The organism is Psychroserpens sp. S379A (assembly GCF_049800755.1).
Lineage (GTDB): Bacteria > Bacteroidota > Bacteroidia > Flavobacteriales > Flavobacteriaceae > Psychroserpens.
On sequence record NZ_JBNAFQ010000001.1, the window covers coordinates 870,071 to 927,741 of the forward strand.

The window sequence follows — 57,671 nt, forward strand, 5'->3', positions numbered from 1 at the left end:
GAAAGCTTTTGGAACACAATTTATTCAAGAAAAATTAGGCTTACAACATTCGTTTCCTACAACTCAAATTGAGCATTACGACCATATGGCTGCACTGTTTGATGCTTTAAAACGAATCAACACCATTATCATTGATTTAGATCGTGATATTTGGACTTATGTGTCGATGGATTACTTTAAGCAAAAAATTAAAAAAGGTGAAGTTGGTAGTAGCGCTATGCCACATAAAGTAAATCCGATAGATTTTGAAAACTCTGAAGGTAATTTAGGTATTGCCAATGCTATTTTTGAACATCTTTCGGCTAAACTCCCAATTTCTAGATTACAACGAGATTTGACCGACAGCACAGTATTGCGAAATGTTGGTGTCCCTTTCGGACATACACTTATTGGATTTAAATCAACTTTAAAAGGATTGAATAAATTATTGCTTAACGAATCTAAATTTGCTGAAGATTTAGAAAACAATTGGGCTGTTGTAGCTGAAGCCATTCAAACCATTTTACGTCGTGAAGCTTACCCAAATCCTTATGAAGCTTTAAAAGGGTTAACCCGAACAAATGAAACGATTAACGAACAATCTATTTCAAATTTTATTGACACTTTAGAGGTTTCTGATGCTATCAAGTTAGAATTGAAAGCAATCAATCCAAGCAACTATACAGGAATTTAAAATGTCTTTTAGCAAAAATACTTTAGCACTCATATCTACTGGAATCATCCTGTTTGGATTTTTTATTTCAGGAATTTTTGATGTACTAGATTATCTTATTGTAAAAGCGCTTTTGTTTACTGCATTTGCAACACTAATTGCTATTCTTGTTTGGATTGCTATAAAAAATAAGCAAACAGATTCTAAATAAAAAATCACCTTAAAAAATTAAGGTGATTTAACATTAACACTTCAATAATAGTCAGTTATTGAAATATTTTAGCAAATTCTTTTAATTGAGTTTCTTCAATACTGTTTTCATCAAGCATTGATGCGAGCTTCATAATTTTAGAAAAATTCATATCGTCACCAATTATTCTAATTACCGCAAAACCTGTTTCTTGGGAGTTTCCTAAAACGATAAATTCATCTACGTTTTCACCATCACCTACGCATTTGATTACAAATTTCCCATCTGTAGAATTTCCGCCACGCATTAATTCTTCATATTTAGGATTCTTTAATATGGTTTGTACTTTGGCATATTCAATTTCCATTTGCTCTTTGTTTTCTTCTTCGGCAACAAAAGCAACTAAGCTTAATTTATCTACAGACTCATACGCTTCTTTTTGTTCTTCATCAAGAACTGCTTCGTCTATTTTTAAAAGGCTAATTGGCACATCTAAAGATGTAAATCCAGGAGCAAGTTCGCTATCTACATAGAAACTTTGCAATGTTGGATCTTGGTTGCAACTTTGTAAGGTTACAACCAAGAACAACATCATGATTATTGTTTTGATTGATGATGTCATAGTGATATTAGTTTTGATCTTTTCCAGCTTTTTTCAACTGCTCGCCTCCAGGCATATTCATTTGACTTGTTAATTTTGAAATCTGTCTTAAATCAATATCTCCAGTAAGTGATAATAAAACGGTTTCGATTTCTCGTTTTTTTCCGTTAATAGTAATGTCTTGTCCTTGGGTTAATTCTTTTATCCCATTAATAAACATTAATAGTTCTTTAACGTGGTTTTCATCTTTTCCTTCTCTTACATAAAAATTAACTGTTTGATCACCATCTTTCACTCGCATTAATTCTTCCATACTAGAGCTTTTTAAGTATTTTGATACTGTAGCATTCATATCTGAAGAAATTTTCTCATCTCCAGTAGTAAAGACTTTAAAGCTTGTGATGTTTTCTGCCATATTTACATAACCTTGCATTTCAGGATCATCAACATCAATTCCCATTAAGGCTAACATTTTAAACATTTTTTGATTGACAACTACTGAAGTTACATCTTTTTGGTCTTCAAACTTATCGAATACACTTTGTGCTGTTCCTACTATTGACGACAACATGATTGCCATTACTACGATTACATTTTTCATAATTACTTGTTTTTTTTAATTTTTACTTGTTCTTTAATAATTTATTTGTTGTGTTTGCGAGTTGACTTATATGACTCGCTTTTTCGGCACCTACATTAAAACTTTCTGATGCCAAGTTTAAAGCACTAAAACTAGACGTTCCTTTATTAAAATTTGAACCTAGCATTGCTAGTGCTTCTTTGGTTTGGTAATACATTTCACGCTCCTCAGGAGTTAAATCGTTAGGCGTGAGAGGTTGATTACCAAATGTATTAGGAATAATTATTCCCAACATAAGAACTGCTACTGCTGCGACAGAAATCCATTGATACATATTGTTTTTCTTAGGTTTTAATGGAACGTCTTTGGTATATAGTTCTTGTTTTGTTGTATTGAAATATTGAAACATTACGCGATATGATTCTAAATGAGGAGCGACATTATCTTGAGCAAAATATGCTTTCAGTTGTTGCTCTTCTTGTAGCGTTGTTTCGCCATTGTCGTACTTTTCTAATAATTTTTCTATGCTATTTAACACCATACTTATGTGTATTAGTTAATTTTTCTCTTATAGTTTTTCTAGCTCTAGATAAAGCGACTCGTATTGCAGTTGGATTCATATCGACAACTTTAGCTATGTCATCAAAATCATAAGCCTCTATATCTCTGAGCTGTAATATTATTTTTTGTTGTTCTGGTAATTCTTCAATAATTTTTGAAACCCAATCAACACTATCTCTATTTTCTACTTCTTTCTGTAAAGACGTGTTATTGTCTTGATAATTACTATGAACAATTTTTAAATTTTGTGCTTGTTTTGATTTTAATCGGTCTAAGCAAAAATTCTTTGTCATCGTCATCGAAAACGCTTCAACATTTCTGTATTCACTAATTTTCTGTTTATTCTTCCACAGTTTAATTAAAATCTCTTGTGTAGCATCTTCAGCTTCTTCATTAGAAACTAGAAGTCGTTTTGCTAAACGAAAGACTTTATCCTTAAAAGGCATCACTAATTTTACAAAATCAGTCTGTGTCATTATTTGGGTTGTTAGTAAAAAACGATTGATTATATCGCTTTATGTCATTACGACGAGCATGTTTAAGTTTTGTTACAACGCAACTTAAAATTATTTTTTAATTTACAATAATGTAAGTAAATTTATAGTTTAGTAGCTTAAAAGCTTACTGTTTACTTAAAATAAAAATTGAAAAAGAAAAAGATATGAAACTCAAAAAACTAGGCTTACTCTTCTTAATAGCACTTACGTTTACAAGCTGTTTTGAAGATAACGACGATAATGCTATTGCTGCCAGCGAAATAAATGATTTTATTTGGAAAGCTATGAATGCTGCGTATCTGTACAAAGCAAATGTAGACGATTTAGCTAATAATCGATTTTCAAACAGCGAACAATATTCTAACTTTTTAAATGGTTTTTCTACTCCTGAAAATATCTTTGATCATTTAACCTACGATCCTTTAGATCGATTTAGTGATATCATCCCTAACTATATTAATTTTCTTCAAGGTCAAGATGGCACATCGTTAACTAATGGTGTCGAATTTAATTTTCATGTAAACCCTCAAAACCCATCACTAATCATTGGAGTGGTAAGATTAGTACTTCCTGGTAGCGATGGAGACGACAAAGGCTTAGTTCGTGGACAAATTTTTAATGCTGTCGATGGTATTGCTTTAACCAATGAGAATTTCACCAACTTTTTAAGCCAAAATTCATATACACTTAATTTAGCAACTTACAATGATAACGGAACTCCTCAAGCCGATGATGATACGATAGAATCGACTAACAATAGTATAAACTTAGTTAAAGAAGTCTATACTGAAAATCCAATTTTTTTATCTGAAGTTCTTGAAGTTGGTTCAGAAAACGTTGGCTATTTAATGTATAATCAATTTAATAACGAATACGAAAGTGAACTCAATGCAGCTTTCGCTCAATTTCAAGCTAGTAATGTGCAACACCTTGTTTTAGATTTGCGATATAATCCTGGTGGTGTTATTTCTACTGCTGCTCTTTTAGGAAGTATGGTTACTGGACAATTTAACGGACAAGTCTTTTCTAAAGTAGTTTACAACGAAGACCAACAAGAAGAAAATCGAAATTTTAATTTTGTGAGTAGTTTTAATGACACTCCAGTTAATAGTTTAAACTTAAACAAAGTCTATGTGCTTACTTCAAGATCGTCTGCTTCTGCAAGTGAATTGGTAATAAATAGTCTAAAAGAATACATCACAGTAATTCAAGTTGGTGAAAATACTGTTGGTAAAACACAAGCCTCAGTTACATTATTCGATTCTCCTAATTTTGGACAAAATAATATTAATCCAAATCACACCTACGCATTACAACCTTTGGTTGCTAACTCTATTAATGTAAATGATGAAGCAGTTCCTAATGATGGTTTACCTGCTGATATCCAATATACCGAAGTTGCACGTAATTATGGAGTCCTTGGTGATGCTAATGAGCCTTTGCTAGCAGCTGCATTATTAGACATTCAAGGTTTAGGTCGTTATGCACAACCTCATATTGAGTTAATGCCTATTAAAAAAGATTTCAATCTAAAACCGTTTGAAGACCATATGTATATTACACTAGATGATATTTCAATTGATAGACTTCAATTTGAATAAGGTAAAGACAATCAAAACGTAAAAAAGCCACTGCATTTCGAGAACCTCAATGAACAGTGGCTTTTTTTTTATGACTCTTTATATCTAATATTAATTAAAATAAACCTTACTTGGTATTACATTTAAAGTCACTGAATTTATTAAATTATTAGTATTCAAATCATATACGTGCATTAATCCATCACTAACAAAATCAGCAGCATCTACACCATATAACATTGAATTATTAATACTCATTCCATATAAATTCAATCCAGATATCTCAGCTGTAGTTGGCAATGTTGTGTCACTAATTGACATCTTATAAAGACTTCCAGCCATATAATAATAAACAATATCTTCTTCAATCATCATAAGGCTTGGATGTTCTCCATCTGCAAATTCTAAAGACCACATTATTGAATTATCACTAACATTAATTCTAGTAAGCGAACCATTTGTTATATTAGGTGGACTTAACCAAGATTGATTAGCTCCTTCAGATAACACAATTAAGTTACCAGAATTATCAAAAACCATTTCGTCAGGCACATCATTAACCTGTATTGTTTCTATTGTATTATTAGCATCTACAACAGATATGATGTTATTTACACCAAAACCTCCTTTGTGAGACACAAATAATTTATTTCCATTAGAAATGATTTGTTCAGGACCTTCTCCTACTGAAATAGTTTCAGAAGTAATTGTATTTGTAGACAAATCCATAATTGCTATATAATCATCGCTTACATTATATGGATCTCCCCAATTTGTAACATATCCTTTTCCATTTGCAAAAGCTATATATCTAGGATTGTCCAAACCTGAATCAATGGTTGTTATAGTTTCAAACGTATATCTGTTAACAACTTGAATAGTATTAGAGCCATTCAAAACTATATATGCAAAACTCTCATTAAAATTGATACTCTGCGCAACACTACCTAATACATCAGAGTTTACATTATCAAAAATATTATTCTCTATAGTTCCTAAATCATAGCTTACAAAGGAAACCGATGCGTTTGGCTGACTAAAATTTCCTTCGTGTGAGATAAGAATTCCATTTTCATAATCTCCTAGAGGTTCTTGTGGTGTAAAATTATCATCATCATTACTACATGAGGTAAAAAATAAGCCAAGTGTTAAGGCTAAGCAAAATAACTTAAATAAATGTTTCATTGTTTTTAAAATTTATAGTTTAAGTAAAAATTAGTATTGATACCAGGCATATATCGATTGGCTACACTCTGGTAATTATTGTTGAATATATTCTGAATTCTAATCCCAATCGTTAGTGCTTTAAACGTCTTTAATTCTACACCCAAATTATGTAACCAATACGCTTCAACGATTCGATTAGGATTGTTGTCAGATTGTGTAAACACCTCACCAACATAACTTGTTTGCCAATAGGCACTAACCTTTTTATAAGCATAACGCATACCTCCAGAACCTTTATGATAAGGCACATAAATGAGTTGTTTCTCAGTAGTTTTATCTTCTGAAACTGTATAGGCATAATTAGTATTGAATACCAATTGATGAGCTCCTTTTTGAAGTTTATAAGTAAGTTGAGACTCAAGACCATAAGTCATCACTTCCTCTGTGTTAATTGGCCTCCAAACTCCACTACTATTAGGAACCCAACGAATCATATCTTTAATATCGTTATAAAATCCTGTGATGCTAAATTCCAAATGCTTGTATAAAAATGTGTTGCTAATTTCAACTTGATAAGCTTTTTCGGGATTCAAATCAAGGTTTCCGCTTCCTTGCCAATACAAATCGTTAAACGTTGGTATTCTAAAATTTCTAGAACCATTCAAACTCAAAGCATACCAACTACCAAATTGTCGCTTTAAACCTAAGCTAAATAATAACGGACTCTCATAAGCATTAGTAATCTCCTTCCGAAGTGATGCTTCGTAATAAAACAATTTGAGTTGCTGGTTGAACAGTAAGCTAAACGACGAAATGGTTCTTGAGGTTTTATCAATACTCGACCCTTTTCCTTCGGTATGATTGACATCTATAACACCAACAAGTTTTGATGAATTATCCCAATTATAATTTAATTGATAATTACCTACAACTGTATTAGCTTCTCCAAAGGTAAAATTATCACTTTCTATATTTCCAAAGTATTTGTAGCGTTCTGTTAAATAAGCAGCTCGTAAAACTGAAAGAAATTTTCCATATCTCGCTTCCCATTCCAGCAATTGTCGCGTATTGAAATCATTGTATTTGGTTGGTGCTTCTGTTGGAAGAATTAAAGAAAAATGTCGCTCTCCATTAAACACATAATTATAATAATGCAGTTTATGTTTGTTGTTGATCTTATAACCTAATTTTGTCGAAAAGGACACATTATAAAACTGACCATTTAAATTGGTTCTTTCTCGATTTCTAAATTCATATTTATAATCGTTATCAGAGTGTGTGTAAGCTAAAGCAAAACCAACACTTAATCTATCACTAGCGTATTTAGAATTATAGCTTATATCTTGTGTGTTAAAACTACCTATACCTGCATACAAACTATTTTTAAATGGTGTATTAAACGCTATAACATCATTTAAATGTACAGTTCCTCCAATGGCTCCTGTGCCATAAAGCACACTTCCTCCTCCATGGCGAATAGTAATATTGTCAAAGTTTCTAGTGTTAATGGTATTAAAATCTGTTTGTCCGTTAAACTGAGAATTTATATTAATACCATTCCATACTACAGCTGTTTGTTGAGCACTAGTTCCTCTAAACGAAGGTGAAGACACCATTCCTAACCCATTTTCCTTAAAATATAGGGGAGAACTAAAGCTTAACAACTGCGTTAACGACGATACGTTGCGTTTAATCACACTATCAGAAAGCACTTGTGTGGTTTGCGTCTTAGAAAAAGGCTTCAATAAGCGATCGGCATAAACAATAACTGCCTTTAACTCCTGAATGGAATCCAAAGTGTCTTGCTGTGCTTGTGCTCTGCTGCTGCTAAAAAACAGAAACAACACTAAAAATAGCTTAAGAATTGTACGCATTTTAGGTTGAACTTTTATCCCGAAAGTTTGACTTTAATGTTTGAATTTGGCAGGTCTCCTGACTTGTTTATTTATTATTTCACCTTCCCAGCCTTTCAACCAGTGGTATTGAAGAAAATAATAACTCAGATAATGAAGTGTCAAAACAAGTTTGACATAAACTTACAGTTGCGGGAACAGTTCTGGACTTGAAAACTATGTTTCGCACCAGATTCCCTTTTAATCCATTCGGTTAAACGAATGAAACCAAAATTCGATGCAAAAATAGATGCTTTTTTTATCTGAAACTAGTAAAACTTCTGTTTTCTTATTCAGAATTATAAATCAAAAACAGAAATCCTATTAAAAAATAAAACAATATTATTTCTTCTGCTATATATATTCTTAAATTTGAATTATCATCTATAACAGTAATTTTAAATGTTACATAAAAAGAGTTTTGGGATTGTGTTTTTTAGTTTGTTTATTCTATTAAGCTGTAAAAAAGACAACCATAATAATTCGTCTACAATCATTGCTTCTGTAAAAGAACAACATAACGCCTATGCTGAAGGTTTTAAAATTACTTCTTACCAAACTCATAAAGTCATAACAGTTTCTAATCCATGGCCTAAAGCCGAAAATAGTTACAATTATGCCATTATTCCTAAAACTAATGTTACAAACTCTGTAATTAACAAAGACGATTTTAATGCTGTTATAACAACACCTGTCCAAAAAATTGTAGTCACTTCTACAACTCACATTCCTGCTCTTGAACTTTTAGGCGTTGAACAGACTTTAGTTGGGTTTCCTGGAATAGATTATGTGTCTTCAGAAAAAACCAGAATAAGAATTGATAATGGAAAGGTAAGAGAACTTGGAAACAACGAAGGCATTAACACCGAAATACTTTTAGAGTTACAACCAGATATTGTTGTTACTTTTGGAGTAGATGGTACAAATAAAAGCATGGGAATTATTGAAAAATCTGGAATTCCTGTGATTTACAATGGTGATTGGGTTGAAAAATCTCCTCTTGCTAAAGCCGAATGGATTAAATTTTTTGGAGCTTTATACAATAGAGAAAAAGAAGCTGAAGTTATCTTTAATCAAATTGAAAATGATTACATTGAAGCAAAGAAGTTAGCGTCTAAGGCAACATCAAAACCAACTATTTTATGTGGTGCTATGCACAAAGATGTTTGGTATCTTCCTAACGGAACAAGTCCTGAAGCACAATTTTTAAACGATGCCAATACAAATTATTTATGGAGCAACACTAACGAATCTGGTAGTTTAGCACTTAGTTTTGAAACCGTTTATCAAAAGGCTAAAAATGCAGAATTATGGTTAAGTCCTTCATATTATTCCAGCTATGAAGCGCTAAAAAAATCTAACAACCATTACGCACAATTTGATGCTTTTAAAAATAAAAAAATATATACGTTTTCTAACACAACAGGCAAAACAGGAGGTGTAATATACTATGAACTAGGAGTGGCTAGACCAGATTTAGTATTAAAAGACATGATAAAAATTTGTCATCCAGAATTACTTTTAAATTATGAAACTACATTTTTCAAACCTCTCAATTAATTGAACAAAAGATATACATATACGTTTGTTTTATTATTCATCTTACTTCTGTTTTGTTTTTTAATAAATATTAGCCTAGGCTCTGCAAATATTTCAATAAACGAGGTTTTTAATAGTCTATTTGGTTTTTCAGAAAATTATATCATTCAGAATTACAGACTACCTAAAGCTATAACTGCTATTTTAGTTGGATCTGGCTTAGGTATTTCGGGATTACTTATGCAAACCTTATTTAGAAACCCATTAGCTGGTCCCTTTGTATTAGGTATTAGTTCGGGAGCAAGTCTTGGTGTAGCACTTATAATATTAGGTTCAGGAATATTTGGAGGTATTTTTGCTACTGCATTCATTTCAAAATGGAGTATTGTTATAGCTTCTAGTTTTGGAAGTTTTCTAGTATTACTAGCTGTGCTTTTGGTATCCTCAAAAGTAAGAGACACTATGGCAATTTTAATTATAGGCTTAATGTTTGGAAGTATCACTGCTGCAGTCGTAAGCGTACTTTCCTATTTTAGTTCTGCGGAACAGTTACAACAATATATTTTTTGGGGATTTGGCAGTTTAGGAAACCTCTCATGGGATGAAGTCCTAATTTTTGTATTCATATACAGTTTCGGAATACTATTAACTTCCATATCTATTAAAGCATTAAACACTTTCTTATTGGGCGAAAATTATGCTAAAAGTTTAGGATTAAACATTAAACAAAGCCGATTAATTATTATTCTAGCTACAAGTTTACTCGCAGGAACTATTACTGCTTTTGCAGGACCAATTGCCTTTATTGGACTAGCAGTTCCTCATATGACAAGGCAGTTTTTTAACACCTCTAATCACAAAATATTACTACCTGCTGTTTTTGTAATTGGAGCCATTGTAATGCTAATTTGCGATAGCATAGCACAATTACCAACTAGTGATTACACCTTACCAATTAATGCCATTACATCATTAATTGGCGCTCCTGTAGTTATTTGGTTATTGGTACGACAACGAAAAATGATATTCTAAAAAAAGATGAAAGACAGCATTAAAAATATCATCTTAAAAACCGAAAACCTTTCTATTGGTTATACATCAAAAAATAAGGTTTCAACAATTGCAAAAAATATCAATATTGAATTAAAACAAGGCGAACTTATTGGATTAGTTGGTGCTAATGGCATTGGAAAATCTACATTATTAAAAACCTTATCTTCAATTCAATTGCCTTTAAGTGGCTCCATCTATTTAAATAAAAAACCTTTAAAAGAATATGCTTCAGTTGAATTAGCAAAAAACATGAGTTTGGTTTTAACCGAACAATTAATGTCTAAAAATTTATCTGTTTTTGAGATCATTGCACTTGGTCGTCAACCTTATACTAATTGGATTGGAAATCTTTCTGACGAAGATATTTCAATCATAAACCAAACTTTAGAACATACTAATCTTTCCGATTTAAAACTTCGTAAATGTTTTGAATTAAGTGACGGACAACTTCAAAAAGTAATGATAGCCAGAGCCTTAGCTCAAGATACAGATTTAATCATCCTTGATGAGCCAACAACGCATTTAGACATGTATCACAAAGCTTATTTATTGAAATTACTTCAAAAACTGGCAAAACAAACCAATAAAACCATTTTGTTTTCTTCGCATGAAATAGATTTAGCCATTCAATTATGCGACACTATGATTGTAATGACAGAAAGTAAAGTAACATCAGATACTCCTTGTAATTTAATAAGTAAAAACACTTTCGAAACCTTGTTTCCTAAAGACTTAATTACTTTTGATAAAAAAACCGGAAGATTCAAAGTAAACTAACTAACTTTCAACACATTAAATACAAAACCAAAATCATTCACCTCATAGATTAGTTTCGACATACTGCAAAAAAAGCAGTATCAAATGCCAATTAAAAATCATACTTTGCATATAGTAAACCAACCATACAATGATTAAAACAAACAACGTATTTATCCTTTTATTTTGTGTATGTTTCACATGTTTAGGATTTGCTCAAGACGTCAACAAAACTACCGAATATAGAAGAAGCTCTCTTTATACCTTAATGGTAACCGATTCTACCAGAAATTTTAGTCAGCTTATTCAAGAAACATTTGTCAATTCTAAAATTCCAGAAAAATTTAATAACCATATTGTAAGCGAACGAAGCATCCCTAAATTATTTAATGATACGCTTTCAAAAGCCGATTTAAAAGAAGCTCAAAAAGTAGCTATTACCGAATACTTATCTACTCACGACATCGCAAAATCTATGGTAGCAAAATGGTTTAATCGTAGTGAGCAAGGCGGATTTAATATGGATTTGATATCTGAAAGAGGATTTTACAATGCCTCAGATTTAGATGTAAAACTCGCAAAAAATAGCGAAAGAGGTACAGCAATGCTAGCTGATGCTGGTGAAGAACTCATTAAAAACACCTTTGTTATTGTCAACAATTTTAAATACACCGACAAAGAGGAAGTGGCAAAAAAAGCCAAAGGCTTACTATCTGCTATTTCAGATGTTGCCTCAATGGCAGGAGCTGATGATGTAGCGACAATAAGTGATGCTGCTGGTGAAGGTGTTGGTGTGCTAGGCAAAGGTTATGTTATTAAAACTGATGCACATTTATATCGATTAAAATGGAATGATGAAGTCGCTAGTATTTTCTATAACGACTATTGGACTGAAGATAGCCAAATAGATGAAGAAAAAGTAAAGGCTTTTGATGAATCTGATGTTTTTGAATTAGAGTATATCGGAACTCAAATGGCTTGGGCAGATTTACAAAGTACAACTTATACAAAAAAAACAGATGAAGATTTAATTACAATTGCTACTGTAAAAGCTTCAGATGCTGTAACTGCTAAGTTGCAACGTGAATATGAAGTGTTTAGAACAAAAACACCTTTAATGAGCACAGATCCTTTAGCTGCTAAAATTGGTTTAAAAGAAGGTTTAGAAAAAGGAGACAAATATGAAGTGTTAGAACAGGTTTTAAACAAAGAAGGTAAAACTGAATACAAACGCGTAGGTGTTATTAAGGTTGATAAAAATCAAATTTGGGATAACCGATTTAATGCTGATGAAGAAAATCCAGATCAAACTTTAGAATACACCATTTTTACTGGTAAGAAAAATAAATTTTACGCAGGAATGCTAATTCGTCAAATTAATTAAAAACATATTACAATTATGAAACTAAAACATGTAATTCTATCTGTACTTTTTATTGGCTTTTGTACAAGTGTAAATGCACAATGGAAAAAAAACAAAGCCAATGAAGACACTAAAATTTGGAGGTACGATTTAGAATGTGAAGGCATTGCTAAACGAGGTTCTAAACTTGTAAAAGTTTGGTCTTACTCCAAAAATCCTAAACATGCTATTTCAAGAGGAATGAAAAATGCTGTTCACGGAATTATCTTTAAAGGATATGCTGGAGGAGGTCAAGGTTGTACACCTTTTAAAGCTTTAGTTAATAATCCTGAAATGGAAGAAAAACACAAAGAGTTTTTTGATAGCTTTTTTGCTGATGGTGGTGCTTATTTAAGATATGTTAGCTCTGCTACAGACGGAAGTATTGCTCCTGGAGACCGATTAAAAGTAAGTCGAAGAGAATACAAAATTGGTATTGTTGTAAATGTGCAAACCGATCAATTAAGAAAATTATTAGAATCTAAAGGCATTATAAAAGCATTAAACTCTGGTTTTTAATTCAAAAAAATAAATCAACATGAAATCACATAAATTATTTACCCTCATCACATTTGCATTATTCTGTTTGTTAAGCTTTGCTCAAGCAAAAAAGCCAACACTAATGGTAGTACCTAGTGATGTGTGGTGTAACCAAAATGGCTATATGCTAAATTTTGACAATCAAGGTTCTACAATTAGAATCCCAGATTATAAAAGAGCATTTCAAGAAAACCCTGAAGTTTTACAGGTAATAAGTCAAATTAATGGAATGATGGCAGAACGAGGATTTCCTCTTAAAAATATGGAATCTGCTATTAAAACTATGGAATCTAATGCTGTAGAAGATGGCTTAAGAAGCTCAAAAGAATCTGGAGCATCAGTTAACGAAAGTCCGATAGATGCAATTAAAAAAGTAGCAAAAGCAGACATTATTATTCAATTAACTTGGACCGTTAATAAAACTGGTCCGAAAAAATCAATAAATTTTAATCTTCAAGGCTTAGATGCTTATACAGATAAGCAAGTTGCTACAGCAACAGGAACAGGAGCGCCTTCATTTTCGGCAGAAACTCCTGTATTACTTTCAGAAGCTGTACTAGCACATATGGACAATTTTACCTTATCATTACAAGAGCATTTTGATGATATGTTCGAAAATGGTCGTGAGATTATTGTTAGAATTCAAACTTGGGACGATTGGGATGGCGATTTAGAAACCGAATATGGAGGCGAAGATGAATTAGGGTTTATTATTGAAGATTGGTTAGCTGACAACACTGTAAAAGGAAGATTTAGCACAACAGATATGACAGAATCTATGGCACTTTTTGAGCAAGTAAGAATTCCACTTTATAACGATAAAGGACGCGCTATTGATGCAAGACGATTTGTTAGAGAATTGAGTAAATATTTAAAAAATGCGCCATTTTCAATTCCAAATAAATTAGTCATGAAAGGACTTGGAAGAGCGACAATCATATTAGGTAGTAAATAATAAAAAACAACAACATGAAAAAAGCTTTAGCAATACTATTTTGCCTTGCTTCAATTGTAGCAATTGGACAAAATAACGACTATTCAATTAACTTAGGTGCTTATGTTCCTGATCAAATTGAAAATGTACCAGCATCAGCAAAAAAGATGCTCATAAATAAACTTGGACAACTTGTTACTGCTAATGGAATTAGCGACAACCAATACAATTCAAGATTCATTATTACGCCTAATATTGATGTGGTAATGAAAGAAATCACACCTACATCTCCTGTAAAAGTAGTTTTAAACTTAGACATTACTTTATACATTGGAGATGGTATCGCTGGCACATTATATACCAGTGAAACATTTAATGTTAAAGGTGTTGGCACAACTGAAACCAAGGCATACATACAAGCCATTAAACGATTAAAACCTAAAAATGAAGCCATGCAAGCCTTTATTTCTAGAGGAAAAGAGAATATCATTGAGTATTACAACACCAATTGTTCTCAAATACAAAAAGAAGCGCGTGCTTTAGAAAATTCTGGACAACCAGAAGAAGCCTTAGGACTCATGTTAGCTATACCAGCTTCTAGTTCTTGTTTTGATAAGTCTCAAAAAATGACAAAAGCACTTTATATTACAGCTGTAAATAGAGATTGTAAATTAAGACTTAATGAAGCGCAAGCTATTTGGAGCGCAAATCAAGATATTGAAGCTGCAAATAAAGCTGCTGGTATTTTAGCAGGTGTACAACCTGAAGCAGATTGTTTTACTAAAGTTAAAGCTTTGTTTCAAAAAATTGAAAATAGAGCCAAAGAGCTACAAGATAGAGATTGGAACTATAAACTTAAAGTTTTAGATGCCACTAAATCGTATTATGACTCTGCTTTTGAAGTAAGCATGGCAAGAGCAAAAAATCAACCAAGTACAGTTATGTATAATGTGAGAGGTTGGTATTAATCACGCTAATTATTAATTTTTAAAAGCACTCAATTTGAGTGCTTTTTTTTATTATTTCATTTTCTTTTTTACGTTTTAATAATACTATTATTTATCTTTGAGAGAAACTCAATTTAATACATGAACGACAGTCTTATTCTTATTGTAACAATTCTAATTTCTGCTGCAATTGGTGCGTATTTAGGCATGCTTTTTATCAAACTAAAAAGTAAAAGTGAGCAAAGTACTTTAGAAGAACGCCAACAGCAACTATCAAACACGATTAACGACTTAAAGCAGAATCTTAACAAACTTGAAACCGAACGTGATACGATTCGCAATGAAAAAGATGCTTTAAATACTGAATTAACTAGAAGAAATACTGAATACGAAAACCTTCAGCAGCTTAACCTAAAACGCGATGAAGAATTAGAAGAACGTCAAGAACAGTTAAGAAAGGATTTTGAACTTTTGGCTACTAAAATTTTAGATGAAAAATCTGAAAAATTCACCCTTCAGAATAAAGAAAACATCAAAAACATTTTAAATCCGTTACAAGAAAAAATCCAAGTTTTTGAGAAAAAAGTTGAAGACACTCAAAAGGAAAGTATCAGTATGCATTCGGCTTTAAAAGAACAACTTTTAGGTTTAAAAGACCTCAATCAACAAATGACCAAAGAAGCTACAAACCTAACAAAAGCTTTAAAAGGTGATAGCAAAATGCAAGGAAATTGGGGCGAATTGGTATTAGAACGCGTACTAGAAAAATCTGGATTAGAAAAAGATCGTGAGTATTACGTTCAGCAAAGTTTTAACTTAGCTGATGGTACACGAGTACTTCCAGATGTGGTTTTATACCTTCCTGACAATAAAAAGATGATTATTGACAGTAAAGTATCTTTAACAGATTATGAACGTTATGTTAATGCCGACGATGAAGATAGAAGCATTCATCTAAAAGCACATATCAATTCTATTAAGAAACATGTCGATCAACTTTCAGAAAAAAATTATCAAGATTTATACGACATTGAGTCTCCAGATTTTGTGTTACTATTTATTCCAATTGAGCCTGCATTTGCAATAGCCATCAATGAAGATAATTCATTGTATAACAAAGCCTTTGAGCAGAATATCGTTATCGTTACGCCTTCTACTCTTTTAGCAACACTTCGCACGATTGATACGATGTGGAATAATGAAAAACAGCAACGTAATGCCATTGAAATTGCAAGACAAGCTGGAGCTTTATACGATAAATTTGAAGGCTTAGTAAAAGATTTAACTGGAGTTGGTAAGAAAATAGATGATGCTAAAAAAGACTATTCTTTAGCAATGAATAAATTAGTCGAAGGACGTGGTAATTTAATTACTAGTGTCGAAAAGCTTAAAAAATTAGGAGCTAAAGCAAAAAAAACATTACCTGAAGCAATTATGAAGCGCGCTAATGAAAATAACAATGAATAGTTGCTTTTAAAAAAGTCTAGGTATTCGTCTAAAGCAACATATAATATTATAAAAAAACCATCAGCTATACTGATGGTTTTTCTATATGATCTTACAAACTTTTACTTATTGCTTTACAAAACGTTTGGTTTGTGTGCCTTCACTTGTAGTTACTCTAACAAGATAAACACCACGATTCCAATTAGAAACATCTACTGTTGTTGATGACAATGCATCAATATATTTTGAATACACTTTTTTACCTAAAACATCAAAAACAGTTACAGAAGCCTCATTTGTATTTTGAGGTAAATATATATTTAATCGAGATTTAGCTGGATTTGGTGAAATAGAAAATTCATTAGATAATATTTCTTCAGAAACACTAAGAACATCAACCGCCATAATATTGTCGAAATCACCAGATCTAGCTACTCCTCCTTGTCCTTTATGAATAGGAGCAGTAGGACTTGTTCCATCATTGCTTATTATTCTAATTTGATCTACATCAGCTAAAATATCTGCTAATGTAGAACCACCTTGAGATACTGTTAAATCTGAAGAATTTATTGGAAATACAATTGAAGTCCAAGTAGTATTAGGAGCAATTACTATTGGGTTCGTTGATGCTGCCCAATTTGGAAATGATTTATTTAAAGCAACACGTAAGTATAATGGTTCAGTACCTAGATTCTGAACGTCACAAGTTATTGCAATAATTCCTGCTGCTGTATAATCACCAGTCCAATCTGCATCATCATTAATAAATGCAAATTTAGAACCCGCTGAACCAGTCATTGTTGAGTTAGTTACATTCAAATATGCATCTCCAGCTCCATTTGGTCCTCCATTTGCAACTTGAACGGGATCATTTGGATTAGAAATTTGATGTTTCCAACCTTGTGTACCTGTTGAGAAATCACTTGTTTGTCCAATTGCTATATCTTGCGAAAATCCACAATATGTAGCAATCGAAAACATTAATAAAAGTAGTTTTGTTTTCATAGCATCACTTTAATTAAAGCTAAAGTAGTAATTTTTAGCCAACTACAACTAACCGTTTATCGAAAAAGAAAGATTATTTACTCAAATACATCTTTCGACGCGAGTATAAGTTATAAAACTCGTCCTCTTTTAAATTATCAATAAACAAGATACTTTCACCTGTACTCTTCATCTCTGGACCTAATTTTTTATTCACATTAGGAAATTTATTAAATGAAAATACAGGTTGCTTAATGGCATAACCTTCTAGTTTTGGTTTAAAATCAAAATCTGTAACTTTCTTCTCACCCAACATGACCTTAGTTGCATAGTTTACATAAGGTTCTCCATAAGCTTTGGCAATAAAAGGCACAGTACGAGATGCTCTAGGATTGGCTTCAATGATATACACTTTATCATCTTTTATGGCAAATTGAATATTAATTAAACCAACAGTATTAAGTGCTAAGGCAATTTTTTTAGTATGGTCTTTAATTTGTTGCATCACAAACTCTCCCAAATTAAAAGGAGGCAAGGTTGCATTACTATCGCCAGAGTGAATTCCGCAAGGCTCAATATGCTCCATAATTCCTATGATATACACATTTTCGCCATCGCAAATAGCATCTGCTTCGGCTTCAATAGCTCCATCTAAATAATGGTCTAACAACAATTTATTATTCGGAATTTTACGTAACAAATCTACTACGTGCTCTTCCAATTCTTTTTTATTGATAACAATTTTCATGCCTTGACCTCCTAATACATATGAAGGACGTACTAAAATTGGAAAGTCTAATTTTTCAGCTACTGCTAAAGCTTCGTCTGCTGTTGAAGCAGTATCGAATTCTGGATAAGGAATGTCATTCTCCTTTAAAAGGCTTGAGAAACTTCCTCTATCTTCGGCTAAATCTAAGGATTGATATGTTGTTCCTATAATTTTAATGCCATAGCGATCTAATTTTTCAGCTAGTTTTAAAGCTGTTTGACCTCCTAGTTGCACAATGACACCTTCGGGTTTTTCATGACGAATAATATCGTAAATATGTTCCCAAAATACAGGTTCAAAATAGAGTTTATCTGCAATGTCAAAATCGGTAGAAACTGTTTCAGGATTACAGTTAATCATAATGGTTTCATAACCACATTCTGCACTAGCCAAAACACCATGAACACAGCAATAATCAAATTCAATACCTTGTCCGATTCGGTTTGGTCCAGATCCTAAAACAATGATTTTCTTTTTATCTGAAACGACGCTTTCATTTGCTGATATTTTTTCACCATTTGGTGTTTCTACTTCATTTTCAAACGTAGAATAGTAGTATGGTGTTTGTGCTTTAAACTCTGCAGCACAAGTATCTACCAACTTATAAACTCTATTAATTTTAAACTCATCACGTTTGTTATATACCTGACTTTCTAAACATTTAAGCATGTGTGCAATCTGACGATCACCATAACCTTTTTGTTTAGCTTCTAAAAGCAATTCGCGTTCTATGGTATCTATTGTGAATTTTGAAATTTCTTTTTCGAGTTCATGCAATTCTTCATATTGTTTTAAGAACCACATATCAATTTTAGTAATTTCGTGAATTCTACTTAACGGAATTCCCATTTGAATAGCATCATAAATGGCAAACACGCGATCCCAACTTGCATAGGTTAGTTTATCGATAACTTGCTGATAATCCTTATAGCCTTTTCCATCTGCTCCTAATCCGTTACGTTTAATCTCTAATGATTGTGTTGCTTTATGAAGTGCTTCTTGGAATGAACGACCAATAGCCATGACTTCTCCAACAGCTTTCATTTGTAAACCTAATTGTCTGTCGGAACCTTCAAACTTATCGAAATTCCAACGTGGTATTTTAACAACAACATAATCTAATGTTGGCTCAAATAAAGCCGAAGTAGAACCTGTAATTTGATTGCTTAACTCGTCTAACGTATAACCTGTTGCTAACTTAGCAGCAATCTTTGCAATTGGGTAACCCGTTGCTTTACTTGCCAATGCTGACGAACGCGATACACGAGGATTAATTTCAATTGCGATAATTTCCTCGTTTTCATCTGGACTCACAGCAAACTGCACATTACAACCACCTGCAAAATCGCCAATACTACGCATCATATGAATTGCCATATCACGCATTTTCTGGAAGGTTTTATCAGAAAGTGTCATTGCTGGAGCCACAGTAATTGAATCTCCTGTATGAATTCCCATAGGGTCCATGTTTTCAATCGTACAAATAATAACAACGTTATCATTTTTATCTCTAAGCAACTCTAATTCGTATTCTTTCCAACCAATTAAAGCCTTATCAATCATGACTTCATGAATTGGCGACACTTCTAAACCACGAGTTAATAATTCATCAAAATCTTCTTCTTTATATACAAACGATGCTCCAGCTCCACCTAAAGTATAACTCGCTCTAATTACTAATGGAAACCCAAATTCTTGTGCAATTTCTTTTCCTTTTAAATATGAATTTGCAGTAGCTTGTGGTGCCATACCAACACCAATTTTAAGCATCAGCTCTCTAAATTGTTCTCTATCTTCAGTAATATTAATGGCATCAATATCTACACCAATAATATCTACGTCAAAATCTTCCCAAATTCCTTTTTCATCAGCTTCGATACAAAGATTTAAAGCTGTTTGTCCTCCCATTGTAGGTAAAACAGCATCGATTTGCGGATGCTCTTTTAAAATTTTAATGATAGACTTTGTAGTTAAAGGTAACAGATACACATGGTCTGCCATGGTTGGATCTGTCATAATGGTTGCTGGATTAGAATTGATTAATATGGTTTCAATTCCATCTTCACGAAGTGAGCGTAAAGCTTGTGTTCCAGAGTAATCAAATTCACAGGCTTGCCCAATGATTATAGGACCAGAACCAATGATTAGAATAGATTTTAATTTTTCGTTTTTAGGCATGTTAGTTTTTTTATGGTTGCAAAAATAGATAACAAACAGGTACAAAAAAAGGTGCTACACCTAAGTAACACCTTTAAAATATTAACAATTGTTAATCATTATCTCTTATGTCTTGATTCTGATGATACAGACAATTTCTTTCTTCCTTTAGCTCTTCTACGTGCTAAAACTTTTCTTCCGTTAACAGAAGCCATTCTTTCTCTAAAACCGTGTTTATTTCTTCTTTTTCTTTTAGACGGTTGAAACGTTCTTTTTGGCATTGTCTTATATTTTTAAATCTTATATCTTATTTGAGCGTTTTAAGCTGTTCTTAAAACTGCGTGCAAATATACAAAGAGTTTTTAGTTTGCCAAACCTAATTTTAAAAATATTTACAATTGTTTTTATTAACTTTGCAGCCTAAATTTTAAATCCTAGAAATGTTCAATAAAAACATAAAATTAGTCATCGCTTTTTTAATTATAGCCTTTGCTATATACCAATTTACTGAAGGTTATATTGGTAATGGTATCATGTATATATTGTTATCACTTATTTTCGTTTTTCTTTATTTTAAAAACGAATTTATTTTATTAGCCTTTTTAAAGTTAAGAAAGCAAGATTTTGATGGTGCAAAAAAATGGTTGAACAAAATTAAAAATCCTTCGAGTGCTTTAGTAAAAAAGCAAGAAGGCTATTATAATTATTTATTTGGCATTATGAATGCTCAAACTGATATGAATGCTTCTGAAAAATATTTAAAAAAAGCCGTTGACCTAGGATTATCAATGGATCATGATTTAGCCATGGCTAAACTGAATTTAGCAGGAATTGCCTTTAGCAAAAGACGTCCTCAAGAAGCTAAGAAATTACTTGCTGAAGCTCAAAAACTAGATAAACGCGATATGCTTGCAGAGCAAATCAAGATGTTTAAGCAACAAATGAAGAAAACTGCAATTCCTAAACAACATTATGGACAGCCAACTTCATCACGTCAAAATAGAAGAAGCAGACGTTAGGTGTTAGGTGTTAGGTGTTAGGTATTAGGTATTAGGTATTAGGTATTAGGTAAAATTATGAATTATTTAAAGTCTTTAACTATGTACTTTCTAACTTATAAACTTTACAACTTCAATAACTATTTATAATAACCTTCCTTAGGAATATCAATACTATATTTTTTTCTCGATTTATTATTAAGGTGAGCTTCTCTCAACCAAGGATTGTGAAGTTTTAAAATTTTGTAATTGATTCCAAAATTTTTAGCAAACTTTGAAAAATCTGTAACAGCTGTATCTACTGCAACTTTATAGGTAGGTACTGAGGTATATAAATCCTTTTCATCAAAGTTGAAACCATATTTATTAGGATGGCTTAAAATTTCTTTAACAGCAACAATTCTAAAGAGATAACGTCCAGTTTCTTCACCTAATAATAAATCGTAATAATCGCTTACGCCTTGCTCTTCTAATCGTCTGGAAACACCTGCATTACCAGCATTATATGCAGCTGCAGCTAAGGTCCATGATCCTAATTGCGCCTTGGCTTTTAACAAGTACTTACAAGCGACTTCAGTAGCCATTTCTAAGTGGTAACGTTCATCTACGTTGCTATTAATTTCTAGTCCGTTTTCACGACCAGTCGTTTTCATAATTTGCCAAACACCTCTTGCTCCAGCTGGAGAAACCGCATTTGTCAAACCACTTTCAATAACTGCTAGATATTTAAAGTCGTCTGGAACTCCATTCTTTTTTAAAATAGGTTCGATAATTGGGAAGTATTTTGCTGCACGTTTAAACATTAACAACCCATTAGATTGCCAATAGGTATTAACCAACAATTCTCTATCCATTCGCTCTAAAATATCAGGATTTTTAAGAGGAACTGCTTCATTTGCAAAATCTAAAGATTCTGGAACAGATAAGGCATAAACATTGTAATCTTTAACAGGTCTCGTTTCGTTGGCTGATTTAGATGCATTTGAAAGCTGTGCTTCATCAGTCGACTTTTTCATTGCAAAAATGAATAGTCCTGAGAGTGCAATTAAACCAATAGTTGCTAATATATTTTTAATCGTCTTCATAATTACTTTTTTATAAATGTATAAAATATTATAGTGGCTTTCAAGCCTCATCTAAGATAAGCTTTGGTAAATTTTCGTTAAACCATTTGTACTTATTTATTACCATAACATGTGTTCCGTCTTTAACTACAATACAATTCCCTTGACATGAGTGTGTGAAAATCGCATCTTTATCACCATGAATATAAATTGCGTCTTTGTTAGGTTTATCTTGATTCCATTCAATGACATTTTTAATAGCCCAATCTAAATAACGTTTATCACTAACCGATAAATATTTTTTGTAAAGTTCTACTCGTTTAGTAACTGTTTCTCCAAAAGCATATTTTGCAAGAACATCAATATTGCTTACCAATTGAGTTGGCAAAATTTTATAAGCCTTAGTAAACTTCATCAATTTCATACGCTTAGGTAATTCATGTTTAGATTTTACACTAGACACTACAATAAGTTTTCTAAGGGTCATATACTTACTCATTTCTTGAACTAAAATTCCTCCAAAAGACACTCCAAGCAGTACAATATTATCATGCTTAATTTTAGTAATCATTCGTTTGGCATACGACTCTAGAGATTCTTTCTCATTAGGTATCATCCATTCCAACCAATGTATCTTAAATTGTTTTTCAGGCAGCTTGATATGCTCAAAAATTGTTGGATTCGCAGCCATGCCAGGCATAAGGTAAACATGTATGATTTTATTAGACATAACTATTTAAAAATCAGTTGTTTTTAGTATATGTTAATTTTTTTGTAAATTTGTTTCACAAAACTATATAAATCTATAGTTCTACCCTACCAACCATTGAATTAAATACTAATTATTATGATTGATGCAGCTGAACTGACTGACAATGACTTTTTACGTCAATTTGAACTAAAGGTTGATGATGAACTTGCTAAAATAGAGTACGCTCTACAAGATCGAAAAATTTTCTTAACAAAACTTATCATTCCAGAGGCTATTAAATCTGAAGATTTTGCTGAAGAATTTCTGACTTTAGTTTTTGAAAATATTGCAGAACGCAATATTAGCGTTGTACCAACAAGTCCGGAAATAGCAAAGTTTATTAGACGACACCGAAAATACAAAAAAATGTTGCCTGTTGGAATTAGAATATAATTCTTAATACATAAAGTATAAAAAAAACCGAAACATTTGTGTTTCGGTTTTTTTTATATGCATTAATTCTAACTATAATCTAGTATAAGTAAGTGTGAGGTCTCTAAACTCTATAATTTCTGTAAAATCTTCATTATAAATTTCAATAGCATTTTCAAAAACTCTATCAAACTGATTATTGCTTATGACTGAAACAACATCATGAAACTCAACTGTATTATTTTCATAAATATAAGGAGTAGCAAAACTTGTATAACCTTCTACACATTCTATAATGATATTATAGTTTCCGTTTAAATCAGACTTATAAATATTTACTACATGATGAAATGTATCATTTGCTGCAAGCGTACCATCAGTTTTGAATACAATTTCTTCATTAACGTCACAACCAATTTCTTTAATGATATCACTATTTTTAACGTTGTCATCATTAATGTCAACTAAAAATCCAACATCATAACCTGTAAGCTTCCATACACCAACAACCGATGGTTCATCAACTAACTCATCAGAATCGTCACTTGAACAGGACAACGAAAACAAGGCTAAACATGTTAAAATTATAATTCTCTTGTACATAATACTTACTATTTATCAAATACATCGGAAATGTAAACGTATTATTAGTAGTACTACTAATAATTAGACAAATACAGCTAAATTATAGATAAAATGTATGTTATGACTATTCAATTATATGATTAGTGAAGGACTGTAGATTCTTTTACAAAATCAAATCGAACCAATCCATCTTCATCTATTTTAGTCAATTCAACCTCGTGTAAAGTATTCACTAATTCAGGATGCCAAGGTGCTTTTACCTTCACATAGTTTTCAGTAAAACCATGAATATAACCTTCTTTGTTTTCACCTTCAAACAATACAGTGCGCTGACTTCCTATTTGAGATTCATAAAAAGCTCTTCGTTTTTTTGCTGAAAGACCACGTAACATCTTACTTCGCTTTGCACGTACTTTTTTAGGTACAACACCATCAAGTGAAGCTGCTACAGTATTTTCACGTTCAGAATAGGTAAACACATGTAAATAAGAAATATCCAGTTCGTTTAGAAAATTATACGTTTCTAAAAACAACTCATCGGTTTCACCAGGAAAGCCAACAATAACATCAACACCAATACAAGCATGAGGCATAACTTCTTTTATTCTAGAAACACGATCTACATACAATTCTTTCATATAGCGACGACGCATCAATTTAAGAAGTGTATTGCTTCCACTTTGTAAAGGAATATGAAAATGAGGAACGAATGTTTTGCTCTGAGCCACAAAATCGATGGTTTCATTTTTAAGCAAATTGGGTTCAATTGAAGAAATTCTTAAACGCTCAATACCTTCAACGTTATCTAATGCCTGAACCAATTCAAAAAAGGTATGTTCGTGTTTTTTATTTCCAAACTCTCCTTTTCCGTAGTCACCAATATTTACACCTGTAAGTACTATTTCTTTAATGTTTTGCTCAGAAATTTCTTTAGCATTTTTAAGAACATTTTCTAAAGTATCACTTCTAGAAATTCCTCGAGCCAAAGGAATCGTACAATAGGTACATTTATAATCGCAACCATCTTGCACTTTTAAAAAGGCTCGTGTTCGATCTCCAATAGAGTAACTCCCAACATAAAAATCGGCATCCTGAATCTCACAGCTATGCACTTCTCCCATATCATTTTTAGTCAAATCATTTAAGTAGCTTGTGATATTGAATTTTTCAGTTGCTCCTAAAACTAAATCTACACCATCAACATCTGCTAATTCTTGAGGTTTAAGTTGCGCATAGCAACCTACTGCAGCTACAAAAGCATCAGGATTTACTTTTTGCGCTTGTTTTACAATGGACTTAAATCGCTTATCTGCATTTTCGGTAACAGAACAGGTGTTAATCACATAAATATCTGCGCTTTCTTTAAAATCCACGCGCTCAAAGCCTTCCCAAGAAAAATTTCTAGCAATTGTAGAAGTTTCAGAAAAATTGAGCTTACAACCTAAAGTATAAAATGCGACTTTTTTATTCATATCTCGATTAGTATTTCCGTGAGCACAGAAATCTATTTATATTTACTCGTTTCTAATTTAGAGTGGGCAAATTTACAATTAATGAGCAATATCCTAAAATCTGTGTGTAGCAAATATTCAATTACTGTATTGATTTTAAGCGTTTTTACCTCTTTTTTGTTTTTTTCTTGCGGAAATGATTCAAATACAAACAAAAATCATCTTGTTTTTAAATACAATGAACATAAAAATATTGGTTCATTAGATCCTGCTTTTGCGAAAGACAATGCAGATATTTGGGCTATAAATCAGTTATTTAACGGATTGGTACAAATGGATGAAAGTCTTAATGTTCAGCCTTGTATTGCAAAGCATTGGACAATTTCTGAAGATGCACTCACCTATTCCTTTTCGCTTCGAAATGATGTCAAGTTTCATAAGCATAATTTATTTGGAAAAGATTCCACTCGAACCGTTACAGCTTCAGACTTTGAATATAGTTTCAATCGTTTGTTAGATAAAAAAATAGCATCTCCAGGAAGTTGGACACTTAATAAAGTAGACACTTTTCAAGCTGTAAATGACACACTGTTCCAAATTAAACTAAAGCAAGCATTTCCAGCGTTTCTCGGACTACTCACCATGAAATATTGCTCTGTGGTTCCGAAGGAAATTGTTGAGCATTACCAATCTGATTTTAGAGCGAATCCAATAGGCACTGGTCCGTTTAAATTTAAGCGTTGGGAAGAAAATCTAAAACTCGTTTTTCGTAAAAATTACAACTACTTTGAAAAAGATCAAAATGGAAAACCATTGCCATACCTTGAAGCAGTTGCCATTACATTTTTACCTGACAAACAAAGCGAATTTTTACAATTTGCACAAGGCAATATTGATTTTGTTTCTGGTTTAGATGCGTCTTATAAAGATGAAATTTTAACTGCAAGCGGACGTTTAAGAACATCATATCAAAACGATGTTAATATGATTCGTGGTCCATATTTAAATACCGAATATTTGGCATATTTTATGGAAACAGAAGTTCCTGAACTACAATCTGATCTGCTTCGGAAAGCTATTAACTATGGATTTGATCGCCAAAAAATGATGACGTATTTGCGTAACGGAATAGGTATTCCTGCACATGGAGGTTTTATTCCAAAAGGACTTCCTGGTTATAATAATTCAATTGGTTTTAGTTTTCAACCAGAAAAAGCTAAACAATTAGTCGAACAATTTAAAACTGAAACTGGTATTACAAATCCTGAAATTACGATTACAACCACAAGCAATTATTTAAGTTTTTGTGAGTACATACAGCGAGAACTTCAAAAAATTGGTATGACTGTTAATGTTGATGTGATTCCTGCAGCCACTTTAAAAGATGCCAAAGCCAACGGAAAACTAGATTTGTTTAGAGCAAGTTGGGTTGCCGATTATCCTGATGCAGAAAATTATTTATCGTTGTATTACAGTAAGAATTTTGCACCTAATGGTCCAAATTACACACACTTTAAAAGCGATTTGTTTGACCAATGGTATGAAGACGCATTTACTATTACAGATACAAAACAACGCGAATTATTGTACACAAAAATGGATAGCCTAGTCATGGCCAAAACACCTGTCGTTCCTTTATTTTATGATGAAGTGGTACGATTTACTCGAAAAAAGGTTTCTGGTTTGGGAATTAATCCGATAAATTTATTGGATTTAAAACGTGTGAAGAAAACGAAGTAATCCTATTTGCCTTTTTATGACTTCTCGATACAAAATTCTTACAGAATTTCACTCGAAGTGACTCATATATTGACATTTAGTATCTAATCAATAGATATCGTGTTAAGACAATTTTTATAACAACTCACCTTAACTCACTTAGAGTGATTTGCTTTAGCAAATTGTATCGAGAATTTAGTTAGCTATTGTAAAATAATAGATGTCATCTTCACCTTTTCCGCCTTCTCTGTTAGACGACAAATAACCCGATTTTCCATCAGTAAGCAATTCAAAACACATATCGTCAGCTTCACTATTAATTGGTGCAGACATCAATACTGGCTTGCCAAACTTTCCGTCAGAATCCATTTCTACTCTATAAATATCTAAACCTCCAATACCTTTAGCTCTATCTGAAGAAAAATACAATACATTGCCTTCTGTGATATAAGGAAACATTTCCTTTCTAGGAGAATTAACATGTGCTCCTATATTCTCTATTTTTCCATACTTATTATTTCCTAGAATTTTCACTCTAAAAATATCTGTTGGACCTTTAGCTTGCGGAATGTTAGATGTAAAGTATAAATATTGTCCGTCTGGACTTACTGAAGGATGCGCATACGAATAACGTTCGTCACAAAACGGAAGCGGTTTAAATTTCATGTAGCCTTTACCTTCAACATATTCGCCACGTTCCATTCGTAAGTTTCTGGTCTTGTCGTCATATTTATATACATCACCACGTTTTTTTTCGTTAGTAGTGGCATACATATATTTCCCATCTACACTAAATCCTGCACTCGAACTGTTAAATACAAAGCGATCGGAAGACACAAATTCCTTAGCATTAACAATTTCACCATCTTTAGTCATTTCGCCATGATATAAAGTAAATATTTGTTGATTGCCACTGTTGCGTTCAACGGTTCCGAAGCTATTTACTTTATATCTAGAAAAATAAACGATATTATCTTTAACATGCACGACACCATATTGACTAAGTTCATCGTTGATGCTAATATTTTTTAGAGTGTAGGTTTCGTTTTGAGAACTAACAGAAATTGTAAAGATTAATGTTAGAATAAGTAGGTACTGCTTCATTGTAATTAAATTTAGTCGTCCTTTTTTCGCCATTGTTTAGTGTCTTCAAAAACCTGTTCAAGAATTGCTTTATCCATATCTGAAAACTCAACAGCTCTACGTTTCATCACTACTTTTGCTACTTCAAACGCTTTTTTTGTGAGATAGGTTGTAAATCCTGAATTTCCACCCCAACTAAAGCTAGGCACAAAATTTCTAGGAAAACCGCTTCCAAATATATTGGCACTAACACCAACAACTGTACCAGTATTAAACATGGTATTGATTCCGCATTTACTGTGATCTCCCATCATCAATCCGCAAAACTGCAAACCGGTTTTAGCAAAACCTTGCGTTTCGTAATTCCAAAGGCGAACTTCGGCATAATTATTTTTTAGGTTAGAATTATTAGTATCAGCTCCGAGATTACACCATTCACCAAGCACAGAATTTCCTAAAAATCCATCATGACCTTTATTTGAATAACCAAATATTACCGAATTATTCACCTCTCCTCCAACTTTACTATGAGGTCCAACCGTCGTTGGTCCGTAAATTTTTGCTCCTAATTTAAGTGTTGCATAATCACATAAAGCAAAAGGACCTCTAACGATACTGCCTTCCATTACTTCAGCATTTTTGCCAATATAAATTGGTCCAGAACTCGCATTTAAAGTAACAAATTCAAGCTTTGCGCCTTCCTCAATAAAAATATTTTGAGCATTTAATGTATTTACTGAATTAGGAATAGCTTGCGATTTTCGATTATGTGTCAACAACTCGAAATCGGCTTGAATAGCATCTCCATTTTTTGAAAAAATATCCCAAGTGTTTTCAATTTTTATGACATCTGTATCATATTCAATAGCATCATAGGTATCAAAATCAACTTCATCTTGAGTGTCTTTAGAAAAAAATGCAATCACATCTTCATTTTGAAAAATAGCTTGATTCTCTTTGAGATTTTTCACCATTGTCATCAATTCTTTGTTAGGAAGATAAGATGCATTAATCATGACATTCTCTTCCATTTCTACCATTGGAAATTTTTCAGAAAGGTAATCTTCTGTTAATGTTGTTGTGGTAAACCCTAAATGCTTTTCCCATTTTTCTCTTATAGTTAAAATACCAACTCTTATATCTGCAACTGGTCTGGTAAAAGTAAAAGGCAATAGATTATTACGTGAAGGACCATCAAAAAGTATGTAGTTCATAGCTGAGTTAAAGTTTTGAATTAAAAAATCTTAAACAGAAATTGACACCTCAAAAGTAGCTTAATTACTGAAAACAAAAAAGCCTTCGAGGGAAATCCTGAAGGCTTCAATATATAATGTAATAACGCTTATTTCTTAAATTTAGCGTATTTGTTTTTGAATTTATCAATACGACCAGCAGTATCTACTAATTTAGATTTTCCAGTGTAATATGGATGAGATGTTCTTGAAATTTCCAATTTAACTACTGGATATTCAACACCATCTACTTCAATTGTTTCATTAGTATCTGCAGTTGACCTAGTTAAAAACACGTCGTCATTAGACATATCTTTAAACGCTACAAGTCTATAATTTTCTGGATGTATTCCTTTTTTCATCTCTTTAACTTTAAAAATCCTTACTATTTTGGAGGTGCAAATTTAAGTATTTTTTGTAAATTACCAATAATTTATTTCTTTTTTTATTTGCTTCATCATTGTAACAAATTTAATCAATAATACACTAACCAAACATATAAACTAAATAATCAACTCAATTATGGAAACTGAAAAAATTTCAACAGGAAAATTTGCAATGAATTATGGCATCATCTTAGGTGTTGTAATGATTGTACTAAATGTTATAAGCTATGTTACTGGACAAGCTATGGAAGGTGCTCAATGGCCACAAGTAATCTATTATATAATTTTTCCTATTGTTATTATGTATGCTATTAGCAAATATAAAAGTCATAATGCTAATATACTCACATTAGGAAATGCTATTAAATTAGGTGTTGTTATCGGAATTATAAGTGCTATTGTTTATATTCTTTATGGCTTTCTTTTTAATTATGTGATTGACCCAGAATTTATGCCGCAACTTAAGGAGCTTAGTGTAGAAAAAATGATAGAACAAAACCCAGACATGCCTCAAGCTCAAATAGATCAAAGTATTAAATTTATGGAAATGATGTTTAATCCGTTAATTGGATCTGCATTTTGGATAGCTATGAGTGCACTTTTTGGATTAATTTGGTCATTAATTGGCGGATTAGTAATGAAAAGTAAATCTTAATTAGAGCTTAAAAAAAATCAGTACTTTTGAATACTAGAATATTTAAAATTATTGAATGAACATATCAGTAGTCATACCACTACTTAACGAACAAGACTCTTTAAAAGAACTATACGATTGGATTGCAAAAGTCATGCAGTCCAATCGTTTTTCGTATGAAATCATTTTTATTGATGATGGCAGTACAGATGATTCTTGGTTAATCATTATGCAATTGTCTCAACAAGATGAAAACGTTAAAGGCATTCGGTTTTTAAAAAATTTCGGAAAATCACAAGCCTTACATGCTGGTTTCGCAAAAGCTCAAGGTGATGTTGTGATTACGATGGATGCTGACTTGCAAGATAATCCAGAGGAAATCCCAGAGCTTTACAATATGATTATTGTAGATAAATACGATCTGGTTTCTGGTTGGAAGAAAAAACGATACGACTCATTTTTATCAAAAAATTTACCATCAAAACTCTTTAATTGGGCAGCAAGGCGAACTTCAGGTGTTAAACTAAACGACTTTAATTGTGGCTTAAAAGCTTATGACAATAAAGTCGTGAAACACATTGAAGTCAGTGGAGAAATGCATCGTTATATTCCAGTTCTAGCCAAAAATGCTGGCTTTACCAAAATAGGAGAAAAAGTAGTTCAGCATCAAGCTAGAAAATATGGCGAAACAAAATTTGGAATGGACCGATTTATCAATGGCTTTCTAGATTTAATTACCATTTGGTTTATTTCCCGTTTCGGTAAAAGACCAATGCACCTATTTGGTGCTTTAGGTGTATTAATGTTTGGTATTGGCTTTGCTTTTTCACTATATCTTGGTATTGATAAATTATTCTTAAATCCAACTGGACGCCTAATCACTCAACGTCCACAATTTTATATTGCACTAGTCACCATGATTATTGGTACTCAATTTTTTGTCGCAGGATTTTTAGGAGAAATTATTTTAAGAACTAAAGAAAATAAACAACGTTACTTAATAAAGCAAAAATTAAACTTGTAAATCTTACGTTAAAATCAATATCAGTTTTACAAGAAACACATTTTGAAACATTTACTTTTACAGCATACTTTAATAAATTATGAAACATATTGAACCTCAACTTCTAGAACGTGTAAACACATGGTTAACACCAACTTTTGATAGCGAGACTAAAGATTATATAAAAAATTTAATAGCAAACGACACCAAAGAACTCAAAGAAAGTTTTTATAAAGATCTTGAATTTGGAACTGGCGGAATGCGTGGTGTGATGGGAATTGGCACCAACCGAATTAATAAATTTACACTTGGAAAAAACACTCAAGGCTTAAGTAATTATTTAAAACAGTCTTTTCCTGATGAAGCTTTAAAAGTTGCCATTGCTTTCGATTGCAGACATAACAGTAAATCTTTGGCTAAAGTAGTTGCAGATGTGTTTTCTGCTAACGGAATTAAAGTGTTTTTGTTTGAAGATTTACGTCCTACTCCTGAGTTATCGTTCACCTTAAAGCATTTAAATTGTCACTGCGGAATAGTTTTAACGGCATCACACAATCCTCCTGAATATAATGGTTACAAAGTGTATTGGCAAGATGGTGGACAATTAGTTCCGCCTCAAGATGCTGAAATTATTTCAGAAATTAATCGATTAGACTATTCTGAAATTAAATTTGAAGCTAACGACAATTTAATAGAATATATAGGAAATGAAGTTGATGACATATTCATTAATAAATCTATTAAAAACGGAAGCTTTAGCACTTCATCACAAGCTAAAGAAAAGCTCAATATTGTCTTTACATCGCTTCATGGAACCTCAATTACTGCTATTCCTGAAACCTTAAAACGAGCTGGCTACACCAATGTTCAAATTGTTGAAGAACAACGCGAACCTAATGGCGATTTCCCAACGGTTAAATCACCTAATCCTGAAGAGCCAGAAGCACTAAAAATGGCAATGGAATTGGCAGAAAAAACCAATGGAGACATTGTGATTGGAACCGATCCTGATTGTGATCGCTTAGGTGTTGTTGTTAGAAATTTAGAAGGCGAATTGGTCATTCTTAACGGAAATCAGACCATGGTATTAATGACTAATTTCTTATTAAAGCAATGGAAAAATCAAAATAAAATTAATGGCAATCAATTTGTAGGTTCTACCATTGTATCAACACCAATGATGTCTGCACTTTGCAACGCTTACGATGTTGAATGTAAAATAGGACTTACAGGTTTTAAATGGATTGCTAAGATGATTAAAGACTTTTCGTCAATGGATTTTATTGGTGGTGGCGAAGAAAGTTTCGGTTTTATGGTTGGTGATTTTGTTAGAGATAAAGATGCTGTAACCTCTACGCTTCTTGCTTGCGAAATTGCTGCTCAAGCTAAAGAGAAAGGCATTTCAGTATATAAAGAGTTAATAGAACTCTATGTAAAACATGGGTTTTATAAAGAACGATTGGTATCTCTAGTTAAAAAAGGTATTGAAGGTGCTCAAGAAATCAAGCAAATGATGATCGATGCTCGTAAAAATCCGTTACAGCAAGTTAATCATTCTAAAGTTATAAAAATTGAAGACTACCAATTGTCAATATCCAAAGATTTAACTACAGGAAAAGAAACAACCATCGATGTACCAAAATCTAATGTCTTGATTTATTATACTGAAGATGGAAGTAAAATAGCCTTACGACCTAGTGGTACTGAACCTAAAATTAAATTTTACATCAGTGTTAATACAACATTAGACAATGTGGCAGACTTTAAAACTACGGAACAAAAATTGGAAACTAGAATTGATGCTATCCTTAAGGATATGAATTTAAACTAAATGAATTATTTAAAAAAACTTTCTCGGTTTCTATTACCATATAAGCGTTATGCGATACTAAACATTATTTGTAATGTCTTTTATGCATTCTTCAGTACACTTGCTATGGTATCTCTAATGCCAATGATAAATGTACTGTTTGGTGAAGGCGAAAAAGTACATACAAAACCAAATTACGAAGAAATTGATAGTATAAAAGATTATGCTGAAACCTATCTCAATTATTTAGTAACTACAACTACTGAATCTGATGGCCCAGAACAAGCCCTACTCTATATGATTATTCTTATTATTAGTATGTTTTTACTAAAGAATATCTTTAACTATATGGCTTTGTTTTTTATAACGTTTTTACGAAATGGAATCTTAAAAGACATTAGAGATGAAGTCTATGATAAAGTTATTTCATTACCTATTTCCTACTACTCCGAAAAACGTAAAGGAGATATTATCGCTCGTATTTCTGGTGATGTTGGTGAAGTGAAAAGTTCAATGTTATCTGTTTTAGAGTTAATTGTTAAAGAACCTTTAACCATTCTCTTTGCAATTATTACAATGTTTGTAATTTCTACTAAGCTTACCATTTTTGTTTTTATTTTTATTCCTATTGCTGGTTTTATAATTTCAAGAATTGGTAAAAGCTTAAAACGAAAATCTGAGCGTGTACAACGTGAACAAGGTATCTTTTTATCTACGCTTGAAGAAACTTTGGGAGGCTTAAAAGTCATTAAAGGATTTAATTCTGAAAAACGATTCAATAGAAAATTTCAAGAATCTACAAGTCGGTTTTTTAGATTTTCAAACACCTTAACCAATCGACAAAATTTAGCGTCGCCAACTAGTGAAGTTTTAGGCATTGCTACTATTGCTTGTCTGTTATGGTATGGCGGAAAAATGGTAATGGTAGACCAAACCTTATCTGGAGGTGCTTTTATTGGTTATATGGCATTGGCTTATCAAATTTTAACACCTGCAAAAGCCATAAGTAAAGCCAGTTATAAAGTAAAAGCTGCAAATGCAGCTGCAGATCGTATTTTAGAAATTATTGAAACTGAGAGTTCTCTTAAAGATAAAGATAATGCGATTAACAAAACTGATTTCACTTCTGAGGTTGCTATCAATAACATTTCGTTTAAGTATGAAGATGATTTAGTTTTAAAAGACTTCACCATTAAAGTCCCAAAAGGCAAAAGTGTGGCTTTAGTCGGACAATCTGGTAGTGGAAAATCAACCATTGCTAATTTAGTGACACGTTTTTATGATGTTAATGAAGGAAGTATCACAATTGATGGAACAGACATTAGAGACATGACCAAACATTCCGTTAGAGGATTAATGGGATTAGTAACTCAAGATTCTATTCTATTTAATGATACCATTAGAAACAACATTCTTATTGGAAAAGAAGATGCTACAGATGAAGACATTATAGATGCTTTAAAAATTGCCAATGCTTGGGAATTTGTTAAAGACCTTAAAGACGGATTAGATGCTAATATTGGTGATTCTGGCGGAAAACTTTCTGGCGGACAAAAACAACGTTTAAGTATTGCAAGAGCTGTTTTAAAGAATCCACCTATTATGATTCTCGATGAAGCTACGTCTGCTTTAGATACTGAAAGCGAACGCTTAGTACAAGTCGCTCTTGAAAACATGATGAAAAACAGAACCTCTATTGTCATTGCTCATAGATTGTCTACCATTCAAAATGCCGACGAAATTATTGTGATGCAAAAAGGGGAAATTGCAGAACAAGGAACTCACAACGAGCTTATAGCCAAAAATGGTGTCTATAAAAAATTAGTCGATATGCAGAGTTTTGAATAAAATAACTTAACACAATACAAACAGAAAAGGACGCAATTTAAATTGCGTCCTTTTCATTTCTAATACCAGATTTGGGGACACTGGTATTATATAACTAAGTAGGTCAAGCTGAAGCAAACATAGAACAAAAAATTGGTTCAAACAAGAAAAAAATGCATTTCATCGTTATTTTTTTACACTTAATCGATGTTTTAAATCATAACATGCTGATTACATGAATTTTAACATTTAAACAATTTTTCATTAAACTTTTAGTATTTTCATAAGTCTAAAGAAAAAACAAGTTTTTGACAGAAGAACAACAATTTATTAAAAGACTAAACTCTAAAAGCACAAAAGAAGCTGCCTTTACTGAGCTCTTACAACTGTATAAAGAACGTTTGTATTGGCACATTCGACATATTGTAAAATCTCATGAAGATGCAGATGATGTTTTACAAAACACTTTTATTAAAGTATATCGAAATATTGATAAGTTTAAAGGCGACAGCAAATTGTATTCTTGGATGTATCGTATTGCGACCAATGAATCTATTACACACATAAATAAGAATTCAAAACGGATGCAATTATCTTCCGAAGAGTATCAAAATAAAGCCATTAATAATTTACAAGCAGACATCTATTTTGAAGGTGATGAGTTTCAAATACAATTACAAAAAGCGATTGCTACATTACCAGAAAAGCAACAATTGGTATTTAATATGAAGTACTTTGAAGATATAAAATATAAAGACATGTCTGAAATTTTAGACACGAGTGAAGGTGCTTTAAAAACATCATATCATTTAGCTGTAAAAAAAATTGAAGCTTTTTTAACTAAAGATTAAACGCTGTAATAAAAAAGTAGTCTTATATTAAAATGAAACATAAAAAATTAGAACATATCAAATCCGCAGGTTTTAAAACACCTCATAATTATTTTGAATCCTTTGATGCAAAATTGAAAAAACGCTTGTCTGAAAACAAACCACTTGATAACATTGAAACTTCGGGATTTAAAGTTCCAGATCAATATTTTAAAACCTTAGATGCCAAAATTTCAAGTCAGCTTAAACACGACAAACCTGTTGTTACTTTAAAATCAAAACAAGTCTTGTATTACTCCATTGCAGTTGCAGCATCAATAGTTTTACTATTTGGTATCTTTTTTTCTGCCGAAACAGTAACCAACACTCCTAGTTTTGAAACTTTAGAAATGGCTTCAATCGAAAACTATTTATATACCGAAGATTATACACATCTAGAGTTAGCTTCACTATTAACCGAAGACGAACTATCTCAAGATAATTTTATAAGCCTTGACATTTCAGAAAACACAATAGAAACCTATTTGTTAGATAACATAAATATTGAAGACTTAATAGAATAAATAAAATGAAAAAGACAATAATCACTATCGTTTTTATAGTACTAGCGCTAAATGTATTTAGTCAGCAAAAAGAACGAAGAGAACACATTAAAGCATTAAAAATAGCTTTTATTACAGAAGAATTAGAATTAACTGAAGACGAAGCGCAAAAGTTTTGGCCTATTTATAATGCTCATGAAAAAGAAATGGAAATGCTTAGACTTAATGCTCGAGAAAAACGACATAATTTAAACCTCGAATCCCTTTCTGAAACTGAAGCAAAAAAAGCATTAGTAGATATGCTAAACTTTGAAAGTGAATTGCAGAATAAAAAATCTGATTTAGTTGAAAGCTTACTTACAGCTATTCCTGCAAAAAAAGTCCTTAAACTTCATTTAACCGAAGAAGCGTTTAAAAAGCGTATGCTTAAAGAAATGAGAAATCGTCGTGAGAAATTTAAACGGAATTAAATTTCTTTTAAATTTAAAATTGTTGTTGTGGTCTATTCAAACGTAAAGCTATTAACAGCAGCAACTCCCTTTAAACATTTTGGAACGTTTGGTGCTTCAGTAGTACTAGCTACATAATGATACACACCATCAGGATACTCAATAGTAGCAGCTGTAATTCCACCACATTCATCCAAACCAGTAGGTTCAACTTCATAAGCATAAATAGGAAAACCATCTTTAGCAAAACCAACCAGCTTGTTACCAGAAACTTGGTCTACCAAAGTACATGAAACTTCCGTAATACCATGAGACATCAATACTTGGTTCATAGTTTCTGATATAAAATGCAATTGATAAAAACCTTCAGAATTATAACGACCACCACAAGGATCTAATGCTGGTAGTTTAGCAACTCCAATTTCAGACATATCAATCACAGATGGCAAATCGCCATGAATTGAAACACCATTAACAGAAACACCTATAAATTCTTCAATCGCTATTACAGAATTACTTGTAGCCAAAACTGGTACTTTAGGTATTAAATAAGTAAATTCTAAATCATCGTTTGGAACAGGTTCTAAACAAAAAGAAAAACCTCCTGGATTTGGTGGACCAGATAAATCATCAATAAACACATTTCCACTATTGTCTGTAATATTGTAACCATCTGTTTCCATAGCACTAAACAAGTCTGTATCTATAACCTGAAAACCAGAATTGGTCATACCATCATAAAATACTAATCCAGCAATGTCGTTTATAGTTTCAGGACAAAATGAACCATTATTAATTGGACTTCTCGAAAAGACTAATTTGTAACATTCGCCTTCAGAACCATCTTCTAAAGTACAATTAACGGTTTCAAAAGAAATTAAAGACGTAGCATTAAAAAATGATTCTTGAATTAACTCTTCAGTTAAGTCATCATCATTATCATCATCATTTGTATTACTATCATCACTACTATTACAAGCAACTAGTGAAATCATTAATATCAATGTGTAAAACAGCCTTAAATACTTTAAGCATTCTACATGTATATTCATTGTAATCATTCTAATACTATTGTTTTATTTTAAGAAAAAGCGTCACTAAGTTAATAATACATTTGTAATAAGCATTAAAATATCGCAACTTTTAATGTACCTTTGCATGCTTAATTTTTTACAATGCGCTTACACAGAAATTTATGTTTTGCAGTTATTGATGGTTTAACATTAATCTTCAATGAAGGTCATTATGCAGATAAAGTGATTCAACAACTACTTAAACGTGATAAACGTTGGGGAAGTCGTGATCGTGCTTTTGTTGCCGAAACCACTTATGATATTGTTCGTTGGAAACGTTTATACGCTGAAATTGCTGAAGTAAAGGCGCCTTACGACAGAGATAATCTTTGGCGCATGTTTGCGGTTTGGGCAACATTGAAAGGCATTAAACTTCCAGATTGGAAATACTTTGAAACTACGCCTACTCGAAAAATTAAAGGTCGATTTGATGAATTATCTAAAATTAGAAAGTTTAGAGAATCTGTTCCTGATTGGATGGACGAATTAGGTGTTACTGAATTAGGCGAAAGCCTTTGGACTAAAGAAATCGCAAAACAGAATGAGCAAGCTGACGTCATTCTTAGAGTGAATACTTTAAAAACATCAAAAAAAGACCTTCAGCAAAAATTACAATCTGAAAACATAGAAACTGAGTTTTTACCCAACCATCCTTCTGCTTTAAAATTAAAAGAACGTGCTAACGTCTTTAAAACTGAAGCTTTCAAAAATGGCTGGTTTGAAGTTCAAGATGCATCTTCTCAATTGGTTGCCGATTTTTTAGACGTTCAACCAGGAATGAAAGTGGTTGATGTTTGTGCTGGTGCTGGTGGAAAAACGTTACATCTTGCATCCTTAATGCAAAACAAAGGGCAGATCATTGCGATGGATATTTACGAAAGTAAATTAAAAAAACTCAAAGTTAGAGCGCGTCGAAATGGTGTTCATAATATAGAATTAAAAGTGATTGATTCTACAAAACCCATCAAAAAACTACATGGTAAAGCCGATCGCTTATTAATCGATGCACCTTGCTCAGGCTTAGGTGTTTTAAGACGAAACCCAGACTCTAAATGGAAACTTGAGCCTGAGTTTATAGAAAATATTAAAAAAACACAGGCTGAAGTATTACAACAATACTCTAAAATGGTTAAACCTGGCGGAAAAATGGTTTATGCGACCTGCTCTGTATTGCCTTCTGAAAATAAACAACAGGTTGACACTTTTTTAACAACTGAACTCGGAAAAGAGTTTACCTTTGTAAAAGACAACAATATTTTTGCTCATAAATCTGGATTTGACGGATTTTATATGGCATTGCTTGAAAAGAAAAAATAAAATTTATAGAATGAAATTCCTTTACACCTTATTAGTTGGTTTAATTACCTTAACAGCTTCGGCTCAAATTCCTAATGGTTATTACGATCATGCTACTGGAACAGGTTATACTTTAAAAACACAGTTAAAACGAATCATTAACAATGTTGACGATCCTGAAATCAATAATTCTGTTGAAGAAGAACACAACCCTCAAAGTTATAACGCATTAGATAATTTTAACTCAACTTATGAAAGAGATTACTATTATGAAACCAATGGTAGTAATACCATTCTAGATATCTATTCTGAAAATCCAAACGGTTCAGATCCATATACATTTTCTCCAGGTTCTGATGAATGTGGAAATTATAGTAGCGAAGGTGATTGCTATAACAAAGAGCACGTAATTCCGCAATCTGTTTTTGGTTCACAAGCGCCAATGTATAGTGATGCACATCATTTAGTTCCTGCCGATGGTCGTGTTAACGGATTTAGAGGTAGCCATCCTTTTGGACGAGTTGATGATAACCAACTAGTAAACCAATCTGGTATTACAAATCCTACACAAAATGGCAGCAAGCTTGGAGACAACTTAAATAGTGGTTATTCTGCTGGATATTCTAATACAGTTTTTGAGCCAATTGACGAATTTAAAGGTGACATTGCTCGAATCTATTTCTATTTTGTAACACGTTATGAAGATCAAATTTCATCATGGAGTTCTTATCCTATGTTTGATGGAAGCTCAGATAAAGCACTTGCTGATCCTTTCTTAAACATTTTAATCACATGGCACCAAATGGATCCTGTATCACAAAAGGAAATTGATCGTAATAATAACATTTATTATAACCATCAAAATAATAGAAACCCATTTGTAGATCATCCAGAATATGTGGCTTTAATTTGGGATACAACTCCAGATACCGAAGCTCCAACTGAACCAACAAACTTAGTCGCTTCAAATCCTACTGACAATAGTATCGATTTAACATGGACAGCTTCTACAGATAATGTTGCTGTGGCTTCATATGACATCTATGTTGATGGAACCAATACATTTAATACCACAGGAACTTCATTTACAGCTACAGGATTAACAGCAAATACAAACTACTGTTTTACTATAAAAGCTAAAGATAATTCTGGAAATGAATCTGATTTTAGTAACCAAGATTGTGAAACCACAACAAATAATGGAAGCTCTGGAGGAGATATCGATATTTTCTTTTCAGAATACATGGAAGGAAGTAGCAACAATAAGACTTTAGAAATTGCAAACTTTACAGGAGCAGATGTTAATTTATCTGCTTATACAATTAAGCTAAGTACAAATGGATCTGGTGTTTGGACATCAGGATTCTCTTTCCCTAATGGAGCAACAATAATTAACGAAGATGTTTATGTTATTGCAAATGGAGGTTCTACACTGTGTACAGATGAATATGACTATTTAAATAATGACATGACGTCTTTTAATGGTAATGATGCCATTGGTTTATTCAAAAATGACGTACTTCTTGACATCATTGGAGAACTAGGAAATGCTGATGTATATGCTGAAAACACTATTTTAATTAGAAAACCAACTGTAGATAGACCTACAACTACATTCGATATTGTAAATGAATGGGATGTTGCTAACAACTGTGACGATCTTGGTAGCCATACACAAACACTAAGTATTGCCGACTTTAGTAGTAATGAATTTAAAGTATTTCCTAATCCAATTCTAAATAATTTACATATTGAGTTTAATACAGTAGAAAAAACTCAAATAGACATTTATAATGTTTTAGGCAAACGTGTGATTTCAAAAACCATAATGACTTCAGAAATAATTCAGACCCAAAACTTATCGCAAGGCATATATATATTGCGAATAACACAAGGCAATAGTACGTTCAGTAAAAAATTGATAAAGAATTAAGTTCTAAATATCTAATTACAAAAGACCAATATAAAATAATAATGTATTGGTCTTTTTTCGTTAATAACAACGTGAATAACTAAAAATATTCAAACACATTATATGCTTAAAATACATTGAAAAAAAGTAAATTTGCATTTTACAAAACACAACACAAATTAAGACATAATGATTCATTTCTTCGGAAACCAAAACAGTAAAGTTTTTGCTGTTCAAGCAACAAAAGAATTATCAACTGAAACCATCTCAAAATTGGTATGGCTTTTCGGCAACCAACCCAAAATACAACAAGCATCTCTCGATGCTTTTTTTGTTGGTCCACGAGCAGCAATGATTACACCTTGGAGTACCAATGCTGTTGAAATCACCCAAAACATGGGTATTGATGACATTATTAGAATTGAAGAATTTGAAACAGTAACTGAAGATTTCAAGGATTTTGACCCAATGATTTCTGAAAAATTTAATGGATTACATCAAGATTCATTTACTATAAACATTCAACCAGAACCTATTCTAAACATCAAAGATATTTCAGCTTACAACCAACAAGAAGGATTGGCGTTAAGTGATGAAGAAATAGACTACTTAGAAGGTGTTTCAAAAAAAATCGGTCGACCGTTAACCGATTCAGAAGTGTTTGGTTTTTCGCAAGTCAACTCAGAACACTGTCGCCATAAAATCTTCAACGGAACCTTTGTGATCGATGGTGAAGAAAAACCGACGTCACTTTTCAAACTGATAAAAGAAACCTCAAAGCAAAATCCTAATGATATTGTTTCTGCTTATAAAGACAATGTTGCCTTTATAAAAGGTCCAGTTGTAGAACAATTTGCACCAAAACGTGCTGATGTTCCAGAGTATTACCAAACAAAAGATTTTGAATCTGTAATTTCCTTAAAAGCTGAAACACATAACTTTCCAACCACTGTTGAGCCATTCAATGGAGCTGCAACAGGTTCTGGTGGAGAGATTCGAGATAGATTAGCTGGAGGAAAAGGTTCTTTGCCTTTGGCAGGAACTGCGGTTTACATGACATCCTATTCAAGATTGAATGATGAACGTCCTTGGGAAAAGGCATTCCCAGAACGTAAATGGCTATACCAAACTCCAATGGATATTTTAATTAAGGCTTCAAATGGTGCCTCAGACTTTGGAAATAAATTTGGGCAACCTCTAATTTGTGGCTCAGTTTTAACCTTCGAACAAGATGAAGCCTCAGCTGTCATTCCGAGCGCTGCCGAGGAATCTCAACCTAGAAAACTTGGCTACGATAAAGTCATCATGCAAGCAGGTGGAATTGGCTACGGAAAAGCAGACCAAGCACTAAAGGACACTCCTAAAGCTGGAGATAAAGTGGTGATTCTTGGTGGTGAAAATTATCGCATCGGAATGGGAGGAGCTGCTGTATCTTCAGCAGATACTGGAGAATTTTCTTCAGGTATCGAATTAAACGCAGTGCAACGCTCCAATCCAGAAATGCAAAAACGTGCTGCTAATGCAGTTCGAGGTATGGTAGAAAGTGATGAAAACCATATCGTTTCTATTCACGATCATGGCGCTGGTGGACACCTAAACTGTTTAAGTGAATTAGTTGAAGACACAGGTGGACATATCAATCTAGATAAATTACCTGTTGGTGACCCAACACTTTCCGATAAAGAGATTATTGGCAACGAATCTCAAGAACGAATGGGATTAGTGATTGCCGATAAACATTTAGATACGCTGCATAAAATTGCAGATCGTGAACGCTCTCCTATTTATGATGTTGGTGAAGTCACAGGAAATGATAAATTTACCTTCGAGTCTAAATCTAATGGAAATAAACCTATGGATTTAAATTTAGAAGATATGTTTGGAAGCTCTCCAAAAACCATAATGACCGATTCTACAGTTGAAAGAAATTATGATGATATCACCTATAATTCTGATGCTTTTTACGATTATTTAGACCAACTACTTCAATTAGAAGCTGTTGCTTGTAAAGATTGGCTCACCAATAAAGTGGATCGTTGTGTTGGCGGAAAGGTAGCCAAACAACAGTGTGCTGGACCTTTACAGTTACCATTAAATAATGTTGGTGTAATGGCTCTCGATTATAATGGAAAAGAAGGTATTGCAACCTCTATTGGTCACTCGCCAATTTCTGGATTGGTAAATCCGAAAGCTGGAAGTAGAAATAGCATCACTGAAGCTTTGACCAATATCATTTGGGCGCCTCTTAAAGATGGTTTGCAATCGGTGTCTTTATCTGCCAATTGGATGTGGCCTTGTAAAAATGAAGGTGAAGATGCGCGATTATATGAAGCTGTAAAAGCCATTTCAGAATTTGCTATAGACTTAGGCATCAATGTACCTACTGGAAAAGATTCGCTTTCTATGAAGCAAAAGTATCCTGATGGCGACGTTATTTCTCCTGGAACGGTTATTATTTCGGCTGCTGCTAATTGTAATGAAATAACAAAAGTTGTTGAGCCTGTTTTTCAAAAAGACAAAGGTAACATTTACTATATCAATCTATCGCAGGACAATTTCAAATTAGGAGGAAGTTCGTTTGCTCAAATCTTAAATAAAATTGGAAACGATGTTCCTAATGTTCAGAATGCTTCATATGTAAAAACAGTATTTAATACTATTCAAAACTTAATTAAAGACAATAAAATCGTAGCAGGTCATGATGTTGCTTCAGGAGGATTGATGACAACACTACTTGAAATGTGTTTTGCCGACAATAATTTAGGTGCAGAATTGGATATTACAGAACTCAATGAAAAAGATTCGATAAAAGTTTTATTTGCTGAAAACTCCGGAATTGTATTTCAAGCGACTGATAATTCTGTAGAACACGTTTTAACCGAAGCGAATATCGAATTTTTCAATATCGGAAAAGTAACGTCTTCTGATGTTTTGAGCATCATAAACCATGATGAAGTCTTTACGATGACGGTTTCGAGGTTAAGAGACATGTGGTATAAAACCTCGTTCTTACTCGACCAAAAACAAACCGCAAATGGTTTGGCACAAGATCGTTTTGATAATTATAAAAACCAACCGTTACAATACACATTCCCTAAGCATTTTACAGGAAAACGACCTATCATGTCGAGCGTAGTCGAGACATCTCGTCCTAAAGCAGCTATCCTTCGTGAAAAAGGAAGCAACTCCGAACGTGAAATGGCAAATGCAATGTATCTCGCAGGTTTTGATGTAAAAGATGTACACATGACCGATTTAATTTCTGGTCGTGAAACCTTAGAAGACATTCAGTTTTTAGGAGCCGTTGGAGGCTTTTCAAACTCTGATGTTCTAGGTTCTGCTAAAGGTTGGGCTGGAGCTATTAAATACAACGAAAATGCCAATAAAGCAATCAAGAATTTCTTTGAAAGAGACGATACACTTTCCGTAGGTATTTGTAATGGTTGTCAGTTGTGGATGGAATTAGACCTCATCAACCCTAATCATGAGATTCATGGAAAAATGGTGCATAACGACTCACAAAAACATGAAAGCAGTTTTACTTCAGTAGAAATTCAGAAAAATAATTCTGTAATGTTATCGAGTTTAGCAGGTACGACCTTAGGTGTTTGGATTTCACATGGTGAAGGGAAGTTTAACTTACCTTATTCTGAAGACAAATATGATATCGTTGCAAAATATGGCTACGCAAAGTATCCAGCAAATCCGAATGGCTCTGACTTTAATACAGCCATGATGTGTGATGCTTCAGGAAGACATCTAGTTACTATGCCACATATTGAACGTTCTATTTTTCAATGGAATTGGGCACATTACCCAGAAAATAGAAAAGATGACGTTTCGCCTTGGCTAGAAGCTTTTGTGAATGCTAGAAAATGGATTGAGAAACTCTAAATTTTTCGTTAAAACCCTATACAAATACTAATCAACTCTAGATATTAAGGTTTATTTTGTTATTTTCGTAATCATCCTAATTGTGACTTCCTAAAATGACAAACATAACACGCCTTTTTGATTTTCCATATTACCAACTAGAACACAAGCCTAATAATTCTGCCTTGGTGACTAAGTATGATGGAAAATGGACTCCAATGTCAACTCAAGAATATCTAGATAAAGCCAATACAATTAGTCGTGCTTTATTAAGATTAGGTGTGCAAAAAAATGATAAAATTGCAATCATTTCCACAACCAACAGAACAGAATGGAATATTATGGACATTGGCATTCTTCAAGTTGGTGCGCAAAACATTCCAATTTATCCAACCATTGGTGCCGAAGATTATGAATATGTTTTAAATCATAGTGAAGCTATGTATTGTTTCGTCTCTGATGAAGAAGTACTAGAGAAAGTAAACAAAATAAAATCTAAAACTAAGCTTAAAGACGTCTATTCTTTTAATCATATTGAAAGCTGTAAAAATTATTCTGAACTTTTTGAACTTGGTAAAAATGAAAGCAATCAATCTGAAGTTGAAGCACGAAAAGATGCTGTAAAACCAGATGATTTAGCAACAATTATATATACTTCTGGCACAACTGGAAAACCAAAAGGTGTCATGCTATCACATTGGAATATTGCCAGTAATGCTCTGGATTCGTCAAAGAGAATGCCAAAAATTGAAAATGAAACAAGAGTATTGAGCTTTCTTCCTGTTTGCCATGTTTTTGAACGCGTATTAATTTATGTATATCAATACTATGGCGCTTCTATTTACTATGCTGAAGCCTTAGACAAAATTGGCGATAATGCTAAAGAAATAAAACCGAATTTAATGAGTGTGGTACCTCGATTACTCGAAAAAGTATTCGATAAAATTATGCTTAAAGGTGAAGATTTATCTGGCATTAAAAAAGCCTTATTCTTTTGGGCTGTGAGTTTAGGAGAACATTGGAAACCTTACGGCGAGAATGGAGCTTGGTATGAATTTAAGCTTAAAATAGCTAACAAACTCATCTTTAGTAAATGGCGTGAAGCTCTAGGTGGCGAATTAACAACTATGGTCTCTGGAAGCGCAGCATTACAGCCTAGATTAGCTAGAGTTTTTGGAGCTGCTAAAATGCAAGTTATGGAAGGTTACGGACTTACAGAAACATCTCCTGTTGTTTCTGTAGGAATGTATAGAGACACACATTATAAAGTAGGAACTGTAGGTAAACCTATTGACAATGTTGAGGTAAAAATAGCTGACGATGGAGAAGTTTTGATAAAAGGTCCAAATGTGATGCTAGGCTATTATAAAGATCCTGAAAAAACAGCTAGTGTGATGACTGATGATTATTTTCACACTGGAGATAAAGGCATGATAGATGAAGATGGTTTTTTAAAAATTACTGGACGCAAAAAAGAAATGTTTAAAACCTCTGGAGGAAAATACATTATACCTACACTCTTAGAAAATGACTTAAAACAATCCTTATTTATTGAACAAGTTATGGTAATTGGTGAAGGCGAAAAAATGCCAGCAGCTATCATCCAACCTAACTTCGAGTTTATTCGTGATTGGATTGAGCATAAAGCACACAATATTGGAACTTCTGAAGCCGAAATAACCTCTTCAGAGCTTGTAATAAATCGCATTCAGAAGGAAGTTGATAAATACAATAAACGCTTCGGAAAATGGGAACAAATCAAACGCTTCGAGCTTACTCCTGAAGCTTGGACTATAGAGGCTGGACACCTCACTCCTACAATGAAAATGAAACGTGATATCATCAAAGGCATTTATCAAAACCTGTACGATAAAATTTATCGCAACTAACACCTCAAAACACTTAAATACAAACACTTACAAACTTCATTTTTTCTTAATTGTGTTAAAAAATGTATATTTAACATATACTAACTAACACATTTTATTAAAATGAATACAAAAACATTTTTGATTTCTGGCTTTATTGGAGGTATAGTAGATTGGCTTTTAGGCTGGTTATTTTATGGCATTTTACTTGCAGATTATTTTCCTCAACCTAATGAATCTACCAAAACTATGATCTGTATTTTAGCAGGTTGCTTCACCTTTGGATTCTTTATGTCTTACATTTATAATAAATGGGCTAAAATTTCTACAGCAAGCACTGGTTTAAAAGCTGGAGCTATTATTGGTTTCTTTATGGGACTCAATGCTAGCCTTTTTAATGTCGCATTAAAAAAAGGTGTAACGTATGAAATGTTTGCCTTAGATGTAACAATTTCAATAATTCTTGCAGCAATTGTAGGAGCTGTTATTGGACTTGTAAACGGAAAATTAAATCCATCGACCAACTAATCTATATGTAATTAAATTTTAAAAGCGCTCATCTAACTATGAAGCGCTTTTCTTTTAACTATCAAAAATGCTATGCATGCATAATTTTTTCATAAATACTATGCGTGCATAGTATTTTTTAGTATATTTGGAAACAAATTTTACAGCATGAAAGATAAAACTATTGATTACGTTCTTAGAACCACTTGGTTAGCTGTTAACAAAATGTATAATGAAGAAGCTGCCCAATTTGGTTCTACAATGGCTACTGGGTTTGCCTTATTAAGTATAGATCCAGAAAATGGCACACCTTCTACATCCTTAGGTCCTAAAATGGGAATGGAAGCTACTAGTTTATCACGAACGCTTAAAACTATGGAAGAAAAAGGACTTATAGAACGTAAACCTAATCCTGAAGATGGTCGTGGTGTTTTAATTTACCTCACAGAGTTTGGCAGAGAAAAACGAGACTATTCAAGAGAAAAGGTACTTACATTTAATAATGCCATAAAGAATAATGTTTCTGAAGGAGAACTTGAAAACTTTTATAAAGTAGCAGAAATCATTAACAACATGATTTCTAACAAACAGATATACAATCAAAAAGAACATACCATAAAATAAAATGAGTAAACGTAGAATTAAAAAAATAGCCATTATTGGTTCAGGTATTATGGGAAGCGGAATTGCTTGTCATTTTGCTAATATTGGTGTTGATGTTTTATTATTAGATATCGTACCTCGAGAACTAAACGATAAAGAAAAAGCAAAAGGCTTAACTCTTGAAGACAAAATCGTTAGAAATCGTTTGGTTAATGATGCATTAAATGCTTCAATTAAATCTAAACCTGCTCCACTTTATCATAATTCATTTAAAAACAGAATTACTACTGGTAATCTTGAAGATGACATTGCTAAGGTAAAAGATGTCGATTGGATTATGGAAGTTGTTGTTGAACGATTAGATATTAAACAACAGGTTTTTGAAAAACTTGAACAGCACAGAACTCCTGGAACTCTTATTACATCTAACACCTCAGGTATTCCTATTAAGTTTATGAGTGAAGGTCGTAGTGAAGATTTTCAGAAACATTTCTGCGGAACACACTTCTTCAATCCTGCTCGTTACTTAAAATTATTCGAAATTATTCCTGGCCCTAAAACTGATGCTTCTGTTTTAGAATTTCTTAATGGTTATGGTGAGCAGTTCTTAGGAAAAACTTCTGTTGTTGCTAAAGATACACCTGCATTTATTGGTAACAGAATCGGAATCTTCAGCATCATGAGTTTGTTTCATACAGTTAAAGAAATGGGCTTAACTATTGAAGAAGTCGATAAATTATCTGGTCCAGTAATTGGTCGTCCAAAGTCTGCTACCTTTAGAACCGTTGATGTTGTTGGATTAGACACTTTGGTTCATGTGGCGAATGGTATTGCTGAAAACTGTCCTAATGACGAACGTCACGAATTGTTCCAATTACCAGATTTCATCAACACCATGATGGAAAATAAATGGTTAGGAAGCAAGACCAAACAAGGATTTTATAAAAAATCGGTTTCTAAAGAAGGTAAAAAAGAAATCCTTTCTTTAGACTTAAACACTTTAGAATACCGACAAAAGCAACGTGCCAAATTTGCCACCTTAGAACTTACTAAAACGATTGATAACGTTGTTGATCGTTTTAAAGTATTAGTTGCCGGAAAAGATAAAGCTGGAGAATTTTACAGAAAGAGCTTTGCAGCATTATTTGCTTACGTTTCTAATCGTATTCCTGAAATTACAGACGATTTATACAAAATTGACGACGCAATGAAAGCTGGTTTTGGTTGGGAACATGGTCCTTTCCAAATTTGGGATGCTATTGGTGTTGAAGCTGGAATAGACATGATGAAAGCCGAAGGTCTTGAGCCAAATGCTTGGGTTTCTGAGATGTTAGCTTCTGGAAACAAATCCTTCTATACTGTGAAAGATGGCGCGACCTTCGCTTATGATATTCCGAAGAAATCTCAAGAAAAAATTCCTGGTCAAGATAGCTTCATCATTTTAGATAATATCAGAAAATCTAACGAAGTCTTTAAAAACTCTGGTGTTGTTGTTGAAGATTTAGGCGATGGCATTCTTAATGTCGAATTCCAATCTAAAATGAATACCATTGGTGGTGATGTACTTGCTGGATTAAACAAAGCTGTAGATTTAGCCGAAAAAGATTTCGCAGGTTTAGTTGTAGGTAATCAAGCGGCTAATTTCTCTGTTGGTGCTAATATTGGTATGATTTTCATGATGGCTGCAGAACAAGAATATGACGAGCTTAATATGGCCATTAAATATTTCCAAGATACCATGATGCGTATGCGCTACTCCTCTATCCCTACCATTGCTGCTCCTCACGGCATGGCACTTGGTGGAGGTTGTGAGTTATCTATGCATGCAGACAAGGTTGTTGCAGCTGCCGAAACTTATATTGGACTTGTAGAGTTTGGTGTAGGTGTGATTCCAGGTGGTGGAGGTTCTAAAGAAATGACTTTAAGGGCTCAAGATACCTTCAGAAAAGGTGATGTTGAATTGAATGTGCTTCAGGAATATTTCTTAACTATCGGAATGGCTAAAGTCGCTACCTCAGCTTATGAAGCCTTCGATTTAGGAATCCTTCAAAAAGGAAAAGATGTTGTCGTGGTTAATAAAGACAGACAAATTGCTACTGCAAAAGCCTATGCAAAATTAATGGCTGATGCTGGTTACACACAACCTGTAAAACGAAATGATATTAAAGTTCTTGGTAAACAAGCTTTAAGTATGTTTTTAGTAGGAACCGATTCTATGCAAGCAAGCCACTATATTAGTGAGCATGATAAAAAAATTGCAAATAAGTTAGCTTACGTAATGGCAGGAGGTGATTTATCTGAACCAACATTGGTTACCGAACAATACCTATTAGATTTAGAGCGCGAAGCCTTCTTAAGTTTATGTACAGAACGTAAAACATTAGAGCGTATTCAGCATATGTTAAAAACTGGGAAACCTTTAAGAAACTAGAACCAAGAACCAAGACCAAAAGATTCAAGATAGGTGTCTTGATTCTTGACTCTTGATTCTAATAATCTCAAAAGAAAACATGAAAACAGCATATATAGTAAAAGCATACAGAACCGCAGTTGGTAAAGCACCAAAAGGCGTGTTCCGTTTTAAAAGAACTGATGAATTGGCAGCCGAAACCATCAAATACATGATGAAAGAATTGCCAAATTTAGATCCAAAACGTATTGACGATGTTATTGTTGGTAACGCGATGCCAGAAGGCTCTCAAGGACTTAACATGGCGCGTTTAATATCATTAATGGGATTAGAAGTCATTGATGTTCCTGGTGTAACCGTAAATCGTTTTTGCTCTTCTGGAGTTGAAACCATAGGAATGGCAACAGCAAAAATTCAAGCTGGAATGGCAGATTGTATCATTGCTGGTGGAGCTGAAAGTATGAGCGCTGTACCTATGACTGGTTTTAAACCAGAACTAAATTATGATGCGATTGTAAAAGCTGGTCACGAAGACTATTATTGGGGAATGGGAAATACTGCTGAAGCTGTAGCAAATCAGTTTAAAGTCTCTCGTGAAGATCAAGATGAGTTTGCATACAATTCGCACATGAAAGCCTTAAGAGCCCAAGCCGAAAATCGTTTTCAAGATCAAATTGTTCCAATTGAAGTCGAACAAACCTATATCGATTCCAACGGAAAGAAAGCAACAAAATCTTATACTGTCACTAAAGATGAAGGTCCACGTAAAGGGACTAACAAAGAAGCTTTAGCTAAACTTAGAGCTGTATTTGCTCAAGGCGGAAGTGTAACGGCTGGTAACTCATCTCAAATGAGTGATGGTGCTGCATTTGTAATGGTAATGAGCGAAGATATGGTAAAAGAATTAGGTCTTGAACCTGTAGCACGTATGGTAAATTATGCTGCTGCTGGTGTTGAGCCACGTATCATGGGAATTGGACCTGTTAAAGCCATTCCAAAAGCGTTAAAACAAGCTGGATTAAAACAAGACGATTTAAGTCTAATTGAATTAAACGAAGCTTTTGCATCGCAGTCATTGGCTGTCATTCGTGAATTAGATTTAAATCCAGATATCATTAATGTTAATGGAGGTGCTATTGCACTTGGTCACCCATTAGGTTGTACTGGAGCAAAATTATCAGTTCAATTATTTGATGAAATGCGTAAGCGCGACATGAAAGGACAATATGGTGCTGTAACCATGTGTGTTGGTACAGGTCAAGGTGCTTGTGGGATTTTTGAGTTTCTTAATTAGACGCTAGACGAAAAGAGTCAAGAATCAAGATTATGCACAACTTTAAAAAACTTAAAATTTGGAAAGACAGCATCAGTTTAGTAAGTGATAATTATGAATTGGCTCGAACATTTCCAGATTTCGAAAAGTTTGGTTTGGTAGTACAAATGAATCGTTGTGCGGTATCAATTCCTTCAAATATTGCTGAAGGAAGTAGTAAAAGTACCGATAAGCATTTTAATAAATATCTCGAGGATAGTTTAGGCTCGGCCTTTGAATGGAAAACACAGCTTATCGTCGCCTATAACCAAAACTATTTAACCGAAGAAAAATTTAAAAAATTAGAACAAAAATAAAACAAATACAAAAGATGATTTCAAGTTTTAAATCTGGACTTAAATAGTCTTGATTCTTGGTTCTTGCATCTATAAATCTAGAAAAAAATGAAAACAACAGAAAAAGATATCTTACGTGGAGGTCAATTCCTCGTTAAAGAAACCAAATGCGAAGACGTATTTACTCCTGAAGATTTTTCGGAAGAACAAAAAATGATGAAAGAAGCGGTTATAGAATTTAACGACCGCGAAATTATTGCTCACAAACCGCGTTTTGAAGCTAAAGATTATGCATTAACCGAAGAAGTAATGCGTAAAGCTGGTGAACTAGGATTTCTTGGTGTTGCTGTTCCTGAAGCTTATGGTGGACTAGGAATGGGATTTGTATCTACTGTACTAACTTGTGACTATATCTCTTCTGGTACAGGTTCGTTTAGTACAGCTTTTGGTGCGCATACAGGAATTGGAACAATGCCAATTACTTTATACGGAACCGAAGAACAAAAACAAAAATATGTTCCTAAATTAGCCTCTGGTGAGTGGTTTGGTGCTTATTGTTTAACTGAACCTGGAGCTGGTTCTGATGCTAATTCTGGTAAAACTACAGCTGAGCTTTCTGCAGATGGAAAATCATACAAAATTAACGGACAAAAAATGTGGATTTCAAACGCAGGTTTTTGCCGCTTAATGATTGTTTTTGCTCGTATTGAAGATGATAAAAATATTACTGGCTTTATTGTAGAATATGATAAAGACAATCCTAACGGAATCACTCTTGGTGAAGAGGAACATAAATTGGGGATTCGCGCAAGTTCTACACGTCAAGTATTTTTTAATGATACTGTTGTTCCTGTTGAAAACATGTTGTCTGAAAGAGGTAATGGTTTTAAAATTGCAATGAATGCGCTTAATGTTGGTCGTATTAAATTAGCAGCTGCTTGCTTAGATTCTCAACGCCGTATTTTAACAACTGCTGTAAATTATGCTAATGAGAGAAAACAATTTAAAACTCCTATTGCCAATTTTGGAGCCATAAAAGTAAAGTTAGCTCAAATGGCTACTAATGCTTATGCAGGAGAATCTGCAACGTATAGAGCTTCTAAAGATATTGAAAATAGAATTGCAATTCGTGAAGCTTCTGGTAATACGCATCAAGAAGCAGAACTTAAAGGTGTTGAAGAATATGCTATTGAATGTTCTATTCTTAAAGTAGCGGTTTCTGAAGATGTGCAAAACTGTGCAGATGAAGGTATTCAGATCTTTGGTGGTATGGGATTCTCTGAAGAAACACCTATGGAAGCTGCTTGGAGAGATGCTCGTATTGCACGTATTTATGAAGGAACAAACGAAATTAACCGAATGCTTTCTGTAGGAATGCTCGTTAAAAAAGCTATGAAAGGTCATGTTGATCTTTTAAATCCAGCTATGAAAGTACAGGAAGAATTAATGGGAATTCCTTCGTTTGACACGCCTGATTATTCTGAGTTATTTTCAGAAGAAAAAGCAATGGTCGCAAAATTGAAAAAAGTATTCTTAATGGTTGCTGGTGCTGCTGTTCAAAAATTTGGTCAAGATTTAGAAGAACACCAACAGTTATTAATTGCTGCTGCAGATATCTTAATCGAAATCTACATGGCTGAATCGACAATTTTAAGAACTGAAAAGAACGCAAAACGTTTTGGTGAGGATTCTCAAAAAGTACAAATAGCAATGTCTAAATTATACTTATATAATGCTGTAAGTATTGTTGAAGGAAAAGGAAAAGAAAGTATCATTTCATTTGCTGAAGGTGACGAACAACGCATGATGCTTATGGGACTTAAACGTTTTACAAAGTATCAAAACTATCCAGATATCGTTGACTTACGCAATGAAATTGCAGAAAAGGTTAAAGCAGAAAACAAATACTGCTTTTAAGATTGTTTAGTTGATTTGTCTATTTGAATACATGCTTTAAGCCATAACATTTGGTCTGTATTCAAAAAGACTGTTTTGTTTAAAAAATGGCTAATTCAAAATTTTTTAAACACCAAAAGCCAATTCACTAACAGAATTGGCTTTTTTATTTTAGTATCTTAGTCCTTCCAAAAACAAAATATCATGAAAGTACTAATTACTAGTCTTTGTTTACTTATCACTATTTCACTTTATTCGCAATCTAACACTGAAATCTTTTTATACGATTTAGAAGTTAAGGCTTCTAAAATCACAATTAAAAATGCTAAAAACATCTCAAACAATGAAGGTTACGACAATCAACCTTCATTTTTAAATGATAGATATATACTTTTTGCGTCAACTCGAAATGGTCAAACAGATATTGCTAAATACGACACGCGTTACGATTCTAAATCTTGGCTAAATTCTACTGAAGGAGGTGAATATACACCTCTAAAAATTCCAAATAAAAATGATATATCTGCAGTGCGTCTCGATCCTGATGGAAAACAACGTTTATATCGTTATAATGGTAGCAATGGCGAATCTTCAGAATTAATTCAAGATTTAGTTGTAGCGTACTACACTTGGTTTGATGAAAATACAGTGGTTTCTGCTGTAATTGAAGAGGAAAACCTAAATCTGTATGTTACAAACCTATCAGACGGAAAAAGTCAAAAATATGCTACAAATGTTGGTCGTTCATTTCATAAAATTCCTAACTCAAATTTAGTGAGTTTTATTTCTAAAGAGAATGATTCACAATGGCAAATTAAATCCCTTAACCCTTCAACTGGAGCTATTAAACTTATCGCAAATACTATTAATGGTGTTGAAGATATTTGCTGGTTAGATAACAAAACATTGGTCTCTGGAAAAGATAATATCTTATACAAATTACGCCTTCAAAGAGATAACAATTGGAAACAAATTGCCGATTTAAAACCAGATGGCATTACAAAAATCACACGTATAAGTATCAACTCTGAGGCTAATAAAATATTGATTGCAGCAGATGTAAGTTTACTAAACGAGTCTTCTGAAGCAACTGAAAACACTTCCGAAGAAAACTCAGGCAATTCAAATACAGATTCAGAAAACACAGTTAATGAAGCTTCAGTAGAAGCCATAATTCAAAGAAATCTTGAGGCTTACAACGCAAGAGATATTGAGGCTTTTATGAACGACTATGCAGATGATGTTAAGCTCTATCAATATCCGAATACATTACAAACTGAAGGCAAAGAAGCCATGCGCAAAAGTTATAGCAATTGGTTTAATCAAGTTAAAGATTTAAAAGCAATCGTAAAAAAGAGAATTGTTTTTGAAAATAAAGTAATAGATGAAGAACAAGTTACTGCAAACGGACAAATTTTAAATGCAGTAGCCATTTATGAAGTTGAAAATGGTAAAATAGTTAAAGTCACTTTTATGCAATAAATCATGAAAAAAATAGCAGTTACATTATTAATATTAATGAGTTTTAATAGTTTTAGTCAAACCAAAACGACATTAGAACCAAAATTAGAAAATTGTGCATGGATTGCTGGCAATTGGAAAGGCGACGCTTTTGGTGGTCAAGTTGAAGAACATTGGAGCGAGCCTTCTGGTGGTTCTATGATGGCTACTTTTAAACTCATAAATGATGGTAAAGTATCGTTTTACGAAATTGAAATCATAAGAGAGGTTGAAAATACGCTAATACTTCAATTAAAACATTTTGATAATGATCTAAAAGGATGGGAAACTAAAAATGAAACAGTCGATTTTCCGCTAAAAGAAATTACTGAAAATAAAGTCGTTTTTGAAGGTATGACTTTTGAAAAGCTAAGCGATAATGAAATGAATGTCTTTGTTGATATAAAAAATGACGAAGGCGAAGTGCAGATTGTAAAATTCAACTACAAGAAATAATCACTAAATGGAATACTATTTTAAAACTGATTTAGAATGGCGAGAATGGCTGCATGAAAATCATAAGACTTCTGATGGTATATATTTAATTTTTTATAAAGTAGGACACGAACAACCTTCTATGCGATGGGAAGAAGCTGTAAAAGTAGCCTTGTGTTATGGTTGGATAGATTCTACTGTAAAAAGTTTAGGCAATGGAAAACGTCGCCAATATTTTTGTGAACGTAAAGACAAAAGTGTTTGGAGCGCATTAAACAAAACATACATTACTGAACTTACCAAAAAAAAGTTGATGCACACCAGTGGTTTGGCTAAAATAGAAATTGGAAAACAAAACGGAAGCTGGACAGCTCTCGATGGTGTTGAAAAAGGTGTTATTCCCAAAGAACTTAAATTAGCATTTGATAAAAATCCTAAAGCCTTTAAAAACTTTAACAACTTTGCGCCTTCCTACAGAAAAGGCTATTTGTATTGGTTACATAGTGCCAAACGAGAAGCAACTCGTGAAAAAAGAGTTTTAGAAATTATAAAACTTTGCGAATCGAATATTAAAACTAGATAAGGTCATTTTGAAATAGTTTATTTAAATGCATTAACATCTCTTTAAGGTCTTTTAAATTTCATTTTTTTAGATTTGTTCTTTATAATTTCAAGTGAGTAAAAAGAACAAATCGTTAGCAAAATCTACGCGTTGGTATCGTAAATGGCATCGCTTTATAGCCATAGTTTTGCTTCTGTTTATTGTTATTATAAGTGGTACTGGACTTCTATTAACATGGAAAGATGAATTGGGATTAAAGCCTTCAACCACAGGTGTAGAGCCAAAAGACCAAACTTTAATTTCTCTGCATAAAATTGAACAAAATGCTATAAACTATATTGACAGTTTAAATCTTTCTAATACAATTAACAGAATCGATTATAGACCAAGCAAAGGCATTGCCAAAGTGAGGTTTGAAGATCATTTTACAGAACTACAAATTGATTGTTACACTGGAGCTATAATTTCTCAAAAAACAAGAACTGTAGATCTTATCGAAATGATTCACGACGGTTCAATTGTTGGTCATTTGTTTGCTTCTGAAGGAAAACCAACAAAATTAGTATACTCAACCATTATTGCGTCTGGTTTATTATTTCTTTCATTTAGTGGCTTTTGGCTATGGTTAAAACCTAAGCAGATAAAAAAGAATAAAACATTAAAAAAACTATAGTTATTTTGTTTTTATATAAGACAACAAGCTCTTATTTAAATAAATTTTCAGATATTTGTACTAAAGTTATAACCTTATGTTTTCTAAAGCTTGCGAATACGGAATTAGAGCGTCTATATTTATAGCGAAAAACTCCTATGAAGGCGTACGTGTGAGTCCTAAAGAAATTTCAAAAGAAATCGATTCTCCGCAAGCATTTACAGCTAAAATTTTACAAGAGCTTGTTAGACATGATATTATTAAATCTGTACAAGGTGCTTATGGTGGCTTTGAAATAGATAAAGATTTAATTGTTACAATAAAATTATCTCATATTGTTGAAGCTATAGATGGTAATAAAATTTATTCTGGATGTGGTTTGGGTTTAAAAGAATGTAATGAAAAAAGACCTTGTCCTATGCATGATAAATTCAAATCTATACGCAATGACTTAAAGCACATGTTAGAAACTACAAATTTATACGAACTAGCT

At 32.8% G+C, this 57,671-nt stretch carries 53 protein-coding genes and 1 riboswitch (2 of these 54 running past the window's edge); of the genes, 36 read left to right on the plus strand and 17 right to left on the minus strand.

Going from position 1 to position 57,671, the window contains the following annotated elements; genetic code table 11:
* A protein-coding gene (gene purB, locus ACP15M_RS03905) for an adenylosuccinate lyase (RefSeq protein ID WP_425075862.1) crosses the window boundary here: on the plus strand, nt 1–673 show its 3' portion. It extends 671 nt beyond the left edge of the window; only the last 673 of its 1,344 coding nucleotides appear in the window; the start codon falls outside the window, past its left edge; it ends in the stop codon at nt 671–673.
* Nucleotide 674: 1 nt separating this feature from the next.
* Nucleotides 675–863: a hypothetical protein gene (locus ACP15M_RS03910; RefSeq protein ID WP_425075863.1), complete on the plus strand. Its 189-nt coding sequence runs from the start codon at nt 675–677 to the stop codon at nt 861–863.
* Nucleotides 864–918: 55 nt separating this feature from the next.
* Here the strand turns inward: ACP15M_RS03910 and ACP15M_RS03915 are convergent, their stop codons facing one another.
* The 4 genes from ACP15M_RS03915 to ACP15M_RS03930 are packed head-to-tail and all read right to left on the minus strand — an operon-like array spanning nt 919 to nt 3,060.
* Nucleotides 919–1,464 (minus strand): DUF4252 domain-containing protein, encoded by a 546-nt coding sequence (locus ACP15M_RS03915; RefSeq protein WP_425075864.1) that lies wholly within the window; start codon nt 1,462–1,464, stop codon nt 919–921.
* 7 nt (nt 1,465–1,471) lie between these two features.
* On the minus strand, nt 1,472–2,044 hold the full coding sequence (locus ACP15M_RS03920; protein ID WP_425075865.1) for a DUF4252 domain-containing protein: 573 nt from the start codon (nt 2,042–2,044) through the stop codon (nt 1,472–1,474).
* Between the two features lie 22 nt (nt 2,045–2,066).
* On the minus strand, nt 2,067–2,564 hold the full coding sequence (locus tag ACP15M_RS03925; RefSeq protein ID WP_425075866.1) for a hypothetical protein: 498 nt from the start codon (nt 2,562–2,564) through the stop codon (nt 2,067–2,069).
* The gene (locus ACP15M_RS03930) at nt 2,551–3,060 is read right to left on the minus strand and encodes an RNA polymerase sigma factor (protein WP_425075867.1); all 510 of its coding nucleotides are present in this window, start codon (nt 3,058–3,060) and stop codon (nt 2,551–2,553) included. The genes ACP15M_RS03925 and ACP15M_RS03930 overlap by 14 nt, the downstream gene beginning before the upstream one ends.
* A gap of 185 nt (nt 3,061–3,245) precedes the next feature.
* Here ACP15M_RS03930 and ACP15M_RS03935 point away from each other — a divergent pair, with 185 nt between their 5' ends.
* Nucleotides 3,246–4,682 (plus strand): S41 family peptidase, encoded by a 1,437-nt coding sequence (locus ACP15M_RS03935; RefSeq protein WP_425075868.1) that lies wholly within the window; start codon nt 3,246–3,248, stop codon nt 4,680–4,682.
* Nucleotides 4,683–4,772: 90 nt separating this feature from the next.
* On the opposite strand, the gene ACP15M_RS03940 is transcribed toward ACP15M_RS03935, so the two are convergent.
* Nucleotides 4,773–5,846, minus strand: coding sequence for a YncE family protein (locus tag ACP15M_RS03940; RefSeq protein WP_425075869.1), 1,074 nt, complete (start codon nt 5,844–5,846; stop codon nt 4,773–4,775).
* 5 nt (nt 5,847–5,851) lie between these two features.
* The gene (locus ACP15M_RS03945; RefSeq protein WP_425075870.1) at nt 5,852–7,702 is read right to left on the minus strand and encodes a TonB-dependent receptor plug domain-containing protein; all 1,851 of its coding nucleotides are present in this window, start codon (nt 7,700–7,702) and stop codon (nt 5,852–5,854) included.
* A 31-nt stretch (nt 7,703–7,733) separates the two neighbouring features.
* A riboswitch (cobalamin riboswitch) is annotated at nt 7,734–7,968 on the minus strand.
* Nucleotides 7,969–8,122: 154 nt separating this feature from the next.
* Between ACP15M_RS03945 and ACP15M_RS03950 the strand changes: the two genes are divergently transcribed.
* The 8 genes from ACP15M_RS03950 to rmuC all read left to right on the plus strand — a co-directional run bounded on the left by ACP15M_RS03950 (nt 8,123) and on the right by rmuC (nt 16,358).
* Nucleotides 8,123–9,280, plus strand: a complete 1,158-nt coding sequence (locus tag ACP15M_RS03950; protein ID WP_425075871.1) for an ABC transporter substrate-binding protein — start codon at nt 8,123–8,125, stop codon at nt 9,278–9,280.
* On the plus strand, nt 9,281–10,291 hold the full coding sequence (locus ACP15M_RS03955) for a FecCD family ABC transporter permease (protein WP_425075872.1): 1,011 nt from the start codon (nt 9,281–9,283) through the stop codon (nt 10,289–10,291).
* Between the two features lie 6 nt (nt 10,292–10,297).
* A complete protein-coding gene (locus tag ACP15M_RS03960; RefSeq protein WP_425075873.1) occupies nt 10,298–11,089 on the plus strand; it encodes an ABC transporter ATP-binding protein in 792 nt (263 codons plus the stop codon).
* A 130-nt stretch (nt 11,090–11,219) separates the two neighbouring features.
* Entirely contained in the window at nt 11,220–12,452 is a 1,233-nt protein-coding gene (locus ACP15M_RS03965) for a hypothetical protein (RefSeq protein WP_425075874.1), read from the plus strand.
* Nucleotides 12,453–12,467: 15 nt separating this feature from the next.
* Entirely contained in the window at nt 12,468–12,989 is a 522-nt protein-coding gene (locus tag ACP15M_RS03970; protein WP_425075875.1) for a hypothetical protein, read from the plus strand.
* Nucleotides 12,990–13,008: 19 nt separating this feature from the next.
* Entirely contained in the window at nt 13,009–13,965 is a 957-nt protein-coding gene (locus ACP15M_RS03975) for a DUF6175 family protein (RefSeq protein WP_425075876.1), read from the plus strand.
* 14 nt (nt 13,966–13,979) lie between these two features.
* The gene (locus ACP15M_RS03980) at nt 13,980–14,912 is read left to right on the plus strand and encodes a hypothetical protein (protein ID WP_425075877.1); all 933 of its coding nucleotides are present in this window, start codon (nt 13,980–13,982) and stop codon (nt 14,910–14,912) included.
* Nucleotides 14,913–15,032: 120 nt separating this feature from the next.
* A complete protein-coding gene (gene rmuC, locus ACP15M_RS03985) occupies nt 15,033–16,358 on the plus strand; it encodes a DNA recombination protein RmuC (protein WP_425075878.1) in 1,326 nt (441 codons plus the stop codon).
* Nucleotides 16,359–16,463: 105 nt separating this feature from the next.
* On the opposite strand, the gene ACP15M_RS03990 is transcribed toward rmuC, so the two are convergent.
* The 3 genes from ACP15M_RS03990 to rpmH all read right to left on the minus strand — a co-directional run bounded on the left by ACP15M_RS03990 (nt 16,464) and on the right by rpmH (nt 20,528).
* Nucleotides 16,464–17,342, minus strand: coding sequence for a T9SS type A sorting domain-containing protein (locus tag ACP15M_RS03990; RefSeq protein ID WP_425075879.1), 879 nt, complete (start codon nt 17,340–17,342; stop codon nt 16,464–16,466).
* A gap of 73 nt (nt 17,343–17,415) precedes the next feature.
* Complete coding sequence (gene carB / locus ACP15M_RS03995) at nt 17,416–20,268, minus strand: carbamoyl-phosphate synthase large subunit (RefSeq protein ID WP_425075880.1); 2,853 nt, start codon at nt 20,266–20,268, stop codon at nt 17,416–17,418.
* 98 nt (nt 20,269–20,366) lie between these two features.
* Nucleotides 20,367–20,528, minus strand: coding sequence for a 50S ribosomal protein L34 (gene rpmH / locus ACP15M_RS04000; RefSeq protein WP_224527467.1), 162 nt, complete (start codon nt 20,526–20,528; stop codon nt 20,367–20,369).
* A 159-nt stretch (nt 20,529–20,687) separates the two neighbouring features.
* On the opposite strand from rpmH, the gene ACP15M_RS04005 reads away from it, so the two are divergent.
* Nucleotides 20,688–21,266, plus strand: coding sequence for a DUF2892 domain-containing protein (locus ACP15M_RS04005; protein ID WP_425075881.1), 579 nt, complete (start codon nt 20,688–20,690; stop codon nt 21,264–21,266).
* 119 nt (nt 21,267–21,385) lie between these two features.
* Here ACP15M_RS04005 and ACP15M_RS04010 read toward each other — a convergent pair whose 3' ends face one another.
* Together ACP15M_RS04010 and ACP15M_RS04015 are read right to left on the minus strand one after the other, a co-directional pair.
* On the minus strand, nt 21,386–22,330 hold the full coding sequence (locus ACP15M_RS04010) for a lytic transglycosylase domain-containing protein (protein WP_425075882.1): 945 nt from the start codon (nt 22,328–22,330) through the stop codon (nt 21,386–21,388).
* A 40-nt stretch (nt 22,331–22,370) separates the two neighbouring features.
* Nucleotides 22,371–23,039: an alpha/beta hydrolase gene (locus ACP15M_RS04015; RefSeq protein WP_425075883.1), complete on the minus strand. Its 669-nt coding sequence runs from the start codon at nt 23,037–23,039 to the stop codon at nt 22,371–22,373.
* A gap of 117 nt (nt 23,040–23,156) precedes the next feature.
* Between ACP15M_RS04015 and ACP15M_RS04020 the strand changes: the two genes are divergently transcribed.
* Entirely contained in the window at nt 23,157–23,453 is a 297-nt protein-coding gene (locus ACP15M_RS04020; protein ID WP_425075884.1) for a GNAT family N-acetyltransferase, read from the plus strand.
* Nucleotides 23,454–23,525: 72 nt separating this feature from the next.
* On the opposite strand, the gene ACP15M_RS04025 is transcribed toward ACP15M_RS04020, so the two are convergent.
* A complete protein-coding gene (locus ACP15M_RS04025) occupies nt 23,526–24,035 on the minus strand; it encodes a hypothetical protein (RefSeq protein ID WP_425075885.1) in 510 nt (169 codons plus the stop codon).
* Nucleotides 24,036–24,157: 122 nt separating this feature from the next.
* On the minus strand, nt 24,158–25,489 hold the full coding sequence (gene mtaB / locus ACP15M_RS04030) for a tRNA (N(6)-L-threonylcarbamoyladenosine(37)-C(2))-methylthiotransferase MtaB (RefSeq protein WP_425075886.1): 1,332 nt from the start codon (nt 25,487–25,489) through the stop codon (nt 24,158–24,160).
* Nucleotides 25,490–25,570: 81 nt separating this feature from the next.
* Here mtaB and ACP15M_RS04035 point away from each other — a divergent pair, with 81 nt between their 5' ends.
* A complete protein-coding gene (locus tag ACP15M_RS04035; protein WP_425075887.1) occupies nt 25,571–27,208 on the plus strand; it encodes an ABC transporter substrate-binding protein in 1,638 nt (545 codons plus the stop codon).
* Nucleotides 27,209–27,382: 174 nt separating this feature from the next.
* Here ACP15M_RS04035 and ACP15M_RS04040 read toward each other — a convergent pair whose 3' ends face one another.
* The 3 genes from ACP15M_RS04040 to ACP15M_RS04050 form a co-directional block, all read right to left on the minus strand.
* Nucleotides 27,383–28,291, minus strand: coding sequence for a TolB family protein (locus tag ACP15M_RS04040; protein WP_425075888.1), 909 nt, complete (start codon nt 28,289–28,291; stop codon nt 27,383–27,385).
* An 11-nt stretch (nt 28,292–28,302) separates the two neighbouring features.
* A complete protein-coding gene (locus ACP15M_RS04045) occupies nt 28,303–29,484 on the minus strand; it encodes a GlmU family protein (RefSeq protein WP_425075889.1) in 1,182 nt (393 codons plus the stop codon).
* A gap of 128 nt (nt 29,485–29,612) precedes the next feature.
* A complete protein-coding gene (locus ACP15M_RS04050; protein ID WP_425075890.1) occupies nt 29,613–29,864 on the minus strand; it encodes a type B 50S ribosomal protein L31 in 252 nt (83 codons plus the stop codon).
* 160 nt (nt 29,865–30,024) lie between these two features.
* Between ACP15M_RS04050 and ACP15M_RS04055 the strand changes: the two genes are divergently transcribed.
* The 7 genes from ACP15M_RS04055 to ACP15M_RS04085 all read left to right on the plus strand — a co-directional run bounded on the left by ACP15M_RS04055 (nt 30,025) and on the right by ACP15M_RS04085 (nt 37,004).
* Nucleotides 30,025–30,543, plus strand: coding sequence for a DUF4199 domain-containing protein (locus tag ACP15M_RS04055; protein WP_425075891.1), 519 nt, complete (start codon nt 30,025–30,027; stop codon nt 30,541–30,543).
* Between the two features lie 55 nt (nt 30,544–30,598).
* Complete coding sequence (locus tag ACP15M_RS04060; RefSeq protein WP_425075892.1) at nt 30,599–31,546, plus strand: glycosyltransferase family 2 protein; 948 nt, start codon at nt 30,599–30,601, stop codon at nt 31,544–31,546.
* Nucleotides 31,547–31,625: 79 nt separating this feature from the next.
* A complete protein-coding gene (locus ACP15M_RS04065) occupies nt 31,626–33,356 on the plus strand; it encodes a phospho-sugar mutase (protein WP_425075893.1) in 1,731 nt (576 codons plus the stop codon).
* Complete coding sequence (locus ACP15M_RS04070) at nt 33,357–35,183, plus strand: ABC transporter ATP-binding protein (protein WP_425075894.1); 1,827 nt, start codon at nt 33,357–33,359, stop codon at nt 35,181–35,183.
* A gap of 287 nt (nt 35,184–35,470) precedes the next feature.
* Nucleotides 35,471–36,013: an RNA polymerase sigma factor gene (locus ACP15M_RS04075; protein WP_425075895.1), complete on the plus strand. Its 543-nt coding sequence runs from the start codon at nt 35,471–35,473 to the stop codon at nt 36,011–36,013.
* Between the two features lie 32 nt (nt 36,014–36,045).
* A complete protein-coding gene (locus tag ACP15M_RS04080) occupies nt 36,046–36,555 on the plus strand; it encodes a hypothetical protein (protein WP_425075896.1) in 510 nt (169 codons plus the stop codon).
* A 5-nt stretch (nt 36,556–36,560) separates the two neighbouring features.
* On the plus strand, nt 36,561–37,004 hold the full coding sequence (locus tag ACP15M_RS04085) for a sensor of ECF-type sigma factor (RefSeq protein WP_425075897.1): 444 nt from the start codon (nt 36,561–36,563) through the stop codon (nt 37,002–37,004).
* Nucleotides 37,005–37,036: 32 nt separating this feature from the next.
* On the opposite strand, the gene ACP15M_RS04090 is transcribed toward ACP15M_RS04085, so the two are convergent.
* On the minus strand, nt 37,037–37,978 hold the full coding sequence (locus ACP15M_RS04090) for a YHYH protein (protein ID WP_425075898.1): 942 nt from the start codon (nt 37,976–37,978) through the stop codon (nt 37,037–37,039).
* Nucleotides 37,979–38,158: 180 nt separating this feature from the next.
* On the opposite strand from ACP15M_RS04090, the gene ACP15M_RS04095 reads away from it, so the two are divergent.
* The 15 genes from ACP15M_RS04095 to ACP15M_RS04165 all read left to right on the plus strand — a co-directional run.
* Nucleotides 38,159–39,373 (plus strand): RsmB/NOP family class I SAM-dependent RNA methyltransferase, encoded by a 1,215-nt coding sequence (locus ACP15M_RS04095; protein ID WP_425075899.1) that lies wholly within the window; start codon nt 38,159–38,161, stop codon nt 39,371–39,373.
* A 10-nt stretch (nt 39,374–39,383) separates the two neighbouring features.
* Nucleotides 39,384–41,285: an endonuclease gene (locus tag ACP15M_RS04100; protein ID WP_425075900.1), complete on the plus strand. Its 1,902-nt coding sequence runs from the start codon at nt 39,384–39,386 to the stop codon at nt 41,283–41,285.
* A gap of 168 nt (nt 41,286–41,453) precedes the next feature.
* Nucleotides 41,454–45,158 carry a phosphoribosylformylglycinamidine synthase gene (gene purL, locus ACP15M_RS04105; RefSeq protein WP_425075901.1) on the plus strand — a complete coding sequence of 1,235 codons (3,705 nt, stop codon included), beginning with the start codon at nt 41,454–41,456 and terminating at the stop codon, nt 45,156–45,158.
* A 95-nt stretch (nt 45,159–45,253) separates the two neighbouring features.
* Nucleotides 45,254–47,026, plus strand: coding sequence for an AMP-dependent synthetase/ligase (locus tag ACP15M_RS04110; protein WP_425075902.1), 1,773 nt, complete (start codon nt 45,254–45,256; stop codon nt 47,024–47,026).
* Between the two features lie 102 nt (nt 47,027–47,128).
* On the plus strand, nt 47,129–47,533 hold the full coding sequence (locus tag ACP15M_RS04115; RefSeq protein ID WP_425075903.1) for a hypothetical protein: 405 nt from the start codon (nt 47,129–47,131) through the stop codon (nt 47,531–47,533).
* 147 nt (nt 47,534–47,680) lie between these two features.
* Nucleotides 47,681–48,136, plus strand: a complete 456-nt coding sequence (locus tag ACP15M_RS04120) for a MarR family winged helix-turn-helix transcriptional regulator (RefSeq protein ID WP_425075904.1) — start codon at nt 47,681–47,683, stop codon at nt 48,134–48,136.
* 1 nt (nt 48,137) lies between these two features.
* Entirely contained in the window at nt 48,138–50,546 is a 2,409-nt protein-coding gene (locus ACP15M_RS04125; protein ID WP_425075905.1) for a 3-hydroxyacyl-CoA dehydrogenase/enoyl-CoA hydratase family protein, read from the plus strand.
* 79 nt (nt 50,547–50,625) lie between these two features.
* Nucleotides 50,626–51,819 (plus strand): acetyl-CoA C-acyltransferase, encoded by a 1,194-nt coding sequence (locus tag ACP15M_RS04130; RefSeq protein ID WP_425075906.1) that lies wholly within the window; start codon nt 50,626–50,628, stop codon nt 51,817–51,819.
* Nucleotides 51,820–51,851: 32 nt separating this feature from the next.
* A complete protein-coding gene (locus ACP15M_RS04135; RefSeq protein WP_425075907.1) occupies nt 51,852–52,154 on the plus strand; it encodes a four helix bundle protein in 303 nt (100 codons plus the stop codon).
* A gap of 87 nt (nt 52,155–52,241) precedes the next feature.
* A complete protein-coding gene (locus ACP15M_RS04140; RefSeq protein ID WP_425075908.1) occupies nt 52,242–54,050 on the plus strand; it encodes an acyl-CoA dehydrogenase family protein in 1,809 nt (602 codons plus the stop codon).
* Between the two features lie 183 nt (nt 54,051–54,233).
* Nucleotides 54,234–55,511 carry a nuclear transport factor 2 family protein gene (locus tag ACP15M_RS04145; RefSeq protein ID WP_425075909.1) on the plus strand — a complete coding sequence of 426 codons (1,278 nt, stop codon included), beginning with the start codon at nt 54,234–54,236 and terminating at the stop codon, nt 55,509–55,511.
* A 3-nt stretch (nt 55,512–55,514) separates the two neighbouring features.
* The gene (locus ACP15M_RS04150) at nt 55,515–55,985 is read left to right on the plus strand and encodes a DUF6265 family protein (protein ID WP_425075910.1); all 471 of its coding nucleotides are present in this window, start codon (nt 55,515–55,517) and stop codon (nt 55,983–55,985) included.
* A 7-nt stretch (nt 55,986–55,992) separates the two neighbouring features.
* Nucleotides 55,993–56,547 (plus strand): YdeI/OmpD-associated family protein, encoded by a 555-nt coding sequence (locus tag ACP15M_RS04155; RefSeq protein ID WP_425075911.1) that lies wholly within the window; start codon nt 55,993–55,995, stop codon nt 56,545–56,547.
* A 91-nt stretch (nt 56,548–56,638) separates the two neighbouring features.
* Nucleotides 56,639–57,199, plus strand: coding sequence for a PepSY domain-containing protein (locus ACP15M_RS04160; RefSeq protein ID WP_425075912.1), 561 nt, complete (start codon nt 56,639–56,641; stop codon nt 57,197–57,199).
* Between the two features lie 76 nt (nt 57,200–57,275).
* Nucleotides 57,276–57,671 carry the 5' portion of an RrF2 family transcriptional regulator gene (locus ACP15M_RS04165; RefSeq protein ID WP_425075913.1) on the plus strand. The gene runs 39 nt beyond the window's last position, so the window shows 396 of its 435 coding nt (coding positions 1–396); it begins with the start codon at nt 57,276–57,278; the stop codon falls past the right edge of the window.

Excerpts from the sequence above, each read along its gene's own strand:
- rpmH (WP_224527467.1), bottom strand. The coding sequence starts at position 20,528 with ATGCCAAAAAGAACGTTTCAACCGTCTAAAAGAAAAAGAAGAAATAAA.
- ACP15M_RS04045 (WP_425075889.1), bottom strand. The coding sequence starts at position 29,484 with ATGAACTACATACTTTTTGATGGTCCTTCACGTAATAATCTATTGCCT.
- ACP15M_RS03935 (WP_425075868.1), top strand. The coding sequence starts at position 3,246 with ATGAAACTCAAAAAACTAGGCTTACTCTTCTTAATAGCACTTACGTTT.
- ACP15M_RS03920 (WP_425075865.1), bottom strand. The coding sequence starts at position 2,044 with ATGAAAAATGTAATCGTAGTAATGGCAATCATGTTGTCGTCAATAGTA.
- ACP15M_RS03990 (WP_425075879.1), bottom strand. The coding sequence starts at position 17,342 with ATGAAAACAAAACTACTTTTATTAATGTTTTCGATTGCTACATATTGT.
- ACP15M_RS04055 (WP_425075891.1), top strand. The coding sequence starts at position 30,025 with ATGGAAACTGAAAAAATTTCAACAGGAAAATTTGCAATGAATTATGGC.
- ACP15M_RS04005 (WP_425075881.1), top strand. The coding sequence starts at position 20,688 with ATGTTCAATAAAAACATAAAATTAGTCATCGCTTTTTTAATTATAGCC.
- ACP15M_RS04095 (WP_425075899.1), top strand. The coding sequence starts at position 38,159 with ATGCGCTTACACAGAAATTTATGTTTTGCAGTTATTGATGGTTTAACA.
- ACP15M_RS04140 (WP_425075908.1), top strand. The coding sequence starts at position 52,242 with ATGAAAACAACAGAAAAAGATATCTTACGTGGAGGTCAATTCCTCGTT.
- ACP15M_RS04125 (WP_425075905.1), top strand. The coding sequence starts at position 48,138 with ATGAGTAAACGTAGAATTAAAAAAATAGCCATTATTGGTTCAGGTATT.
- ACP15M_RS03975 (WP_425075876.1), top strand. The coding sequence starts at position 13,009 with ATGAAATCACATAAATTATTTACCCTCATCACATTTGCATTATTCTGT.
- ACP15M_RS04025 (WP_425075885.1), bottom strand. The coding sequence starts at position 24,035 with ATGTACAAGAGAATTATAATTTTAACATGTTTAGCCTTGTTTTCGTTG.
- ACP15M_RS04060 (WP_425075892.1), top strand. The coding sequence starts at position 30,599 with ATGAACATATCAGTAGTCATACCACTACTTAACGAACAAGACTCTTTA.
- ACP15M_RS04145 (WP_425075909.1), top strand. The coding sequence starts at position 54,234 with ATGAAAGTACTAATTACTAGTCTTTGTTTACTTATCACTATTTCACTT.
- ACP15M_RS04035 (WP_425075887.1), top strand. The coding sequence starts at position 25,571 with ATGAGCAATATCCTAAAATCTGTGTGTAGCAAATATTCAATTACTGTA.
- ACP15M_RS04110 (WP_425075902.1), top strand. The coding sequence starts at position 45,254 with ATGACAAACATAACACGCCTTTTTGATTTTCCATATTACCAACTAGAA.
- ACP15M_RS03950 (WP_425075871.1), top strand. The coding sequence starts at position 8,123 with ATGTTACATAAAAAGAGTTTTGGGATTGTGTTTTTTAGTTTGTTTATT.
- ACP15M_RS04050 (WP_425075890.1), bottom strand. The coding sequence starts at position 29,864 with ATGAAAAAAGGAATACATCCAGAAAATTATAGACTTGTAGCGTTTAAA.
- carB (WP_425075880.1), bottom strand. The coding sequence starts at position 20,268 with ATGCCTAAAAACGAAAAATTAAAATCTATTCTAATCATTGGTTCTGGT.
- ACP15M_RS03915 (WP_425075864.1), bottom strand. The coding sequence starts at position 1,464 with ATGACATCATCAATCAAAACAATAATCATGATGTTGTTCTTGGTTGTA.
- ACP15M_RS04115 (WP_425075903.1), top strand. The coding sequence starts at position 47,129 with ATGAATACAAAAACATTTTTGATTTCTGGCTTTATTGGAGGTATAGTA.
- ACP15M_RS04135 (WP_425075907.1), top strand. The coding sequence starts at position 51,852 with ATGCACAACTTTAAAAAACTTAAAATTTGGAAAGACAGCATCAGTTTA.
- ACP15M_RS04040 (WP_425075888.1), bottom strand. The coding sequence starts at position 28,291 with ATGAAGCAGTACCTACTTATTCTAACATTAATCTTTACAATTTCTGTT.
- ACP15M_RS03940 (WP_425075869.1), bottom strand. The coding sequence starts at position 5,846 with ATGAAACATTTATTTAAGTTATTTTGCTTAGCCTTAACACTTGGCTTA.
- ACP15M_RS03930 (WP_425075867.1), bottom strand. The coding sequence starts at position 3,060 with ATGACACAGACTGATTTTGTAAAATTAGTGATGCCTTTTAAGGATAAA.
- ACP15M_RS04090 (WP_425075898.1), bottom strand. The coding sequence starts at position 37,978 with ATGATTTCACTAGTTGCTTGTAATAGTAGTGATGATAGTAATACAAAT.
- purL (WP_425075901.1), top strand. The coding sequence starts at position 41,454 with ATGATTCATTTCTTCGGAAACCAAAACAGTAAAGTTTTTGCTGTTCAA.
- ACP15M_RS04065 (WP_425075893.1), top strand. The coding sequence starts at position 31,626 with ATGAAACATATTGAACCTCAACTTCTAGAACGTGTAAACACATGGTTA.
- ACP15M_RS03960 (WP_425075873.1), top strand. The coding sequence starts at position 10,298 with ATGAAAGACAGCATTAAAAATATCATCTTAAAAACCGAAAACCTTTCT.
- ACP15M_RS03945 (WP_425075870.1), bottom strand. The coding sequence starts at position 7,702 with ATGCGTACAATTCTTAAGCTATTTTTAGTGTTGTTTCTGTTTTTTAGC.
- ACP15M_RS03980 (WP_425075877.1), top strand. The coding sequence starts at position 13,980 with ATGAAAAAAGCTTTAGCAATACTATTTTGCCTTGCTTCAATTGTAGCA.
- ACP15M_RS04015 (WP_425075883.1), bottom strand. The coding sequence starts at position 23,039 with ATGTCTAATAAAATCATACATGTTTACCTTATGCCTGGCATGGCTGCG.
- mtaB (WP_425075886.1), bottom strand. The coding sequence starts at position 25,489 with ATGAATAAAAAAGTCGCATTTTATACTTTAGGTTGTAAGCTCAATTTT.
- ACP15M_RS03965 (WP_425075874.1), top strand. The coding sequence starts at position 11,220 with ATGATTAAAACAAACAACGTATTTATCCTTTTATTTTGTGTATGTTTC.
- ACP15M_RS04155 (WP_425075911.1), top strand. The coding sequence starts at position 55,993 with ATGGAATACTATTTTAAAACTGATTTAGAATGGCGAGAATGGCTGCAT.
- ACP15M_RS04085 (WP_425075897.1), top strand. The coding sequence starts at position 36,561 with ATGAAAAAGACAATAATCACTATCGTTTTTATAGTACTAGCGCTAAAT.
- ACP15M_RS03925 (WP_425075866.1), bottom strand. The coding sequence starts at position 2,564 with ATGGTGTTAAATAGCATAGAAAAATTATTAGAAAAGTACGACAATGGC.
- ACP15M_RS04120 (WP_425075904.1), top strand. The coding sequence starts at position 47,681 with ATGAAAGATAAAACTATTGATTACGTTCTTAGAACCACTTGGTTAGCT.
- ACP15M_RS04070 (WP_425075894.1), top strand. The coding sequence starts at position 33,357 with ATGAATTATTTAAAAAAACTTTCTCGGTTTCTATTACCATATAAGCGT.
- ACP15M_RS04130 (WP_425075906.1), top strand. The coding sequence starts at position 50,626 with ATGAAAACAGCATATATAGTAAAAGCATACAGAACCGCAGTTGGTAAA.
- ACP15M_RS04100 (WP_425075900.1), top strand. The coding sequence starts at position 39,384 with ATGAAATTCCTTTACACCTTATTAGTTGGTTTAATTACCTTAACAGCT.
- ACP15M_RS04080 (WP_425075896.1), top strand. The coding sequence starts at position 36,046 with ATGAAACATAAAAAATTAGAACATATCAAATCCGCAGGTTTTAAAACA.
- ACP15M_RS03970 (WP_425075875.1), top strand. The coding sequence starts at position 12,468 with ATGAAACTAAAACATGTAATTCTATCTGTACTTTTTATTGGCTTTTGT.
- ACP15M_RS04010 (WP_425075882.1), bottom strand. The coding sequence starts at position 22,330 with ATGAAGACGATTAAAAATATATTAGCAACTATTGGTTTAATTGCACTC.
- ACP15M_RS04150 (WP_425075910.1), top strand. The coding sequence starts at position 55,515 with ATGAAAAAAATAGCAGTTACATTATTAATATTAATGAGTTTTAATAGT.
- ACP15M_RS04020 (WP_425075884.1), top strand. The coding sequence starts at position 23,157 with ATGATTGATGCAGCTGAACTGACTGACAATGACTTTTTACGTCAATTT.
- ACP15M_RS03910 (WP_425075863.1), top strand. The coding sequence starts at position 675 with ATGTCTTTTAGCAAAAATACTTTAGCACTCATATCTACTGGAATCATC.
- rmuC (WP_425075878.1), top strand. The coding sequence starts at position 15,033 with ATGAACGACAGTCTTATTCTTATTGTAACAATTCTAATTTCTGCTGCA.